The following is a 41,711-nucleotide window of genomic DNA, read 5'->3' as shown; positions in this document are numbered from 1 at the left end:
CCCCCCCCCCCCCCCCCCCCCCCCCCCCCCCCCCCCCCCCCCCCCCCCCCCCCCCCCCCCCCCCCCCCCCCCCCCCCCCCCCCCCCCCCCCCCCCCCCCCCCCCCCCCCCCCCCCCGCGGAGGTGAGCCCAGCTGATCGTGCGCGGGCCGCCCGGGGCTCCCTACGGTGGGCGCGTGACCGGCGCCGTTCCCGACCCGCTGCCCGCCTGGCTGGCGCTGGCCCGGCGGGTCACCGTCCTGACCGGGGCCGGGGTCTCCACCGACAGCGGCATCCCCGACTACCGCGGCCCTCGAGGCGTGTGGACCCGCGATCCCGACGCCGAGAAGCTCGTGACGCTGTCCTACTACGTCGCCGACCCGGAGATCCGGCGCAAGGCGTGGCGCATGCGCGCGGACGTGCGGGCGGCCACCATCGCCCCGAACGCCGGGCACCGGGCGCTGGCCGACCTGGAGCGGCAGGGCCGGCTGCGGGCGCTGCTCACCCAGAACGTCGACGGGCTGCACCAGGCCGCCGGGTCCTCGCCGCGGGCGGTGCTCGAGCTGCACGGCACGGTGCACGCGGTCGAGTGCCTGTCCTGCGGGGACCGGACGTCGATGGACGAGGCGCTGGCCCGCATCGACGCCGGGGACCCCGACCCGGCCTGCACCGTCTGCGGCGGCATCCTCAAGTCCGCGACGGTGAGCTTCGGGCAGGCCCTCGACGAGCGGGTCCTCGACGCCGCGGCGCAGGCCGCCGCCGACTGCGACGTCTTCCTCGCCGTCGGCACCTCGCTGGTCGTGTACCCGGTGGCCGGGCTGGTCGAGCTCGCCGCCGCGCACGGCGCGCGGGTGGTCATCGTCAACGCCGAGCCCACGCCCTACGACGGGCTGGCCGACCTCGTCGTCCGCGAGCCGATCTCGACGGCGCTGCCGCGGCTGCTGGGGACGGCGTGACCCGCGGCGGGACCCTGCAGGGCGGCCGGCCCGGCCTGCGGACGCGGTGACCCTGCTCGTCGTCCACCTGGCGCTGACGGCGGCCTACGCCGGCTTCCAGTGGACCGTGCGGGCGCTGGTCTACCCGCAGTTCGCGCAGGTGCCGGCCGCGGCGTTCCCGGCCTACGAGCGGGCGCACCAGCGGCGGGTCTCCCGGGTCGTGGGCCCGCTGTTCGCCGGGCAGGGCGTCACCACGCTGTGGCTGCTGTCCGCCCGGCCCGACGGCGTCCCGCTGCTGCCGGTGCTCGTGGGCGGCGCCTGCCTCGCCGTCGTCCTCGGCATCACCGCGTTGCTCGCCGTGCCGCTGCACCGGCGGCTGGGCGAGGGGTTCGACGCCGGCGCGTTCGGCCGGCTGCTGCGGGCGGACACCGTGCGGGCGCTGGCCGCCACCGGCGGCACGGCCGCAGCCGGGTGGCTGCTGCTCGTCAGCGGCTAGCGTGACCCCGACCACGTCGAGCGGCTGACCGGCGCGCCGGCAGCCCTGGCCACCGGGAGCCCGGCATGCGCGTGCCCCTCACCACCCGCGACTTCCTCGACCGCGCCGAGCTGGTCTACGGCGACCGCGTCGGCGTCGTGGACGAACCGAACCAGCCCGCACCGTCGGTGGGGGAGGTGACCTGGCGCGAGGTGGCCCGCCGCGGCCGCGCGCTGCAGGCCGGCCTCGACGCGCTCGGTGTCGCGGAGGGCGAGCGGATCGCGATCGTCAGCCACAACGCCGCCCGGCTGCTCGAGGTGCTGCTCGCCGTGCCGTCGTCGGGGCGGGTGGCGGTGCCGGTCAACTTCCGGCTCAACCCCGAGGAGGTGTCCTACATCGTCGGGCACTGCGGCGCGCGGGTGCTCGTGGTCGACCCGGAGCTGGAGGCGAGCCTCAAGGGCGTCGAGGCCGAGCACCGGTTCACCACCGGCGAGGAGTACGAGCAGTTGCTGGCGTTCGACGCCGAGCCGCGGCCGTGGAGCGAGCCCGACGAGGACGCCACCGCCACGATCAACTACACGAGCGGGACGACGGCGCGGCCCAAGGGCGTGCAGATGACCCACCGCAACATCTGGGTCAACGCGGTCACCTTCGGCATGCACATGCAGGTCAGCGACCGCGACGTCTACATGCACACGCTGCCGATGTTCCACTGCAACGGCTGGGGCCTGCCGTACACGATGGCCGGCGTCGGCGCCCGCCAGGTGGTGCTGCGCAAGGTGGACGGCGCGGAGATCCTGCGCCGGGTCGAGCGGCACGGCGTCACGATGATGTCCGGCGCGCCGGCGGTGTGGAACGCCGTCCTCGAGGCCGCCGCCGACTGGGACGGCGAGGTCCCCGGCCGCGACCGGGTGCGGATCGTCGTGGCCGGGGCGCCGCCGCCGTCGCGGACCATCGCCCGCGTCGAGTCCGAGCTCGGCTGGGAGTTCAACCAGATCTACGGCCTCACCGAGACCGCGCCGCTGCTCACCATCAACCGCCCGCGCGCCGAGTACGACGACCTCGACCCCGAGGAGCGCGCGAAGCGGCTGTCCCGGGCCGGCGTGCCGGCGATCGGCACCCGCATCGCGGTGAGCGAGTCCGGGGAGGTGCTGGCGCAGGGCAACACCGTGCTCGCCGGCTACTGGGAGAACCCCGACGCCTCCGCCGAGGCGCTCGACGGCGGCTGGTTCCACACCGGCGACGGCGGCAGCCTCGACGACGGCGGCTACCTGACGATCTCCGACCGCAAGAAGGACGTGATCATCACCGGCGGGGAGAACGTCTCCTCGATCGAGGTCGAGGACGCCGTCTTCAGCCACCCCGCCGTCGCCGAGGTCGCCGTCATCGGCATCCCCGACGAGAAGTGGGGCGAGCTGGTGACCGCGCTGGTGGTGCTCGCCGAGGGCGAGACGGCGACCGAGGCGGAGATCATCGCCCACTGCCGGTCCCGGCTGGCCGGCTACAAGGCGCCCAAGCGGGTCGAGTTCCGCGACGAGCTGGCCCGCACCGCCACCGGCAAGATCCAGAAGTTCAAGCTGCGCGAGCCGTTCTGGTCGGAGACCGGCGGTCGCCAGGTGAACTAGCGCTCCCCAATCCGGGGGAGATCCGCCCGCCTGACCCTCCGGAGGTCACCCGGACCGGTCGACAACCGGTCCGGGTGGCGCCCGCACGGGCGCCCGGAGACGAGCGCCCGGCCTGCGACGCCGGCGCACCGGGAGGGGTCGGCACGTGGGTACGGGTACGCGCACGCGACATCACCGCTGGGCGGTCCGGGCGGCCGGCACGGCGATCGCCGGGCTGGTCGTCCTCGGGCTGACGCCCGGCACCGCCTCGGCGGCGCCCAGCGACGCCGAGATCGCCGCGGCCGAGGCCGCCCGCGACGCCGCCGCCGCGCAGGTCGGCGTGCTCAGCGCCGAGCTCGCGCAGGCCGAGGCCGCCGCCGCGGAGGCGCACCAGGCCGCGCAGATCGCGCTGCAGGACTACGAGGAGACCCAGGCCGCCTACGAGGCCGCCCGCGCGGCCGCCGACGCCGCCACGGCCGCCGCCGCGCAGGCCGACGCCGACCTCGCCGACGGCCGCACCCAGGTCGCCCACTACGCGCGCACCACCTACGTGCAGGGCAGCACGGCGCCCGGCGCCACCGCGCTGCTCTCCGCCGCGGGTCCCGCCCAGCTGATCGAGCGCGCCGCGCTGCTCGAGGCGGCCGGCACCCACCGCGTCGACGTCGTCGGCGAGCTGACCGTGCTGCAGGAGCAGGCCACCCAGGCCCAGCAGCAGGCGCAGACGGCGTCCGTGCAGGCCGAGACGCTGCAGGAGCAGGCCGCGCAGGCGCTGGCCGGCGCGCAGGCGCAGGAGACCTCCGCCCGCGAGCAGACCGCGGCGCTCGCCGAGCAGCGCGACGCCGTCGCCGCGCAGGCCGAGGCCGCCGGGCAGCAGGTCGCGGGCATGCAGGCCGAGCAGGACGCCGCCGAGGCCGCCGCCGCTGCCGCGGCCGCGCAGGCCGCCGCGGCCGCCCGCCAGGCGGCGGCCGCCCCGGCGAGCCAGGCCGCGCCCTCGCGCAGCTCCTCCGGCAGCTCGTCGTCCTCGTCGTCGTCCTCGTCGTCGTCCTCGTCGTCGGGTTCGACCGCGAGCCGCCCGTCGTCCGGTGGGTCCTCCTCGTCCTCGGGCGGGTCGTCCTCGGGCGGGTCGTCCTCGTCGGGTGGGTCGTCGTCGGGCGGGTCGTCGAGCAGCAACCCGACGCCGCCGGCCACCACGACGGCCGGCGCGCCCTCCGGGTCGGCGGTGCAGACGGCCATCGACGCGGCGCTGTCGCAGCGCGGCCTGCCCTACAGCTGGGGCGGTGGCGGCGCCAACGGCCCGTCCTACGGCATCCCGCCGGACACCCGCGTCTACGGCTTCGACTGCTCGGGGCTGACCGAGTACGCCTACGCCCAGGCCGGCATCCGGATCGGCGGCACCAGCCGCGACCAGTGGTGGCTCAACCGCAGCAAGACCGTCGCCCGGGCGGACCTGCGGGCCGGTGACCTGGTGTTCTGGTCCAACGGCAGCTCGTACCTGGACATCTACCACGTGGCGCTCTACATCGGCGACGGCAAGGTGGTGCAGGCGCCGCAGAGCGGCGACGTCGTCCGGGTGTCGTCGATGTGGTTCGGCAGCGACTACTTCGGAGCCGTGCGGCCGACCGCCTGATGAAGGATCTCCCTGCCCCCGCCGCTCGCAGGCTCGCGGCGGGACCCTGCAGGGAGGCCACAGGGAGCGGATGAGGCGAGAGTTCGGGGCGTCGGGCAGCCACGGGGGGAGCTGCCCGACGCAGGAGTCACGCTAGCAGCAGAGGCCGCGGCGGTGCAGGGGGGAAGACCCGGCGCGCCGCGGCCTCCGTCGTCGTCCGGCGCGTCGTCCGGCGCGTCGCGCGGTGGCCCGCCCGGCCGGCGTCCGGCGTGCCAGCGCGCACGACGGCCGGACTGCCAGCTCCGTGTAGGACACTGGCCCGTGGGACGGGCGAGAGGCCCCGTCACCGGCCCCCCGTGTCGCTCCGTGACGCGTCCGGAGGCCGTGGACCGGCACGACAGGGAGCCCTGTGACCACCGCCGCCAGCACCCCGCTCGAGAAGCCCGCCGGCGCACCGGTGCCGCCCTCGGTGGACGCCGCGCTGCTGGAGCGCGCGCTGTTCGAGATCAAGCGGGTCATCGTCGGCCAGGACCGGCTGGTCGAGCGGATGCTGGTCGCCCTGCTCGCCCGCGGCCACGTGCTGCTCGAGGGCGTGCCCGGCGTCGCGAAGACCCTCGCGGTCGAGACGCTGGCCACCGTCGTCGGCGGGAGGTTCGCCCGCCTGCAGTTCACCCCCGACCTGGTGCCCGCCGACATCCTCGGCACCCGCATCTACAAGGCCGGGCAGGACGCCTTCGACACCGAGCTCGGCCCGGTGTTCGCCAACTTCGTCCTCACCGACGAGATCAACCGCGCGCCGGCGAAGGTGCAGTCGGCCCTGCTGGAGGTCATGGCCGAGCGGCAGGTCTCCATCGGCGGCGTCACCCACCCGCTGCCCGACCCGTTCCTCGTGCTGGCCACGCAGAACCCGATCGAGTCCGAGGGCGTCTACCCGCTGCCCGAGGCCCAGCGCGACCGCTTCCTCATGAAGGTGCTCGTCGACTACCCGACGCCGGAGGAGGAGCGCGAGATCATCTACCGGATGGGCGCCAACCCGCCGGTGCCCGAGACCGTCCTCGGCCCCGAGGACCTGCGCCGCATGCAGCGCACCGCGTCCCAGGTGTTCGTGCACCACGCGCTGGTCGACTACGTCGTCCGGCTCGTCGTCGCCACCCGGCAGCCGCGCGAGCACGGCATGGACGACGTCGCCTCCTGGGTCTCCTACGGTGCCAGCCCGCGCGCCTCGCTCGGCCTGATCGCCGCCAGCCGGGCGCTGGCGCTGGTCCGCGGCCGCGACTACGTGCTGCCGCAGGACGTCCTCGACGTCACCACCGACGTGCTGCGCCACCGGCTGGTGCTGTCCTACGACGCGCTGGCCGACGGCGTGCCCGCCGACCACGTGGTCAAGCGGATCCTGCAGACGGTGCCGCTGCCGCAGGTCACCCCGCGGCAGCGGGCCGGCGGCTTCGGCCCGGCCGCGCCGGGCGGCCCGCAGGTGCCGCCGCCCGGGGCGCCGCAGTACGGCCCGCCGCAGGGGGCTCCGCAGGGCCCCTACGGGCCCGGCTTCCCGCCCGCCGCGCAGCCCCAGCCCGGCGGCCCGGTCCCCAACGGCCAGCCGCCGCACGGCTCCTCCGCGCACGGCGTGTCCCCGCACGGCGCGTCCCCGCACGGCTCCGTCCCGCCCGGCAACGGCCAGGCGCCCCAGGGTCCCGGCGGCAACGGGCACGTCCCGGGGACCCCGCAGGCGTGAGACTGCGGCGCGGCCGGGCGCGGGCCGGGGAGGACCCGGCCGCGCCCGCTGACGAGCCCGCCGCCGGCACGCCCGCCGTCGCGACGGCCGACCCCGACGGCGACCTGCCGCACTTCGGCGAGGGCCCGGCCGACGTGCTGCTGCAGCGGCTGGAGCTCACCGTCCGCCGGCGCCTGGACGGGCTGCTGCAGGGCGACCACCTCGGCCTGGTGCCCGGCTCGGGCAGCGAGGCCGGCGACTCCCGGACCTACCACCCCGGCGACGACGTCCGGCGCATGGACTGGCCGGTGACCGCCCGGACGCAGGTGCCGCACGTCCGCGAGACGATCGCCGACCGCGAGCTGGAGACCTGGGCGGTGGTCGACCTCTCGGCCAGCCTGGACTTCGGCACCGGCAACTGCGACAAGCGGGACCTCGCCATCGCCGGGCTCGCCGCGGTCAGCCACCTCACCGTGCGCGGCGGCAACCGGCTCGGCGCCGTCGTCACCACCGGCGAGCGGGTCGACCGGTACCCGGCGCAGGCCGGCCGGCTGGCCGCCGACCGGCTGCTGCGCGCCGTCGTCGCCACCCCGCGGGCCGCGACCGGCCGCCGCGGCGACCTCGCCGCCGCGCTGGAGGCGCTGCGCCGCCCGCCGCGGCGCCGCGGGCTGGTGGTCGTCGTCTCGGACTTCCTCGGCGACCTGGACTGGGAGCGGCCGCTGCGGGGTCTGGGCGCGCGGCACGAGCTGCTGGCCATCGAGGTGGTCGACCCGCGCGAGCTGGAGCTGCCCGACGTCGGCCCGCTGACCGTCGTCGACCCGGAGACCGGGCAGACGCTCGAGGTGCCCACCGGCGACCCGCGCTTCCGCGCCCGCTTCGCCGAGGCCGCGGCCGAGCAGCGGCGGGCGATCGCCGCCTCGCTGCGCCGCGCCGGGGCCGGGCACCTCCAGCTGCGCACCGACCGCGACTGGGTGATGGACGTCGTCCGGTTCGTCGCCGACCGGCGGCGCGCCGGCAGCGGCGGGGCGTCCCGGTGAGCCCCCACCGCACCACGAGAGAGGCCCGCCCGTGAGTTTCCAGTCACCGCTGTGGCTGATCGCGCTCGTCCCCGTCGTCGCGCTGGCGGTGCTCTACGTCGTCCGCCAACTGCGCCGTCGGGTGTACGCGGCGCGGTTCTCCCAGACCGGGCTGGCGCAGAGCCTGCTGCCCAAGCGGGCCGGCTGGGTGCGGCACGTCGCGTTCGGCCTGACGCTGACCGCGCTGCTGGGGCTGGTGCTGTCGCTTGCGCAGCCGAGCACCGAGGTCCGGGTGCCGCGGGAGACCGCGACCGTCGTCCTCGCGCTGGACGTCTCGCTGTCGATGCAGGCCGAGGACATCGAGCCCAGCCGGTTCGAGGCGATGAAGGACGCCGCCAGCGACTTCGTCGACATCCTCCCGGAGCGGATCAACCTGGGACTGGTGTCGTTCTCCGGCACCGCCTCGACGCTGGTGGCGCCGACCACCGACCGCGAGCAGGTGCGCGGCGCGATCCAGAACCTGGAGCTGTCGGAGGCGACGGCGATCGGCGAGGCGATCTTCACCTCGCTCACCACGATCACCACGTTCCAGTCGACGCTCGACGTCGAGGACCCGGAGCAGCTGCCGCCGGCGCGGATCCTGCTGCTGTCCGACGGCTACAACACCGTCGGCCGGGAGAACACGCAGGCGATCGCGGCGGCGCAGGCGGCCGAGGTGCCGGTGTCGACGATCGCGTTCGGCACCGACTACGGCTCGATCGAGATCGGCGGCGAGGTGACGCCGGTGCCGATCGACCGCGACGCGCTGCGGCAGATCGCCGACGAGACCGGCGGGCAGTACAACGAGGCGCGCAGCCGCGCGGAGCTCGAGGCGGTCTACGACGACCTGGGCAGCCAGATCGGCTACACCACCGAGCCGCGGGACGTCTCCTACTGGTTCGTCCGCGTCGCCACGCTGCTGCTGGCCTGCGGCCTGGGCCTGGCGGCCTGGCGCCTGCAGCGCCTGTTCTGACCGGCGACGAGCCCGGGACCACGCGAGGTCCCGGGCCCGTCGTCCGTCGTACGGCCTCAGACGGTGAAGCCCCGCTGGCGGCGCACCAGCTTCTTCAGCATGAAGATCGTCTGCAGCACGGTGAGCAGGTAGAGGACCGGCCAGCCGATCGAGAGGATCGCCGACTGCACCCCGATGCTCTGCTGGCTCCACGCGAAGATCAGGACGGCGAAGGTCGCGGCGGCGCAGACCGCCGGCATGACGTAGGCCGACCCGCGACCCCGCTCCGCGGCCGCCTGGGCGGCCCAGTTGTCCTTCTCCACCCGGGCGAAGAACTGCACCCACGCGGTGACGAAGTGACCCATGCGGACCCACATGTACAGCTCCGCCGGCGCCACCAGCACGGCGTAGAAGATGTCGACCGCGCTCTTGTCGTGCATGGACAGCGCGATGCGGAGGTTGAGCAGCGTGGCCACGGCCGGCGGGATGAGCCACACCGGGTTGAACACGAACGCGTCGATGGACAGCGCCGCCGCGAGCAGGAGCAGGAAGCCCATGCGTGCGGCGATGTTGAAGACCATCGAGATGTTCTCGTACCAGCGCAGCCGCAGGTTCGGGTGGAGCGGCTGGCCCTTGCTGTCCCCGCGCTGACCCGGCCACAGCAGGTCGATGCCGCCGAAGTTCCACTTCACCTGCTGGCCGTGGAGGGCGCGCAGCGTGGTCATGGGGCCGACGAACGCGCGGGCCCGCGCGCTGATCTTGGTGCTGAAGCCGGCGTCCTTGATCTGCAGCGAGAGCTTGGAGTCCTCGACCTCCGAGTCGCGCACCCACGGCGCGGACTGGTGGTGGCGGTACATGACCGCCTCGAGCGCCCGGACGCTGAACAGGCTGCACTGGCCGCCGAGCACGGCCATGTTCCGGCCGCGGACGAGGTTGTCCATGTTGAAGCCGGCGAACTGGGCGCGCTGGCCGGCGACGAGGAACCTCGCCATCGCGCCGTGCACCTTGGACTTGTCGAAGGTGTAGACCGCCGAGAGCCCGCCGATGCGCGGGTCGGTGACCATCTCCTTCTCCAGCCACTCGACGCAGCGGCGGTCCAGCGTGGTGTCGCCGTCGACCCCGAGGATGTAGTCGTAGCCGCGGCTGACGTAGTAGCCGTAGTTGAGCGCGCCGACCTTCTTGTCGGGGTTCTCGCCGATGTCGTGGCTGAAGACCGTCGTCCGGTAGGTCTCGCCCTTGACCACCCGGGTGTGCTCGCCGACGAACTGCTCGACGATCTCCGGGGTGTCGTCGTCGGTGTTGTTGATGACCACGTGGATGACGTCCGGCGGCCGGGTCTGCGCCAGCAGCGAGGTGAGGACGTCGGCGATCGTCGACTCCTCGTTGTAGGCCGGGATGACGCAGCTGATGGTGGCGTGCCGGAGCTGCTCCTCGGCCTGCGGGCCGCCGAACTCCGCGGGCACCAGCGAGCTGATGTCGGGCACCTGCTGGCCCCCGCGGGCCAGGAGGTTCACGCGGTCGGTCGACCGCCGGTTGCCGTGGACGACGAGCTGGTTCACGAGGGGTCCTCCTGCAGGAGCGGCAGCTCGAGGGCGTCGAGCACGGTCTGGCGGAAGTAGCGCCCGGAGCCCGGCTCGGTCTCGACCAGGAGGTCGAACTGGACCGAGACGGTCAGCGCGTCCGCCGGGACCGCCGACCCCGGGAGACTGAGCGCGGTGGTGTAGCTGAAGGGCGGCATGAGGGCGAACTCGCCGCGGTCCTCGGCGGCGAGGGCACGGGTGGTGCCGTCGTCGGTGGTGGCCGCGAAGCGGGTGACCAGCACCTCGGTGTCGCCGTCGCCGCCCTCGACGTGCGCCGAGAGCTGGATCGTCTTGTCGTCCGCGGCGGTCCACGTGGCCGCCTGGTCGGCGGTCCAGTAGTCGACGACGACGGTGCGGTCGCCGGCCGGCAGCGTGCGGGTGAGCGAGCCGGCATCGAGGTCGCCGGCCGGACGGGCGGCCGTGGACGACGCGGCGGCGGTCCGGTCGGCGGGCTCGTCCAGCGGCTCGCGGGAGGGCTCGGCGGACGGCTGGGCGGACGGCGTGGCCTCGGTGGACTCGGCGGCGAGGCCCGGGCTCATGCTCACGTCGGGCCACTCGCAGCCGGTCAGCCCGGTGATCAGGGCCGCGCCCAAGGCGAACGCGGCCGCGCGGGATCGGGGTGTCGGTCGGGGCACGGTTCCCCCAGCAGGCGATGGTGGTCGCCGGGACCGGGCGCCGTTGCACACCCCCAGCAGTTGTCGCTGACGACGCTAGGAGCGGGGGTGCGGACGGACGAGGGCCTGTAACCCCGCGGGGGGAGACGTGCCACCGCCCGGAGGGGCGGACGCCTCCGGGCGGTGGCCGTGCGTGGTGAGCGGGGAGCGGCGGGCGCTACCTCGTCGGGTCGAGGACGAGCTTGCCGGTGGTGCGGCGGGACAGGATGTCCTGGTGCGCCTCGCGGACGGCGGTCAGCGGGTAGCGGCCGCCGCCGACCGGCTCGAGCGCGCCGTCGGCGGTGAGCTGGAGGAGCTCGGTCATGGCGTCGTCGAGCATGGCCGGGCGGCTGAAGCAGTGCGCCAGCCAGAAGCCGACGACCGCGCGGCTGGTGCCCATGAGCGCCGGCGCCTGCACCGGCCTCGGCGGGCGGCGGCCGGCCATGCCGTAGGCGACGAGCCGGCCGAACGGCGCCAGCGCGGAGAACGAGCCGTCGAAGACGTTGCCGCCGGTCATCTCCAGGACGACGTCGACCCGCTTGCCGCCGTTGGCCTCGCGCAGCGCGGCGGTGAAGGTCTTCGGGTCGTCGTCGGCCAGCGCCGGGTCGACGGTGGCGTCGGCGCCGAGCTCCTCGGCCAGCGCCCGCTTCTCCGGGCTGGAGGCGGTGGCGATGACCCGCCCGGCGCCCCAGCGCTTGGCCAGCTGGACGGCCAGCGAGCCGACCCCGCCGGCGCCGGCGATGACGACGACCGACTCGCCCGCGGCCAGGTGCGCGCTGGTGCGCAGCAGGTGCCAGGCGGTGGTGCCCTGCAGCACGAGGGCGAGGGCCTGCTCGTCGGTCACGGCGTCCGGCACCGGCCAGGTCAGCCGCGGGTTGGCGACCACCTTCTCCGCGTAGCCGCCGCCCTCGAGCAGGCCGACGACGCGCTCGCCGCCGCCCACCGGCCGGCCGACGAACTCCGCGCCCGGGATCAGCGGCAGCGTCTGCGGGGCGAGGTAGCTGTCCTCGGTCTGGTGGGTGTCGGCGTAGTTCACGCCGGCCGCGCTCACCTCGTAGAGCTGCTGGCCGTCGCCGGGGACGGGGTCGGGGAGGTCGACGACGTCGAGGACCTCGGGGCCGCCGAAGCGGGTGATCTGCACAGCGCGCATGCGGCCGAGGCTAGAGCGCGCCGCCGGCCGGCCGTGCTGTCGGTGCGCGGCCGGCCGGGGCCTCACGTCATCGGGCGGTCTGCGCCTCGCGGCGCGGGAGCACCCAGTCGGGCCGCACGTAGTGGCAGGTGTAGCCGTACGGGTGCTTCAGCAGGTAGTCCTGGTGCTCCTCCTCGGCCTCCCAGAACGGGCCGGCCGGCGACACCTCCGTCACGACCTTCCCGGGCCACAGACCCGAGGCGTCGACGTCGGCGATCGTGTCGACGGCGACGCGCCGCTGCTCCTCGCTCGTGTAGAAGATCGCAGAGCGGTAGCTCCGGCCGACGTCGTTGCCCTGCCGGTCGACCGTCGTCGGGTCGTGGATCTGGAAGAAGAACTCGAGGAGCTCCCGGTACGAGATCACGTCGGGGTCGAAGACGATCTCGACCGCCTCGGCGTGGTCCCCGTGGTTCCTGTACGTGGCGTTCGGGGTGTCCCCGCCGGAGTACCCGACGCGGCTCGAGAGCACCCCCGGGCGCTTGCGCAGCAGGTCCTGCGCACCCCAGAAGCAGCCGCCGGCGAGGATCGCGGTCTCGGTGGTCACGTGTGCCTCCCTCTGTGTCGAGCGTGTGGCTGAACACCGCGACCGGGGCCGGTCTTCCCACCGGCCCCGGACGGGGGCGGCGGTCAGGAGCGGATGAACTCGAGCAGGTCGGCGTTGATCGTCTCGGCCTGCGTCGTCGGCATGCCGTGCGGGAAGCCGGCGTAGGTCTTGAGCGTCCCGTTCTGGAGGAGCTCCGCGGACCGTGGCCCCGAGTTCGCGTACGGGACGACCTGGTCGTCGTCGCCGTGCATCACCAGGACCGGCACCGTGATCTTCTTGAGGTCGTCGGTGAAGTCGGTCTGGGAGAACGCGACGACGCCGTCGTGGTGGGCCTTCGCGCCGCCCATCATCCCCTGCCGCCACCAGTTCGCGATGATCGCCTCGGACGGCTCGGCGCCCGGCCGGTTGAACCCGTAGAACGGTCCCGACGGCAGGTCGCGGTAGAACCGGGACCGGTTGGTGGCGACCTGGGTCTGGATGTCGTCGAACACGCTCTTCGGCAGGCCACCGGGGTTGGCGTCGGTCTGCACCATGAGCGGCGGCACCGCGCTGATCAGCACGGCCTTCGCGACGCGCTCCTCGCCGTGCCGGCCGAGGTAGTGCGCGACCTCGCCCCCGCCGGTGGAGTGGCCGACGTGCACGGCGTCGTGCAGGTCGAGGTGGGCCGTCAGCGCGGCCAGGTCGTCGGCGTAGTGGTCCATGTCGTGGCCGTCGCCGGTCTGGGTCGAGCGGCCGTGCCCGCGCCGGTCGTGCGCGATGACGCGGTAGCCCCGGGCCAGGAAGAACATCATCTGCGCGTCCCAGTCGTCGGCCGACAGCGGCCAGCCGTGGCTGAAGACGATCGGCTGACCGGTGCCCCAGTCCTTGTAGAAGATCTCGGTGCCGTCGTCGGTCGTGATGGTGCCCATGTCGTGCCTCCGTCGGTCTCGCGGGGGTGGTCCGTCCGCAGGTGGGGAGCAGTTCGGGCGCGGCGTGAACCCAGCCGGAGTCGGTGGCCTGCGAGCGGCTGCTGTGGGGCGGTTCGGTGGACTCGGCGGTCGACGGGGTCGCGGCGTCGCCCGGTGCCACGGCCCTCCTGGGGTCGGTTCTCCGGCGGCCACAGGCTCGTGGGCGCGCGCACGCGAGCGCAACCCCCGTGGCGTACTGGCTCGTTCCGTTCCTCCGGACCGTCGGGGAGGGACGTCACGCGGCGGCCGGGACGACCACCTTGCCGGGCAGTCGACCAGGGTGGCCTCAGGTGACGGGCAGCGCGGCGAGCCGGGCGGCCAGCTCGGCGTTGCGGCGGAGGAACGGCGCCCACCCGGCCGGCGCGCGGGTCCCCGCGGAGGCGCGCGTGCAGGTCTCCTGGTCCCAGTGGCGCACCCGGCCGCCCCGGATGCGCAGCCGCACGAGCACCTCGCCCGTCCACCCGGTGACGTCGCCGTCGGCCTGCTCCTCCGGCGCGGTGACCCGCTGCGGCGCGACCACCCACTCGACGGCCTCGATCTCCTCCTGCAGCCGGGCCGCGGCCTCGTAGGCCTGCGCCGCGGCCGCGGCGTCCCGCCGGGCGCCCAGCGCCGCCAGCGCGGCGGCGACCGCTCCCGGCTCGCGGTCGAGCACGGCCGTGAGTGCGGCGGCGAGCTCCGGGAGCGAGGCGTCCTGCCCGCCCCGCAGCCGCGCCAGCTCGCGCTCGCCGGCGCTCCGGCCGGGGCCGGCGTGGGCGAGCGGGTACACGCGGTTCAGCCCGGAGACGGCCGACCGCACCCGGCGCCGGCCGAGGTAGGGGCCGAAGTGGCGCACTGCCGGTGCCGGCCGGGCGTCGTGGACCACGTCGAGGCGCGGCGCGTCCGCCGAGGGGTCCAGCCGGATCCGGACGGGGACCTCGAGACCCCCGGGGATCCGGTTCCACGGCGGCAGCGACCGCTCGAGCAGGTTGCGCTCGGCCCACGCGGCCTCGTGCACGGAGTCGCAGACCAGCGCCTCGATCCGGGCGACCCGGCCCACCATCCGCCGCAGGTGGCGGCGGTCGCGCAGGTCGCCCCAGTACGAGCCGACCCGCGAGCGCAGGGAGGTGGCGCGGCCGACGTACAGCACGCGCCCGGCGCCGTCCCGGAAGCGGTACACGCCCGGAGCGGCCGGCAGCACGGCGACGGCGTCCGGGCGGGCGGGCACGCGCCCATGGTGCGCACGCCGCCACCCCGCCCGACGCCGCCGGGCCCCACCCGCCCCGCGCGTCACACCCGCCCCGCCGGAGGTGGGGTGCCGGGCGACCGCACCGGGCGCCGGGCCGTTGCGCCGCTGTGGTTGGCTCGACGGTCGGAACGACCGAGGAGGCCCCCCATCCCCGCTGACCGCATCCTGGAGGCGGCGACGCGGATCGCCGACCTGCTGCTCGACGTCCAGACGACGGTGAACGCGCAGATCGACGCCACGCTCGCCGACCTGCTGCCCGGCGTCCAGCGGCAGGTGGGCGTCACGGCGGCGGACGGCGCCGACCTGTCCGGCCTGGTGAACGCCCGGATCACCGGCCTGAGCGTCGTCGTCACCCCCGCGGCGGTGGCCACCGTCGTCCCGCTGTCGCCGGAGTCGGCCGCCACGACGCGCGCCGCGCGGGCCGCGGTCACCGACGTCCTCACCGGCGCCGACGACCGCCTCGTCGTCATCGCCGGCCCCTGCTCGGTGCACGACCCCGTCGCCGCGCTCGAGTACGCCGCCTTCCTCGGCCGCATGCGGGCGCGGCACGGCGACGACCTCGAGATCCTCATGCGGACCTACACGGAGAAGCCGCGGACCGAGGTCGACTGGAAGGGGTTCGCCTACGACCCGTTCCTCGACGGGTCCAACCGGATCAGCGTCGGCCTGGTCGCCACCCGGATCCTCATGTGCCGCATCACCGGGCTGGGCGTGCCCGTCGCCGCCGAGCCGCTCAACGCGCTCACGCCGCAGTACGTCAACGGGCTGGTCACCTACAACGGCGTCGGCGCGCGCAACGTCACCGACCAGACCGCCCGCGAGCGGGTGTCGGGCTTCTCGTCCGTGGTCGGCTTCAAGAACTCGCCCGAGGGCAGCGTCGACTCCGCCATCCAGGCCGTCGTCACCGCGCGCGCCCCGCACGAGTTCCTCGGCGTCGACCACCACGGGGTCTCGGCGCAGCTGTCGACCACCGGCAACGACACCGGCCACGTCATCCTGCGCGGCACCACGGACGGCCCCAACTACTCGGCGGAGCACGTCGCCGAGGTGAAGCGGAAGCTCGCCGCGCGCGGGCTGCCCGAGGTGGTCGTCGTCGACGCCTCCCACGGCAACAGCCAGAAGGACCACCGGCGCCAGCCCGCGGTCGTGCACGACCTGGCCGAGCAGGTCGCCGGCGGGGAGCGGGCGATCCGCGGCGTGATGATCGAGAGCAACCTCGCCGAGGGCCGGCAGGACCTCGACCGCGAGCACCCCGAGCGGCTCGAGTACGGCGTGAGCGTCACCGACGCCTGCGTCGACCCGGCGACGACGGAGGCCCTGCTGGCCGAGCTGGCCGCCGCCGTCCGGTCCCGCCGCGGCACCGCCTGACCGCGCGCCGCCTGACCGCGCGCGCCGACGGGCCTGGCCGTCCCCGGCCCGGGCGGGCACCATCCCTGCTCACGGCGGGGCCCCCGGTCCTGCCCCGAGGACGGAGGTGGCCGGTGCGCGCAGGGACCGTCGACCGGATCGGCGTCGTGGGCGCCGGGATCGTGGGCCTGGCGGTCGCGCGCCGGCTGGCCGAGCTCCGGCCCGACGTGCACGTCACGGTGGTGGACAAGGAGGACGACGTCGCCGTCCACCAGACCGGCCACAACAGCGGCGTGGTGCACGCCGGCCTCTACTACGCGCCCGGCTCGCTCAAGGCGCGGCTGTGCACCCGCGGGCGCGGCCTGCTGCGCGAGTTCTGCGCCGAGCACGGCCTCGCCTACGACGAGTGCGGCAAGCTCGTCGTCGCCCGCCGGGACGACGAGCTGCCCGCCCTGGACGAGATCGAGCGGCGGGCCACCGCGAACGGCGTGCCCGGCCTGCGCCGGCTGTCCGCCGAGGGGCTGCGGGAGGTGGAGCCGGAGGCGGCCGGCGTGGCGGCGCTGCACTCGCCGCACACCGCGATCGTCGACTTCCGCGCCGTCGCCCGCGCCATGGCCGGCGACCTGCGGGACAAGGGCCACGACGTGCGGCTCGGCTTCGAGGTCACCGCGGTGCTGCCGCAGGTCGGCGGGGGAGTGGTGGTGTCCTCCGGCCGCGAGGCGTTCGCCGTCGACCGGCTCGTGGTCTGCGCCGGGCTGCAGAGCGACACGGTCTCCCGGCTGGCCGGCGACGACGCAGGGCCGGCGATCGTGCCGTTCCGCGGCGAGTACCACCGCCTGGTGCCCGAGCGCGAGCACCTGGTCCGCGGGCTGATCTACCCGGTGCCCGACCCCCGGTACCCGTTCCTCGGCGTGCACTTCACCCGCCGGGTCGGCGGCGGGGTCGACGTCGGGCCCAACGCCGTGCTGGCCCTCGCCCGCGAGGGCTACCGGCGCCGCGACGTCCGGCCCGCCGAGCTGCTGCGGACGCTCACCTGGCCCGGCATGCGCCCGCTGGCCCGGCAGCACTGGCGGATGGGCGTGGCCGAGTTCCGCGGGTCGCTGTCGCGCCGGGTGTTCCTCGCCGCCGCGCGGGAGTTCGTGCCCGCCCTGACCGACGACGACGTGGTGCGCGCGCCTGCCGGCGTCCGCGCCCAGGCCGTCGACCGGGACGGCACCCTGGTCGACGACTTCCGGGTCCACCGGCTCGGCCCGGTCGTCACCGTCCGCAACGCGCCCTCGCCGGCGGCCACCTCCTCGCTGGCGATCGGCGAGCACGTGGCCGAGCGGGTCCTCGCCGACGACGGGGACTGACCGGTCAGTCCCGCTGCCGCGGGCCGCCGGCCGGCGCGGGCGGGGCGGCCGGCAGCAGGAACCCGGCCGAGGCGAGGGCCAGGCAGGTCGAGCAGAGCAGGGCGAGCCCGTCGTGCGGGCACGCGGCCCGCCGGTTCGCCGCCTCCAGCCGGTGCACCAGCCAGCGCGCCCACACCCGCTCCCACCGGGACGCCACGACCCCGCCCTCCCTCAGCGCCCGGGGGCCACCGGCGGCGCGGCCTCGGCGACCACCCCGGGCAGCACGGGGAGTGCGACCCCGGCCGGCCGGCGCCACGGCCCGCGGAAGAACAGGACGGCGACCCCGAACAGCGCCATCGCGCCGAGGGACACGACCATCCAGGTGCGCCAGTCGGCCGCGTCGACCACCCGTGGGGCCACCAGCAGGACGACGACCGCCATGGCCTTGCTGAGGAAGGAGAACAGGCCCCACGCGGTGCCCTGCAGCCGCGGGTCGACGTCCTCGGCGTTCTCCGAGTAGTTCGCCATCCACGGCCCGTAGGCCACGCCCAGGCCGGCGCCGAGCAGCACCCCGGTGACCATCAGCGCCGTCCAGGACACCCCGGCCGGGTCGGCCATCAGCCGGATCAGCACGACGCCGCACGCCAGCGCGACCAGCGTGCCGCCGAGGGAGAACGGGCGGCGCAGCTGCAGCCGGTCCGACAGCCGCCCGGCCGCCACCAGCGTGCCGAGGTTGAGCACCCAGAACAGCATCATCACCTGGGACGCCTGCGCCGTGGTCAGCGCGAACGTGTCCACCAGCATCGTCTGGCCGTACAGCGCCAGCGTCAGGTAGGTGACCAGCCAGCAGGCGATGCCCAGGCAGTGCGCCCACACCGCGGCCGACCGCAGCAGGTCGCCGGGGCGGGCCGGGCGGGCGTCGTCGGCGACGCCGAGGGCGCGCTGCTCGCTCTGCAGGATGCTCGCCCGCAGCGTGGGGGACAGCTCCGCGATGTTGGCGGCGATGACCAGCGAGACGACGAGCGAGACGCCGCCCATGAGCCAGAACTGCGACCGCCAGCTGTCGTCGAACGCGGCCAGCGTCGCGCCGGCGATCGCCGCGGCGAGGAAGTTCGCGCCCACCGGCCCCCAGGTCCAGAACGCGAACGCCGTCGCCCGGCCCATCCGCGGGGAGAAGTCCCGCACCAGCGGGGCGGTGCTGGCGATGGCCACGCCGTCGACGAAGGACAGCACGGTGCGGGCGACCAGCAGCTGCGTCGGCGTCTGCACCAGCGTCGTGGCCACGCACAGCAGCGAGGTGAGCAGCATGAGCGGCACCAGCAGCCGGACCCGGCCGACGGAGTCGGTGAGCCGCCCGCCGATCAGCCCGGCGACGGCGCCGGCGAGCATCGCGGTGGCCGAGATGCCGCCGTAGGCCGCCAGGCTCATCCCGAGGTCGTCGAGCAGCAGCGGCACGACCGGGGCGATCTGCGCCTCGAACGAGCAGATCAGGCTGGCGAGGACCGCCATCGCGAGGATCCGCCGGCGGCGGCGCCCGGTCGGGTACGTGTCGAGCCGGCGGACGTAGGAGCGGGGCACGGCGCCTCCTCCGGCACGACGTCGTCGGCGCGCCTCAGGCCGGTCGGACCCCGCCGCGGACCGCGGCGGGACGTCCCGGGAGTGCTCCGTTCCGGAACGCGGGGAGACACTCGGGCAGGACCCGGAGTGTTGTCAAGGTCACACCCGCGCGCCGGTCAGCGGGGGCCGAGCGGGCGCACCGTCCCCTCCTGCGCGACGGTGAGCACCAGCCGGCCGGACCGGTCGAACAGCCGGCCGGCGCACATCGCCCGCCCGCCGTCGGCCCAGGTGCTCTCCTGGTCGTAGTAGAGCCACTCGCCGGGGCGGGCCAGGCGGTGGAACCACACCGCGTGGTCCAGGCTCGCCGCCGCGACGTCGGGGGCGCCCATCACCCTCCGGTGCGGCGCGAGCGCGGTGGACAGCAGCAGCACGTCGGAGACGTAGGCCAGGGTGGCCGCGCGCACCAGCGGCCCGTCGGGCAGGTCCTCGCGCGAGCGCACCCAGAACCGCTGGCGCGGTTCCGCCGCCTCGCCGCGCGCGGCGGCCTGCCGGGGCAGCTCGCCGTCCAGGCGGAACTCCAGCGGGTGCCGGTCGGCCAGCCGGTCGAGCCACGCGCGCAGCAGGCCCTCCGCGCCGGCGCCGGCCTCGAGCGGGCCGGGCAGTTCCTCCGGCGGCGGGGCGTCCGGCCGCGCGGACTGGTGGGCGAAGCCGGGCTCGGGCCGGTGGAAGGACGCGGTGAGCTCCAGGGTCGTCCGGCCGCGCTGCCGCGCCCGCACCCGGCGGGTGGCGTAGCTGCCGCCGTCGCGCACCCGCTCGACGGCGTAGCCGGTGGGCTCGGCGGCCTCCCCGGCGCGCAGGAAGTACGCGTGCAGCGAGTGGACCGCCCGGTCCTCCGGCACGGTCCGCCCGGCGGCGACCAGCGCCTGGGCGACGACCGCGCCGCCGAAGGCCCGCTCGGGGGAGGCGCGCCGCGGACCGGCCGCGAAGGCGTCCGGACCGTCCGGCCGCAGGTCGAGCAGCTCGGCCAGCCCACCGGTCACGTCGCCTCCCGACCCCTTGACGGCGCGAATTGAACCACTGTTCGATTCGTGACGTGGGTCGCACTCCGGGCGCCACCGCGGCGGGCACGCGCGAGCGGCTGCTGCGCGCGGCCGCCGACGTCTTCGCCCGGCGGGGCTACGAGGGCACGCGCGTGTCCGAGGTGGCCGACGCGGCCGGGCTGAGCAACGGCGCCCTCTACGCCTACTTCGGCTCCAAGGCCGCCCTGCTCGTCGACGCGCTGCACGTGCACGGCCGCCGGCTGCTCGCCGACCTCGTCGCCGCCGACCCCGGCCGCTCGGTCGCCGACCTGCTGCTGGCCAGCGGGCGCACGCTGCGCCGCCGCCGGGACCCCGACGGCGACCTGCTGGTCGAGGCGCTGGTCGCCGCCCGCCGCGACGACGACGCCGCCGGCCCGGTGCGCGACTACGTGCAGGAGCGCGCCGCGTGGCTGGCCGGGCTGGTCCGCCGCGGCCAGGACGACGGCGAGATCGACTCCGCGCTGTCCCCGCGCGCGGTCGCCCACCTGTGCCTGTCGCTGGCCGTCGGCACCGCGCTGGTCGGCCCCGACGTGGACCCGGTCGACGACGGGGAGTGGACGGCGCTGCTCGCCCGCCTCGTCGCCGGACTCGCACCGCAGGAACCGCCCGCCCGAGGAACGGAGAGCCGCCCGTGAGGATCTCGATCGACCCGTCGCTGTGCCAGGGGCACGGCCGCTGCTACGACCTCGCCCCCGACCTGTTCGGCGCCGACGACGAGGGCTACTCGACCCTCCTCGTCCCCGGCGGGGAGGTGCCGGCCGGGCTCGAGGACGACGCGCAGCTCGCCGCCGACAACTGCCCCGAGGCCGCCGTGCTCGTGCTCGAGCAGGAGCCGGCGCGGTGACCGTCGACGACCGCTCCTTCGCCGACGCCAGCACCCTGCGCTCGGACCCGGCCCTCGGCACGTTCAGCGACGTGCGCAGCGGACCGGTCGAGGACTGGGCCACCGACTTCTCGCACACCGAGGAGGAGTGGGCGCAGGGCGCCATCGGCATCTGGGACGACCTGCGGCAGCGCTGCCCGATCGCGCACACCGAGCGGTTCGGCGGGGCGTGGCTGCCCACCCGCTACGAGGACGTCGCCGCCGTCGCCTACGACACCGAGCACTTCTCCTCCCGCGCGATCATCGCGGGCAACTTCCGGCCGCCGCGGGCGCTCGCCCCGGTCGGCGGCACCCCGCCGATCTCCTCGGACCCGCCGTTCCACCACGACGCGCGCAAGCTGCTGCTGCCGGCGTTCACCAAGTCCGCGGTCGGCCGGCAGGAGGAGAGCACGCGGGCGTTCTGCCACTCGCTGGTCGACGCCCTGGAGGGCCGGGACGTCGTCGACGCCGCCGCCGACTACGCCCAGCACATCCCTGTGCGGGTCATCGCCGACATGCTCGGGTTCCCGCCCGAGGACGGCCCGCGGTTCCGGCAGTTCGTCGAGAACGCGCTGGAGGGCATCGACCTGCCGCCCGAGGAGCGCCTCGCCCGCAGCAGCCACCTGTTCGAGTACCTGCTCGCGCAGATCCAGGACCACCTCGAGCACCCGCGCGAGGACCTGACCACCTACCTGCTCGAGGCCGAGCTGTACGGCCGCCGGCTCGAGCCCGCGCACGTCGCCGGGACGATGGCGCTGCTGCTCATCGCCGGCATCGACACCACCTGGAGCGCGATCGGCGCCTCGCTGTGGCACCTCGCCGGGCACCCCGAGGACCGGCACCGGCTGGTCGCCGAGCCGGGGCTGCGGCCCACCGCCGTCGAGGAGTTCCTCCGCGCCTACGCCCCGGTCACCATGGCGCGGCTGGTCAAGGAGGACGTGACCTGGCGCGGCGTGGAGATGAGGGCCGAGGACTGGGTGCTGCTGTCCTTCCCGGCCGCCAACCGCGACCCCGCCCAGTTCGAGCGGGCCGACGAGGTGGTCATCGACCGGCAGGTGAACCGGCACGCCGCCTTCGGCCTGGGCATCCACCGCTGCGTCGGGTCGCACCTGGCGCGGATGGAGATGCGGGTGGCGCTCGACGTCTGGCTCGACCGGGTGCCCGAGTTCTCCCTCGCCGACCCGGCCGGGGTGCGGTGGTCGACCGGCCAGATCCGCGGCCCCCGCGCGCTGCCGCTCCGCATCGGCTGAGGCCGGCGTCCGGCCCTCGGCACCGCCGTCGCGGCTCAGACCTCGACGGCGGTGCCGCAGACGCCGCACACCTCGAGCCGCCGGCGTCCCCACCGGGCGACCGGCACGAAGAACACGCTCAGCTGGCGGAACTGCCGCACCCGCGCCCACCGGGTGGTGTTGCCGCACCGCGGGCAGGTGCGCACCGCCCCCGGGCCGAGGTCCTTCTGCCGCGTGCCGAACCCGAAGAGGAGGAACACCCGGCCAGCCTAGGTCGGTCCCGGCGCGCGGGAGCCGCGCCGGCCGGGCCGTGGGACCGTGGAGGGATGGTCCGGGTCGGTCTGGTGCTGGGTGGCGGCGGCGTGGTCGGGCAGGCCTACCACGCGGGCGTGCTGGCGGTGCTGCAGCACGACGTCGGCTTCGACGCGCGCACCGCGGACGTCGTCGTCGGGACCTCCGCGGGGTCGATCACCGGCACCCTGCTGCGGGCCGGCGTCTCGCCGGAGGACCTCGCCGCGTGGACGGTCAAGGCGCCGCTGTCCGGCGACGACGACGTGCTGCGCGCCATCGCCGCGACCCCCGTCCCCGAGCTCGCGCCCTTCCGCCCGCTCGACGTGCTCCGCCGGCCGATGCGCGTGCCCGGCCCGCACCTGGTCGCCCGCGCCCTGGCCCGCCCGTGGCGGTTCCGCCCGCTGACCGCCGGCATGACGCTGCTCGCGGCGGGCCGGCACGACATCGTGTCCCAGCTGGGCGCCCTGAGGGAGGTCGAGGGGCCGACCTGGCCGGAGCGCGACCTGTGGATCACCGCCGTGCGCCGGCGGGACGGGCGCCGCGTCGTCTTCGGCCGGCCCGGGGCGCCGCCGGCCCCGGTGCACCTGGCGGTCGGCGCGTCCTGCGCGGTGCCCGGCTACTTCGCCCCCGTGCAGATCGGCCGGCACGCCTACGTCGACGGCGGGGTGCACTCCGCGACCAACGCCGCGGTGCTGCGCCGCGCCGGGGTGGACGTCGTCGTCGTGCTGGCGCCGATGAGCGGGTCGCCGGGCTGGCGCCAGGACTTCACCGCCGCCATGCGCCGGTACTCCCAGCGGCAGCTGGACCGGGAGGTGCGGGCCCTGCGCGGGGCTGGGATCCGGACCGTCGTGTTCACCCCCGGCGCGGCCGAGCAGGAGGTCATGGGCGCGGACTTCATGTCCGGCGAGCGCGTCGACGAGGTGCTGCAGCAGTCGTTCTTCCAGGCCGGCGTGCACGCCGCGACGCCCGAGGTGGCCGCCGTGCTGCGGGAGGCCTCCGACCGCGACCCGGTGTGACCTGCGCCCAGCGACTAGGTTCGGCACCTGACAACGTCGCCGGGGGCCAGGGGGTCGAGCGTGGGCAGGTCGGTGCTGGTGACCGGCGGCAACCGGGGGATCGGGCTGGCGATCGCCCGCTCCTTCGCCGAGCAGGGCGACTCGGTGGCGGTCACCCACCGCGGCAGCGGCGCCCCCGACGGGCTGTTCGGCGTGCAGTGCGACGTCACCGACGCCGCGGCCGTCGACCGGGCGTTCACCGAGGTCGAGGAGCAGCAGGGCCCGGTCGAGGTGCTGGTGAGCAACGCCGGCATCACCCGCGACGGGCTGCTCATGCGGATGAAGGAGGACGACTTCACCGACGTCCTCGACGCCAACCTCACCGCCGCCTACCGGGTGGCCAAGCGCGCCTCGGCGAAGATGGTGCGCGCCCGGTTCGGCCGCATGGTGTTCGTCAGCTCCGTCGTCGGGCTGCTCGGCTCGGCCGGCCAGACCAACTACGCGGCGAGCAAGGCGGGCCTGGTGGGCCTGGCCCGCTCGATCGCCCGCGAGCTCGGCAGCCGCAACGTCACCGCGAACGTCGTCGCGCCCGGGTTCGTGCGCACCGACATGACCGCGGAGCTGCCGGAGAAGCGGCAGCAGGAGATCCTCGGGCAGGTGCCGCTGGGCCGGTACGCCGAGGCCGACGAGATCGCCGCCGTCGTCCGATTCCTCGCGAGCGACGCGGCCGGATACGTCACCGGGGCGGTCGTCCCGGTCGACGGCGGACTGGGGATGGGGCACTGATGAGCGGCATTCTCGAGGGCAAGAAGGTCCTCGTCACCGGCGTGCTGACCGAGGCGTCGATCGCCTTCGCCACCGCGCGGATCGCGCAGGAGCAGGGCGCCACGGTCGTGCTGTCCAACTTCGGGCGCGCGCTGTCGCTGTGCCAGCGGATCGCCAAGCGGCTGCCGCAGGAGGCGCCGGTCGTCCAGCTCGACGTGACCGACACCGAGCACCTGGCCTCGCTCGCCGACCGGCTGCGCGAGGCCGGCCTCGACACCCTCGACGGCGTCGTGCACTCCATCGGCTTCGCGCCGCAGGAGGCGATGGGGGAGGGCTTCCCCGAGGTCGCCTGGGAGCACGCCGCGACCGCGTTCCAGGTGTCGTCCTGGTCCTACGCCTCGCTCGTCCAGGCCTGCCGGCCGCTGCTGGCCAACCCGTCCTCGGTCGTCGGGCTCACCTTCGACGCGTCCGTCGCCTGGCCGGTCTACGGCTGGATGGGCGCGGCCAAGGCGGCCCTGGAGTCGGTCAGCCGCTACGTCGCCCGCGAGCTCGGCCCCGACGGCGTGCGGTCCAACATCGTCGCCGCCGGCCCGCTGCGCAGCATGGCCATGAAGTCCATCCCCGGCAGCGCCCAGTTCGAGGAGGCGTGGGAGGGCCGCGCCCCGCTGGGCTGGTCGGTCACCGACACCGAGCCCGCCGGCAAGGCCGTCGTCGCCCTGCTGTCGGACTGGTTCCCCGCCACCACCGGCGAGATCGTGCACGTCGACGGCGGGTTCCACGCCGTCGGCGTGTGAACGGTCACAGAGCCACGCCGTCGGCGTCCGACCGCATCCGATCCGCCCCGTAGCACCGAAGGACGTCCGTGCCCCGCGCCACCGTCGACATCAACCCCGGCCAGCGTCCCGACGAGGACCCCTCCCTGGCCGTCCGCAACAACGGGGGGACGCCGCCCGCGGCGGCGCCCGCTCCGGCCGGCCGCCGCGAGGCGCTGCTGGTCCTGTCCTTCGGCGGCCCCCGCGGCCACGACGACGTCATGCCGTTCTTGGAGAACGTCACCCGCGGCCGCGGCGTCCCGCGCGAGCGGCTGCTCGACGTCGCCGAGCACTACCACCACTTCGGCGGCGTGAGCCCGATCAACGAGCAGAACGAGGCGCTGGTCGCCGCGGTCCGCGAGGACCTCGCCGCCAACGGCGTCGACCTGCCGGTCTACTGGGGCAACCGCAACTGGGACCCCTACGTCGAGGACGTCTGGCAGCAGATGACCGACGACGGGATCGAGCACGTCTACGTGCTGGCGACGTCGGCCTACGCCTCCTACTCCGGGTGCCGTCAGTACCACGAGGACGTCGCGCGGGCCCGGATCGCCACCGGCGGCGGCCCGACGGCGGAGAAGCTGCCGCACTACTTCGACACCCCCGGCTTCGTGCGCGCCAACGCCGACGCCCTCGCCGCCGCGCTCGCGCGGCTGCCCGGGGAGCACCGGGCCACCGCGCGCCTGGTGGCCACCGCGCACTCGATCCCCGACGCGATGGCCGACGTCGCCGGCCCCGACGGGCACGCCTACGAGGCGGAGCTCCTGGCCGCCGCGCGCGCCGTCGTCGACGCCGTCGAGCCGGGCCGCGACTTCGACCTGGTCTGGCAGTCCCGCAGCGGCCCGCCGTCGGTGCCGTGGCTGGAGCCCGACGTCAACGACCACCTGCGCGCGCTGCACGAGAACGGCGAGACGGCGGTCGTGCTGTTCCCGATCGGGTTCGTCAGCGACCACCTCGAGGTGATCTGGGACCTCGACAACGAGGCAGAGGAGACCGCCGGGGAGCTCGGGCTGGCGTTCGTCCGGGCCGGGACGGCGGGCACCCACCCGGCGTTCGTCGCGATGGTCCGCGAGCTGCTCGAGGAGCGGCGCGCGGGCGGCGAGCCGCGGCTGGGCACCAACTGCCCCGCGGCGTGCTGTTTCGTCCAGCGGCCGGCCCGCCCGGCCGTTGACGGGGCGCCCGCCCGCGAGTAGACCGTCGGGCCACCGGGGGCCGGACGAGGACGGTGGGCCGTGGTCGAGGTCGCTCCCGCCAACGCCGCGCAGCTGCAGGCGTGGGACGGCGCGCAGGGCGCGTACTGGGCCGCGCAGGCCGACCGCTTCGACCGGTCGGTCGCCCGCTACGACGCCGCCTTCCTCGCCGCGGCCGGCCTGCGGCCGGGGGACCGGGTCCTCGACGTCGGCTGCGGCACCGGCCGGACGACGCGGGAGGCCGCCCGCCGCACCGGGTCCGCGCTCGGGGTGGACCTGTCCTCGGCGATGCTCGAGGTCGCCCGCCGCCGCGCCGCCGAGGAGGGACTGACCGGCGCCCGGTTCGAGCAGGCCGACGCCCAGGTCGCCGCCTTCCCGCCGGCCGCGTTCGACGTGGCGATCAGCCGGACCGGCGCGATGTTCTTCGCCGACCCGGTGGCCGCGCTGGCCAACGTCGGCCGGGCGCTCGTGCCCGGCGGCCGGCTGGTCCTGCTCGTGTGGCAGGCGGCCGAGGCCAACGAGTGGATCACCGAGATCACGGGGGCGCTGGCCGCCGGCCGAACGCTGCCGTCCCCGCCGCCGGGCGCGCCGGGCCCGTTCTCCTTCGCCGACCCGGCGCGGATCCGCGCGGTGCTCACCGCGGCGGGTCACCGTCAGGTGGAGGTCGAGGGTCTGGCCGAGCCGGAGTGGTGGGGTGCCGACGCCGACGAGGCACTGACCTTCGTCCTCGGCCTCGCCGGCTGGCTGCTCGACGGGCTGGACCCGCCCGCCCGGGACCGCGCGGTGGCCGACCTGCGGCGCCGGCTCGAGGCCCACGCCGGGCCCGACGGCGTCGAGCTCGGCTCCGCGGCCTGGCTGGTCACCGCCCGCCGCGCCTAGCGCCGGGCCGGGGCCTGGCGCCAGACGGGCGCGATCCGCCGGGTGTAGCCGCGGCCGAACACCCGGGACAGCAGGGCGGTGACCGGCGCCGGGACCGTGCCGCGCAGGGCCGCCCGGTCGCCGTCGGTGATGCCGTCGGTGAGCCAGGCGAAGAACGAGCCCGCGTCGCCGGGGGAGGTGTGCCGCAGCCGCCCGGTGACCGCCCGCCACTCGGCGGTGCCCTCGTGCTCGCGCAGCAGCGGCTCGAGCGCGGCCTCCTCGTGGTCGAGGTGACCGACCACCACCTCGCGGGTGCGGGCGACGGCGGCGCGGGCGTCGCGGGCGTCGGCGGCGGACCCGGTGCGGGCCAGCGCCGCCAGCGCGTCCCCGGTGTCCGCGAGCGCCGCCGCCATCGCCGCGTGCTCGGTCTCCATCTCCGCGAGCAGGTCCCGGCCGACGCCGGTGCCCTCGAGGAACGGCCAGACGTGGGCGTCCTCGCCCTCGTGGTGGTGGGTGAGCTCGCGGCGGAGGTTGGCGAACGCCCGCTCGAGCTGCCGCGCCCGCTCCCGGTCGCCGTCGCGCCAGGGGTCCAGGGCGGCGGCCAGCCGGGTGAGGTCGCGGCGCACGGCGTTGTGGATCAGGCCGTTCATGGTCGGCACCGTCATGGCGGCGGACCGTAGCGGCGGCGGCCCGCCCGGAGTGCCGCTACGGGCGCGGGACCACGTTGTAGGCGGCGACGGTCGCCTCGCGGACGGCGGTGGCCAGCGGGCGCAGCGCCTCGTCGCGGGCGGCGGCCTGGCCGTGGGTGACCGCGCCGCCGGGGGCGTCGGTGAGCGCCAGGTCCAGCACCCGCGCCAGCCGCTGCGCCCGGGCGAGCACCGAGGAGGCCAGCGGGTCGGTGTCCGGCGGCAGCTCCGGGGCGCGGGCGCTGCCCAGCCCGGCCAGCAGCGCCGGCACCTCGGGGTTCCAGCGGGCCAGGTCCAGGGCGGCGAGGGTGCGGGCGGCGTCGCCGACGGCGAGGTCCAGCGCCCCCGAGACCGCGCGCAGCGAGCCCTCGACCGGCGGCGGCGCGGGCGGGACGCCGGTCAGGTCGACCGCCGTCCACGCGGTGACCTCCGGGCCGAGGTCCTCCGGCACCAGCGCGACGGCGTCGCCGACCGCCACCTGCCCCGCCTCCAGCGCCAGCGCGGCCAGGCCCGGCGCGGACGGCACGCCCCGGACGTCGCCGGGCACCGGCAGCACCAGCCGCAGCCGCCGCTCGCCCAGGCCGCGCAGCGCGGTCAGCGCCCAGCCGAGGGGGACGGCGCCGGCGGTACCGGGCAGGCCGGTGACGCGATGGGCACGGTCGTCGGTCAGCGCGTCGAGCGCGTCGTCGTAGGAGGCGCGGCCGGACAGCCACGCGGTCGCCCAGACGGCGAACCGGCCCGCGGGGAGGTCGTGGAGCACCCAGCGAGGCTACGTCGGCCGCGATCCGGGGGCCCGGAGACGGCCGGTGGTCTGGGAGACTGGGGACGTGGCTGCGTGGGTGCTCTGGCTGGTCGCCTCGGGCCTGTTCGTCGCGGGCGAGGTGGCCAGCCTCGACCTGGTCCTGCTGATGTTCGCCGGCGGCGCGCTGGGCGGGGCCGTGGTGGCGCTGGCGGGCGGGTCGCTCGCCTTCCAGATCGTGGCGTTCATCGCCGTCTCGGTGTTCCTACTGGCGAGCGTGCGGCCCGCGGCGAAGGCGCACCTGGAGAGCCGGACGCCCCGGCACGTCGACGGCGTGCAGGCCCTCGTCGGCCGCACCGCCACGGTGACCCGCGAGGTCGGTCGTTCCAGTGGCCGCATCCGGGTGGGCGCCGACGAGTGGACCGCCCGCACCGACTACGGCGACGGCACCTTCCCCGTCGGCGCCACGGTGCGGATCATGCAGGTCGACGGGGCGACCGCCGTGGTCGGCGAGGCGCTCGAGCTCTGAGCCCCGCGCGCCGGGGCAGTGACCCCGGGTGCCACCCCGGGGGATGATCACAGCGGGACCCGACCCGAGGAGTGCCGCCGTGACCCCTGCCCTGATCGCACTGATCGTCGTCGCCCTGCTGGTGGTGCTCGTCGTCGCGAAGAGCGTGACGATCGTCCCGCAGGCCCAGGCCAAGGTGGTGGAACGGCTCGGCCGTTACAGCCGCACGCTCTCCCCGGGCCTGTCGCTGCTCGTGCCGTTCGTCGACCGGGTGCGCGCGACGGTCGACCTGCGCGAGCAGGTCGTCTCGTTCCCGCCCCAGCCGGTGATCACCGCCGACAACCTGCAGGTCGGCATCGACACCGTCGTCTACTTCCAGGTCACCGACCCCCGGCTGGCGGTGTACGGCATCGCCAACTACATCACCGGCATGGAGCAGCTGACCACGACGACGCTGCGCAACGTCGTCGGCGGGCTGAACCTCGAGCAGTCCCTGACCGGCCGCGACGGCATCAACAGTCAGCTGCGCGAGGTGCTCGACGGCACCACCGGCCCGTGGGGGCTGCGGGTGGCGCGGGTGGAGATCAAGGCGATCGACCCGCCGCCGTCGATCCGCGACTCCATGGAGAAGCAGCTGCGCGCCGACCGCGACAAGCGGGCGATCATCCTGCAGGCCGAGGGCGCCCGGCAGTCGGCGATCACCACCGCCGAGGGGCAGAAGGCCGCCGCGATCCTGTCGGCCGAGGGGAAGAAGCAGTCCGCGATCCTCGAGGCGGAGGCGGAGCGGCAGAGCCGGATCCTGCGGGCCGAGGGCGAGCGGGCGGCGCTGTACCTGCAGGCGCAGGGGCAGGCCAAGTCGATCGAGACGGTGTTCCGGGCGATCCACGAGGGCCGGCCCGACCAGGGCGTGCTGGCCTACCAGTACCTGCAGACGCTGCCGCGGATCGCGCAGGGCGACGCGAACAAGATGTGGATCGTCCCCAGCGAGTTCAGCCGCGCGCTGGAGGGCCTGGCGAAGCTCGGCGGCGCCGACGGCGACGGCCGGTCGTTCCTCGACGTCCCGCCGCCCGCCGACGGGGCCCCCGCCGGCGGCGGGCTGGACACCAGCGGCTGGTTCGAGTCGCAGCTGCCGCCGGCCGCCGAGCAGCCGGAGGCGAAGATCGAGCTGCACAGCATCGCCGACGCCGGACCGGCCCTGCCGGCCCCCGAGCTGCCGCCCACGACGTCGCTGGCGCGGGCGGCGGAGGAGGAGGCCACCCACGGGACCCCCGACGCCGGGCGGCCGCAGGGCTGACCCGGGCGACCGGGACGGCCGCTCCGCGGGGGTCTCGCTCAGTCCTTGAGCAGGCCCTCGCGGAGCTTGGCCAGGGTCTGGCTCAGCAGCCGGGACACGTGCATCTGGGAGATGCCGATGTCGGCGGCGATCTGCGACTGGGTCATGTTCCCGAAGAACCGCAGGATGAGGATGCGGCGCTCGCGGGCGGGGATGGTGGCCAGGAGCGGCTGCAGCGACTCGCGGTACTCCACGCCCTCCAGCGCCGCGTCCTCCTCGCCGAGGGTGGCCGCGAGCGTGGGGGAGTCGTCCTCGCCGGAGAGCCGCTCGTCGAGCGAGCTGCTGCGGTAGGCGTTGGCCACCGCCAGGCCCTCGAGGACCTCCTCGCGCGGGATGCCCAGGTGCTCGGCCAGCTCCGACGGCGTCGGGGCGCGGCCGTTCTTCTGTGCCAGCTCGCCGACGGCGGAGTTCAGCGACAGGTGGAGCTCCTGCAGCCGCCGCGGCACCCGCACGGACCAGCCCTGGTCGCGGAAGTGCCGCTTGATCTCCCCGGTGATGGTGGGGACGGCGAAGGAGAGGAACTCCACCCCGCGCGTCGGGTCGAACCGGTCGATCGCCGCGATCAGGCCCAGCGTGCCGACCTGCAGGAGGTCGTCGAACGGCTCGCCGCGGTTGCTGAACCGGCGGGCGAAGTGGCGGACGAGGGGCAGGTGCTCCTCGACCAGGATCTCGCGCAGCCGCTCCCGCCGCGGGTCGTCCTTCTCCAGCGTGGCCAGCTCGGCGAACAGCGGCGCGGTCCGCTCGGCGCGCCGCCGGTTGTCCGAGACCGGCGCGCTGTCGCCCTCGCGGGCACCGGCGGTCCGGGCGGCGCCGGGCCCGGCGCCGTCCTCGCTGTCGGCGTCCTCGTCCTCGGTGTCCTCGGTGTCCTCGCTGTCGGTGTCCTCGGCCTCGACGTCCTCGGCCCGGTCGGCCGGGTCCGGGGAGCTCACCGGCGGATCGTCGTGCAGGGCGTCCTCCTCGACGGAGGCCCGGGGACCGGCGGTCGCCGGCGTCACGGGGCCACCGAGTCGTCGCTGCCCGCGGAGCCGACCAGCTGCGCCGGCCGCTGCCCCGGCAGGTACTTGTCCATGGAGATGACCGCCACCGCGCCCTCACCGCCGTCACCGGCCGGCACCTCCCGCTGGGAGGCCGGGCGGCCCTCGACGTTGTCCGCCAGCGTCTGCAGCACCGCCCAGCCGAAGCCGTCGCGGGGGACGTCGGTCCCCTCGGCGGTGGGCACCCACGCGTCGATGTGCAGCCCCGCCCGGGTGGTCTCGAAGACGACCGTCAGGGGCGCGTCGCCGAGTGCGATCGCCGCGAGCGTGGCGCAGGCCTCGTCCACCGCCAGCCGCAGGTCCTCGACCGAGTCAAGGTCGTAGTCCATGCGGATGGCCAGGTCACCGGCCATCGCCCGCACCGCGGGCAGCTGGGTCGGCGTGGTCGGCACGCGCAGCTCCAGCCGTTCCGCGCGCCGCCCGTCCTGGGCGAGGGCACCCCTCGAGTCCGCCATGCGTCGTCCGCTCCTCATCAGTACGTCCGGCCGCGGCCGGTCTGCTCCGCAGGTGTCCGGGGCCGCGGCGCCCGGTCCCATCCTGCCCCGCTCGCGGGTCCGCGGTGCGCGCGGGGCGGGGGCGGGAGGCGACCGGGCCGTGTCCCAGCGGGACGGACTACCCGTTCCCGGCGCGTCGGCAAACACCGTGTGCCCACGGGGTCGCGCGCGGTTGCCGGGGCACCGCCCCTGTGGTCTGTTGGTCCCCGGATGAACGCCAGCCAGGGCAGTCTGCCGCCGGGGCCCCGTCCCGCCGAGGACGAGGGCCCGGCCGCGCTGGTGGCCGCGCTGGAGGACGCGCCGTCGGCCCTGTGGTTCGTCGCCGGGCCCGGCCCGCGGACGCTGTGGGCCAACGCCCGCGCCCGCACGCTGGGACCCACCCCGCACGACCTGCCCGTCGTCGGCGACCAGCCGGTGGCCGACGTCGTCGCCGACGTCCTGCGCACCGGCCGGCCGGTCACCCTCTCCGGCGTCCTGGCCGGCGACGGCCCGGAGGTCACCGTGGCCGTGCAGCCTCTGGCCGCCGGCGGTGAGCCCGGCGCGGTCCTGGTCCTCGAGAGCGGCGGTGAGGAGGAGGGCCCGGCCCCCGCGGACGTCGTCGGGCAGGCGCAGCACTCGCTGCTGCCGCCGTCCCTGCCGCTGCTGCCCGACGTGCGGCTGTCGGGCAGCTACCACCCGGCCAGTTCCGACCGCGCCGCCGGCGGCGACTGGTACGACGCCGTGTCCCTGGGGCACGGCCGGCTGGCGCTGGTCATCGGCGACGCCGTCGGCTCCGGGGTGCCGGCCGCCGCCGCGATGAGCCGGCTGCGCGGGGCGATGCGCTCCAGCGCGCTGCGCGACCCCGCCCCCGCCGCGGTGCTCGCCGCCCTCGACGACTTCGCCGGCCAGATGGACGACGTCCAGGGCGCCTCGGTCTTCTACGCCGTCCTGGACGCGGCCACCGGCGCGCTGACCTACGCCGCCGCCGGGCACCCGCCGCCGCTGCTGGTGGAGGCCGACGGGCGCACGACCCGCCTGCCGGTCGACGCGCGGCCGCCGCTGGGCACGGTGCGCGGCGCGGCCACCCCGGTGGCCTCGGCCCGGCTGGAGCGGGGCGCCACCCTGGTCCTCTACTCCGACGGCGCGGTGGCCGCCGCCGGCCCGCCGCCCGCCGCGGGCCTGGACCGGCTCACCGCGGTCGCCCGGGCCGCGCTGGCCGACCCCGAGGCCCTCGACGGGGACGCGGCGGCCGGGCTGGCCGCCACCATCGCCGCCGGGATGCTGACCGGCGGCGGCCGCCCCGACGACGTCGCCGTGCTCGTGGCGCACCGCCGCGCGCGGTCGGTGGAGGCGCTGCGGCTGGACCTGCTGGCGGTGCCCGCGTCGCTGCCCGCCGTGCGCCGGCGGCTGAGCGCGTGGCTCACCGCGCTGGGCATGGGCGAGCAGGACCGGGTGGGCGTGATGGTCGCGGTGGGGGAGGCCTGCGCCAACGCGGCCGAGCACGCCTACCGCGACACCGAGCCCGGCCCGATGCAGGTCACCGCGGCGGTCGACGTCGACGGCGTGCTCACCGTGACCGTGCACGACGAGGGCACCTGGCGCCCGCCGGACCGCGACCCCGGCGACCGCGGTCGCGGGCTGCTGATCATGCGCCAGCTGGTCGACGGGATGGTCGTGCGCGGCGAGCACGGCACCACGGTCACCCTGCGCACGCGGCTGCGGCAGACGCCGGACGAGCAGCCCGAGCACCCGGTGGGCGGCAGCGGCGCGACCGTCGTCGTCGACCGGGAGGGCGCCGACCCGGTGGTGCGCGCCGCCGGCGACGTCGACCTGGTCAGCGCCGAGCAGCTGCGCATCCGGCTGCTCGAGGCCAGCCACGGCGGCACCGTCCGGGTGGAGCTGGACCTCACCGCGGTCACGCTGTTCAGCAGCGCGGCGGTGCGGGTGGTGCTCGCCGTCGCCGCGATCGCCGAGGCCGAGGGGTGGCGGCTGGTGGTGCACGCGCCCGACGGCGGCGTCACCCGGCACATCCTCGAGGTGAGCGGACTGCAGCGGCTGGTCGAGCTGCGCTGAGCCCGGCCGGGGACGGTCCGTTTACGGGACCGGCGTGGTGCGCATCCACAGCGCGTGAGACTCCGGCGCAGCGACGTGCACGGACGCGGGTGGACCCGCCGCCGGGCCGGTCGCGGCTTCTCCTACCGCGATGAGCACGGCCAGCTGATCCGGGACCCGGAGCGGCTGGACCGGATCCGGTCGATCGCGATCCCGCCGGCCTGGAAGGACGTGTGGATCTGCCCGTGGCCCAACGGGCACATCCAGGCCACCGGGCTCGACGCCGCGGGACGGCGGCAGTACCGCTACCACGACGCCTGGCGGGCGAAGCGGGACGCGGAGAAGCACGAGCGGGTCCTCGCGATCGCGCACGAGCTGCCCGAGGTCCGCGACCGGGTGGCGGAGGCGCTGCGCACCCGCGGGCCCAACCGGGAGCGGGTGCTGGCCTGCGCGCTGCGCCTGCTCGACCTGGGCACCTTCCGGATCGGCAGCGAGGAGTACGCCGAGGAGAACGGCACCTACGGCCTGGCCACGCTGCGCCGGGAGCACGTCACGGTCAAGGGCGAGCGCACCTGGTTCCGGTACACCGCCAAGGGCAGCATCGAGCGCGAGGTCGAGATCACCGACCGGCCGACGGCGACCGTCGTCCGGGCGCTGCTCGAGCGGCCCGACGACGCCGGCGAGGATCTGCTGGCCTACCGGCTCGACGACGGCACCTGGCGTGACGTGACCAGCGACGAGATCAACGCCTTCCTCAAGGAGGTCAGCGGGGCGGAGATCACCGCCAAGGACTTCCGGACGTGGAACGCGACGGTGATCATGGCCCGCGCGCTCGCCGAGCAGCCGTCACCGAAGAGCAAGACGGCCCGCAACCGGACCATCCGGGAGGCCTACACGCTGGTGTCCGAGCACCTCGGCAACACCCCGGCGGTGTGCAAGGCCAGCTACGTCGACCCGCGGGTGGTGGACCGGTACGAGAACGGCGAGACCATCGCCGACGCGCTCCCCGACGCGGCGCGGGCCGAAGACGACCGGGAGGAGAAGAAGGTGCTCGAGCAGGCGGTGTGCCGGCTGCTGTCCGCCTAGCCGGCCCGCCCGACCGGCCCCGGAGAGCCGACGAGGCCCCGCCGGAGCGGGGCCTCGTCGCGGGTGGTGCGGAGGGTCAGCGGGCGCTGCTGTCCACGATGGTGAACAGGTCGATCAGGCCGGTGACCTCCAGCGGGCGGGTGACCGCCCGGGTGGTGGCGACCAGGCGCAGCTCGACGTCCCGGGACTTCGCCGACTTCTGGGTCTCGACCAGCACGGCCAGACCGGCGGAGCCCAGGAACTGGACCCCCGACAGGTCGATGACCAGCTCGCGGGGCTGCTGCTCGAGCTGGGTGTCCAGCGAGGAGCGCAGCACCGGGGCGGTGAAGGTGTCGACCTCGCCGACGACCGTCACCGTGACCGCGCCGTCCTCACCGGTGGAGGTCGAGAGCGTGATCACGTCGTCGAAGGGTGCCTCCGTGCCCTCGGTGGACACGTCGTGCTGCCCCCCGGCGGGCAGGTCGGATGCGGTCACGGACACAGCTCCTCTCAGTGGCCACGCCGAGTGGTGCGGCCACCGGTCAATCTACCGCCGTACGCCGCGGAGGTGTCGTCGCCCCCGGGCGGACCGGCGTTGCAGTGGACACGCCGGAGGCGGTCGGCCGGCCGGTGTGCGCGGCTGCCTGCTCAACCGCATTTACAACGTAGACAACCCGGTCGCCGCACGCCAACCAGCCCGGGCGAGCGCGTGGCGGCGCTCACCCGGGCCGGTGACGGAACGGCTCTGGAGAGTGGTGTCCGGTGGCGTGGTGTCAGGTGTTCTCGACGACGTGCACCGCGGACTCCTCCGGGCCCTCCCCGGCCACCGGTGCGTCGGCGAACGCCTCGACGTCGTCGCCGGTGCGGTTGGTGCCCGAGTCGCTGAGCGCGTCGGTGTCCTGGTCCTGGTCCAGCTGCGCGAACGCCCGCGACGGGTCCTCGGCGGGGCGCACGCCGGGGTCGTCGTCGGGGATCTCCTCCTCCAGGCGGGCGGTCAGCGACTCGCCCTCCTGCTGCTCGCGCGCCGTCGTCCCGAAGCCGACCGGCTCGTCCTCCCGGTCACCCGGCTCGGGGGCGAACTGCGGGTCCTCGGAGCGCTGCATCGTGGGGAAGTCGTCCTGCGAGACGTCCGGCACACCCTGGTCCTCGGGGAACACGTCGCGGGCGGTCTGGCCCTGGGAGCCCGGCGCGCCGCCCTCGCGCACGCCGGTCAGGCCGCGCTCGTCGTCGGGGAACTCGGCGTCGTTCTGCGCGGAGTGGACCGCCCCGCTGTCGTTCGGCTCCGGCTGGGTCATCGGGCGTTCCTCTCTCTCGGGCCGCCGGACGGTGCCCCCGGCGGCGGACTGCCCTCCCGCCTACCCGCCTCCCGGGAAGCCATGCGGCGGCGGGACGTGACGCGACCGGCCGGGCCGGGCGGCATGGCGCACCGGCCGCAGGGGTAGCGGGAGCCGCATGGCGATCCCCGACGAGGTGGCGCGCATCGGGCAACCGGTGCGCCGCTGGGCGAACGAGCAGGCGCGCGGCTACGCCGGCGACGAGGGCCGGCCCCTCGGCGGGTTCCTCGGCGCGATGAGCGTGTACAGCGCCGCGGTGACCGCCGGCGCGGCGGTGGTCCGCGCCTCCGGCCGGGAGCTGCCCAGCCGGATCCCGCTCGGCGACGCCGTGCTGCTCACCATCGGCACGTTCCGGCTGGCCCGGCGGATCGCGAAGGACCCGGTCACCAGCCCGCTGCGCGCGCCGTTCGCCCGGTTCCAGGGCGCGTCGGGCGAGGCGGAGCTCGCCGAGGACCTGCGGGTCGAGCACGGCTGGAAGCACGCCGTCGGCGAGCTGGTCACCTGCCCGTTCTGCCTGGCGCAGTGGGTGGGCACCGCGTTCGTCTTCTCCTACGTCGCCGCGCCGCGGGCCACCCGGCTGGCCGCGCTGACCATGACGATGGTGGCCGGCTCCGACGTCCTCCAGTTCGCCTACGACGCGCTGCAGAGCAGTGTCACCGGCGGCGGCCCGGAGGACGATGGCGATCAGGACGACACGTCCGGCCGGCACGCAGAACAGGACTGAGCACGACAGGAGCGAGAGGAGCGCCCGCTTCCCCCGGGCGGAGGAGATCACCAGCGACCGCACTGCCGGGGCGCCGGCCCGCACCTATCCTGCGGGCCGCGCCGCCCGACGGTCGCGGAGCCCGGGAAGGGGAGTGACATGCGCTCGATCTGGCGCGGCGCGGTCTCGTTCGGCCTGGTCAGCATCGGGGTGAAGCTCTACACCGCGACCGAGGACAGGGACGTCCGCTTCCACCAGGTGCACGCCGCCGACGGCGGGCGGGTCAAGTACAAGCGGATCTGCTCGATCGACGGCGAGGAGGTCGAGTACGGCGACATCGCCAAGGGCTACGAGCTGCCCGACGGCCAGCTGGTGGTCCTGACCGACGACGACCTCGCCGAGCTGCCGCTGGCCACCCGGCGGGAGATCGAGGTCCTGCAGTTCGTCGACCAGGCGGAGATCGACCCGATCCAGTTCGAGAAGACCTACTACCTGGAGCCCGACGGCCCGGCCACCCGCCCCTACGTGCTGCTGCGCGACGCGCTGGAGAACACCGGCCGGGTCGCGATCACCAAGATCGCGCTGCGGCAGCGGGAGTCGCTGGCCGCCATGCGGGTCCGCGACGGCGTCCTGGTGCTGCACACCATGCGCTGGCCCGACGAGATCCGCCGTCCCGACTTCGGCTTCCTCGACGAGGACGTCTCCGTCCGGCCGCAGGAGCTGCAGATGGCCGAGGCGCTGATCACCTCGATGAGCGGCGACTTCGACCCCGCCGAGTTCACCGACGACTACCGCGAGGCCATGACCGCGCTGCTCGAGGCCAAGCAGAGCGGCGGCGACGTGCAGCCGGTGCCCGAGACCGCCGACCCGGGCGCGGCCGTCGTCGACCTGATGAGCGCCCTGCGGCGCAGCGTCGAGCGCGCCCGCGGCGGTGCCGCCGACGACGAGGAGCCCGCGGAGGCGGCGCCGGCCCGCAGGCCCGCCAAGAAGGCCGCGGCGAAGAAGGCGCCGGCGGAGAGGGCGGCCGAGGAGGCGCCGGCGCGCACCACCCGCGCGCGCAAGGTCACGGCGGCCAAGAAGGAGCCGGCCAAGCGCACCTCCCGCCGCAGCGCCTGACCCGCCCGGATGGTCCGTCCCGCCCTGCCCGGGCCGCCGGTGCCGGCCCCGATGCTCGCCGTCGCCGGCGAGCTGCCCGCCGACGACGCTGCGTGGGGCTACGAGTTCAAGTGGGACGGCGTGCGGGCGCTCGCGGCGGTCCGCGACGGCCGGGTGGACCTGTGGGCGCGCAGCGGCACTCTCCTGACCGACCGTTATCCCGAACTCAGCCGCCTACCGGGTGCCCTGGGCGGCGTCGACGCCGTCCTGGACGGCGAGGTGGTGGCCCTCGACCGGCTGGGCCGGCCGGACTTCGGCCTGCTGCAGAACCGCATGCACCGCACCGGCGGTCCGGAGGTCGCCCGGCTCGCGGCCGCGGCGCCGGTCACCTTCCTGGTCTTCGACCTGCTGGCCGACCGTGGCCGCAGCCTGCTCGACCTGCCCTACGCGCAGCGGCGCGAGCGCCTGGACGCGCTGGCCCCGCAGGGGCACCGCTGGGCGGCGACGCCCTGGTTCCGCGGCGGCGGCGCCGACGTGCACGCGGCCAGCCGGGACAACGGGCTGGAGGGCGTGGTCGCCAAGCGGCTGGACTCGCCGTACCGGCCGGGCGCGCGCTCGCCGGAGTGGCGCAAGGTCAAGCACGTCCGGATGCAGAGCGTCGTCGTCGGCGGGTGGCGGCCGGGCAGGGGGCGGCGGGCCGGGGGAGTGGGGTCGCTGCTGGTCGGCGTGCACGACGACGACGGCCGCCTGGTCTACGCCGGGCACGTCGGCACCGGCTTCACCGACGCGGTGCTGCGCGAGCTCGGCGGGCTGCTCACCCCGCGCCGCAGCGCGCCCTTCGCCGGTGCCGTCCCGCGCGACGTGGCCCGCGACGCGCGCTGGGCGGAGCCGGTGCTGGTCGGCGAGGTGGCCTTCGCCGCGTGGACCGCGGACGGCCGGATGCGCCACCCTGCGTGGCGGGGGCTGCGCGAGGACCTCGACGTGGACGACGTCGTCGTGGAGTGGTCCCCCTGAGGGGAGCCTGATGGACCGCCAGCGGGTGCGGGTGGAGGGCCGGCAGCTGTCGGTGTCCAACCTCGACAAGGTGCTCTTCCCCGAGGTCTCGTTCACCAAGGCCGCGGTCATCGACTACTACGTGCGGATCGCCCCGGTGCTGCTGCCGCACCTGTCCGGCCGGCCGGTCACCTTCACCCGCTGGCCCGACGGCGTCGAGGGGCAGGCGTTCTTCGAGAAGAACAGCGCCCGGCACGCCCCGGACTGGGTGCGCAAGGTGACCGTCCCGAGCCCGGGCAGCTCGAAGGACCGCGAGGTGCTGGAGATGGTCGTCCTGGAGACCGTCGCCGACCTCGCCTGGGCGGCCAACCTCGCCGCGCTGGAGCTGCACGTGCCGCAGTGGCAGGTGGGCAGCAGGCTGCAGCCGGCGCTGCCGGACCTGCTCGTGCTCGACCTCGACCCGGGCCCGCAGGCCGGCATCGCCGAGTGCTGCGACCTGGCCGAGCGGCTGCGCGTCAAGCTCGTCGCCGACGGCCTGGACCCGGTGGTCAAGACGTCGGGGTCCAAGGGCATGCAGGTCTACGCGCCGATCCGGGTGACCGACCGCGAGCACCCCAGCCGCTACGCCAAGGCGCTCGCGCAGGAGCTCACCGCCGAGACGCCCGACCGCGTCGTCTGGCGGATGGAGAAGGTGCTGCGGCCGGGCAAGGTGCTCGTCGACTGGAGCCAGAACAACCCGGCCAAGACGACGGTCGCGCCGTACTCGCTGCGCGCCCGCCCCGACGCCCCGGTGTCCACGCCGATCGGGTGGGACGAGGTGGACGCCGTCCGGGACGGCGCCGACCCCGCCGAGCTGCGCTTCCGCACCGAGGAGGTGCTCGCCCGGGTGGAGGAGTACGGCGACCTGTTCGACGTCGCCGCCCGCACCCGCGCCCGGCTGCCCGCCGTCTGACCCCGGTGAGCGGCGGAAACGGCCGTCCCTGCCACCATGCCGGGCGTGTCCGCCGCCCCGATCGCGCACGACCCCGCCACCGCCGACGTCGGGCGGCTGGTGGTCCGCTGTCCCGACCGCCCGGGCATCGTCGCGGTGCTGTCCCGGCTGCTGGCCGACGTCGGCGCGAACATCACCGAGTCCCAGCAGCACTCCTCGGACCCGACCGGCGGGGTGTTCACCCTGCGGCTGGAGTTCGTGCTGCCCGGGCTGGCCGCGCGCCGGAGGCAGCTCGAGGGGGCGCTGGAGCTGCTCGCCGCACAGTGGCAGCTGACCTGGCGGCTGTCCGAGGCCGCGCGCCGGCCGCGGCTGGCGGTGTTCGTGTCGAAGACCGACCACGTGCTGCAGGAGCTGCTCTACCGGGTCCGCGCCGGTGACCTGCGCGCCGACATCACCGCCGTCGTCTCCAACCACCCCGACCTCGAGCCGGTGGCCGCGGCGGCCGGGGTGCCCTTCCACCACGTGCCGGTGACGCCGGCGACCAAGGTCGAGGCCGAGGCGCGGGCGCTGGAGCTGGTCGGCGACGTCGACCTGGTGGTGCTCGCCCGCTACATGCAGATCGTCTCGGCCGACTTCTGCGGCCGCTTCCCCGAGCGGCTGATCAACATCCACCACAGCTTCCTGCCGGCCTTCGTCGGGGCGAACCCCTACCAGGCGGCGCACGACCGCGGCGTGAAGCTGATCGGCGCGACGGCGCACTACGTCACCCCGGAGCTCGACGCCGGCCCGATCATCGAGCAGGAGGTGGCGCGCGTGGACCACCGCGCCACCGTCGAGGACATGCGCCGCATCGGCCGGTACGTCGAGCGCCAGGTGCTCGCGCAGGCGGTCACCTGGCACGTGGAGGAGCGCGTCGTCGTCGAGGGCGACCGCACCATCGTCTTCGCCTGAGGCGTGTGTTCCCGGCCACCCGGGTACCGGTGGACCGGCGGGAGCTCCACCCGACACGTCGTGTTGATTTGACTGACTAAAGAAAAGCGGGTTGGGTGGGACCCGATGGAGACGACGTGGGCGCCGCGGCTGCGCGACGCCGGGCTGCGGGTCACCCGACCCCGGCTCGCGGTCCTCGACGCCCTCGCCGCCCATCCGCACGCCGACGCGGACACGCTGGTCACGGTGGCCCGCCAGGCACACCCCACGCTCTCGCCACAGGCGGTGTACGGCGTCCTCAAGGCGCTGGTCGCCGTCGGGCTGGCCCGCCGGGTCGAGCCCGCCGGCGCGCCCGCGCTGTACGAGGTCCGCGTCGGGGACAACCACCACCACCTGGTCTGCCGCTCGTGCGGTGCGGTCGCCGACGTCGACTGCACCGTGGGCGCGGCGCCGTGCCTGGTCCCGTCGGACACGGCCGGCTTCGTCGTCGACGAGGCCGAGGTCGTGTTCTGGGGCCTGTGCCCCGTCTGCCAGGGCGCCGGCCACCCGGCCGCCGTCCCCGGCCCGTCCGTCCGAGTCCGTTCCGCGGCCGGACAGCACCACACCCGAGGAGAGGCAGGAGCATGACCGACGTCGCATCGCAGGGCCCGGCCCCGAGCGAGGCCGACCGCCCGGTCCTGACCAACCGTCAGGGCCACCCGGTCTACGACAACCAGAACCAGCGGACGGTGGGCGCGCGCGGCCCGGCGACGCTGGAGAACTACCAGTTCCTCGAGAAGATCAGCCACTTCGACCGGGAGCGGATCCCCGAGCGCGTCGTCCACGCGCGCGGCATCACCGCGTTCGGCTACTTCGAGGCCGACGGCACCGTCGGCGACGAGCCGATCAGCCGGTACACCCGCGCCAAGCTGTTCCAGGAGAAGGGCAAGCGCACCGACGTCGCGCTGCGGTTCTCCACCGTGGCCGGTGGCCGCGACTCCTCGGAGTCCGCGCGTGACCCGCGCGGGTTCGCCGTGAAGTTCTACACCGAGGAGGGCAACTGGGACCTCGTCGGCAACAACCTCGGCGT

The 41,711-nt window shown here is 75.6% G+C and carries 44 protein-coding genes (1 of these 44 running past the window's edge); 28 read left to right on the top strand and 16 right to left on the bottom strand.

Annotation, left to right across the window (positions count from 1 at the left end):
• Positions 1-174: 174 nt before the first annotated feature.
• The 7 genes from ACI79B_RS13120 (at position 175) to ACI79B_RS13090 (ending at position 8,333) form a co-directional block, all read left to right on the top strand.
• Positions 175-933: an SIR2 family NAD-dependent protein deacylase gene (locus ACI79B_RS13120; RefSeq protein WP_456928030.1), complete on the top strand. Its 759-nt coding sequence runs from the start codon at positions 175-177 to the stop codon at positions 931-933.
• Positions 934-979: 46 nt separating this feature from the next.
• Complete coding sequence (locus tag ACI79B_RS13115; RefSeq protein ID WP_456928029.1) at positions 980-1,408, top strand: DUF1772 domain-containing protein; 429 nt, start codon at positions 980-982, stop codon at positions 1,406-1,408.
• Between the two features lie 65 nt (positions 1,409-1,473).
• Positions 1,474-3,012, top strand: a complete 1,539-nt coding sequence (locus ACI79B_RS13110) for an AMP-binding protein (RefSeq protein ID WP_456928028.1) — start codon at positions 1,474-1,476, stop codon at positions 3,010-3,012.
• 145 nt (positions 3,013-3,157) lie between these two features.
• Entirely contained in the window at positions 3,158-4,618 is a 1,461-nt protein-coding gene (locus ACI79B_RS13105; protein ID WP_456928027.1) for a C40 family peptidase, read from the top strand.
• A gap of 388 nt (positions 4,619-5,006) precedes the next feature.
• Positions 5,007-6,326, top strand: coding sequence for an AAA family ATPase (locus ACI79B_RS13100; RefSeq protein WP_456928026.1), 1,320 nt, complete (start codon positions 5,007-5,009; stop codon positions 6,324-6,326).
• The gene (locus ACI79B_RS13095; protein WP_456928025.1) at positions 6,323-7,342 is read left to right on the top strand and encodes a DUF58 domain-containing protein; all 1,020 of its coding nucleotides are present in this window, start codon (positions 6,323-6,325) and stop codon (positions 7,340-7,342) included. The genes ACI79B_RS13100 and ACI79B_RS13095 overlap by 4 nt, the downstream gene beginning before the upstream one ends.
• Positions 7,343-7,373: 31 nt before the next feature.
• A complete protein-coding gene (locus tag ACI79B_RS13090) occupies positions 7,374-8,333 on the top strand; it encodes a VWA domain-containing protein (protein WP_456902970.1) in 960 nt (319 codons plus the stop codon).
• Positions 8,334-8,389: 56 nt separating this feature from the next.
• Here the strand turns inward: ACI79B_RS13090 and ACI79B_RS13085 are convergent, their stop codons facing one another.
• The 6 genes from ACI79B_RS13085 to ACI79B_RS13060 all read right to left on the bottom strand — a co-directional run bounded on the left by ACI79B_RS13085 (position 8,390) and on the right by ACI79B_RS13060 (position 14,429).
• Positions 8,390-9,871 (bottom strand): glycosyltransferase family 2 protein, encoded by a 1,482-nt coding sequence (locus ACI79B_RS13085; protein WP_456928024.1) that lies wholly within the window; start codon positions 9,869-9,871, stop codon positions 8,390-8,392.
• The gene (locus ACI79B_RS13080) at positions 9,868-10,485 is read right to left on the bottom strand and encodes a hypothetical protein (protein WP_456928023.1); all 618 of its coding nucleotides are present in this window, start codon (positions 10,483-10,485) and stop codon (positions 9,868-9,870) included. The genes ACI79B_RS13085 and ACI79B_RS13080 overlap by 4 nt, the downstream gene beginning before the upstream one ends.
• 238 nt (positions 10,486-10,723) lie before the next feature.
• Positions 10,724-11,695: a quinone oxidoreductase family protein gene (locus ACI79B_RS13075; protein ID WP_456928022.1), complete on the bottom strand. Its 972-nt coding sequence runs from the start codon at positions 11,693-11,695 to the stop codon at positions 10,724-10,726.
• A 67-nt stretch (positions 11,696-11,762) separates the two neighbouring features.
• Positions 11,763-12,278 (bottom strand): peptide-methionine (S)-S-oxide reductase MsrA, encoded by a 516-nt coding sequence (gene msrA, locus ACI79B_RS13070; protein ID WP_456928021.1) that lies wholly within the window; start codon positions 12,276-12,278, stop codon positions 11,763-11,765.
• Between the two features lie 83 nt (positions 12,279-12,361).
• Positions 12,362-13,186, bottom strand: a complete 825-nt coding sequence (locus ACI79B_RS13065) for an alpha/beta fold hydrolase (RefSeq protein ID WP_456928020.1) — start codon at positions 13,184-13,186, stop codon at positions 12,362-12,364.
• 325 nt (positions 13,187-13,511) lie between these two features.
• Positions 13,512-14,429 (bottom strand): hypothetical protein, encoded by a 918-nt coding sequence (locus ACI79B_RS13060; protein WP_456928019.1) that lies wholly within the window; start codon positions 14,427-14,429, stop codon positions 13,512-13,514.
• A gap of 87 nt (positions 14,430-14,516) precedes the next feature.
• On the opposite strand from ACI79B_RS13060, the gene ACI79B_RS13055 reads away from it, so the two are divergent.
• Positions 14,517-15,818 carry a 3-deoxy-7-phosphoheptulonate synthase gene (locus ACI79B_RS13055; RefSeq protein ID WP_456928018.1) on the top strand — a complete coding sequence of 434 codons (1,302 nt, stop codon included), beginning with the start codon at positions 14,517-14,519 and terminating at the stop codon, positions 15,816-15,818.
• 113 nt (positions 15,819-15,931) lie between these two features.
• On the top strand, positions 15,932-17,149 hold the full coding sequence (lhgO, locus tag ACI79B_RS13050; RefSeq protein ID WP_456928017.1) for an L-2-hydroxyglutarate oxidase: 1,218 nt from the start codon (positions 15,932-15,934) through the stop codon (positions 17,147-17,149).
• 4 nt (positions 17,150-17,153) lie between these two features.
• Here the strand turns inward: lhgO and ACI79B_RS13045 are convergent, their stop codons facing one another.
• The 3 genes from ACI79B_RS13045 to ACI79B_RS13035 form a co-directional block, all read right to left on the bottom strand.
• Positions 17,154-17,345, bottom strand: a complete 192-nt coding sequence (locus tag ACI79B_RS13045) for a hypothetical protein (RefSeq protein ID WP_456928016.1) — start codon at positions 17,343-17,345, stop codon at positions 17,154-17,156.
• Between the two features lie 14 nt (positions 17,346-17,359).
• Positions 17,360-18,706 carry an MFS transporter gene (locus tag ACI79B_RS13040; protein ID WP_456928015.1) on the bottom strand — a complete coding sequence of 449 codons (1,347 nt, stop codon included), beginning with the start codon at positions 18,704-18,706 and terminating at the stop codon, positions 17,360-17,362.
• A gap of 155 nt (positions 18,707-18,861) precedes the next feature.
• A complete protein-coding gene (locus ACI79B_RS13035) occupies positions 18,862-19,725 on the bottom strand; it encodes an acyl-CoA thioesterase (RefSeq protein WP_456928014.1) in 864 nt (287 codons plus the stop codon).
• 53 nt (positions 19,726-19,778) lie between these two features.
• Here ACI79B_RS13035 and ACI79B_RS13030 point away from each other — a divergent pair, with 53 nt between their 5' ends.
• The 3 genes from ACI79B_RS13030 to ACI79B_RS13020 are packed head-to-tail and all read left to right on the top strand — an operon-like array spanning position 19,779 to position 21,876.
• Positions 19,779-20,399: a TetR/AcrR family transcriptional regulator gene (locus ACI79B_RS13030; protein ID WP_456928013.1), complete on the top strand. Its 621-nt coding sequence runs from the start codon at positions 19,779-19,781 to the stop codon at positions 20,397-20,399.
• Positions 20,396-20,608, top strand: a complete 213-nt coding sequence (locus ACI79B_RS13025; RefSeq protein WP_456928012.1) for a ferredoxin — start codon at positions 20,396-20,398, stop codon at positions 20,606-20,608. The genes ACI79B_RS13030 and ACI79B_RS13025 overlap by 4 nt, the downstream gene beginning before the upstream one ends.
• Positions 20,605-21,876 (top strand): cytochrome P450, encoded by a 1,272-nt coding sequence (locus ACI79B_RS13020; protein ID WP_456928011.1) that lies wholly within the window; start codon positions 20,605-20,607, stop codon positions 21,874-21,876. Before ACI79B_RS13025 ends, ACI79B_RS13020 begins: the two co-directional genes overlap by 4 nt.
• A 35-nt stretch (positions 21,877-21,911) precedes the next feature.
• Here ACI79B_RS13020 and ACI79B_RS13015 read toward each other — a convergent pair whose 3' ends face one another.
• Positions 21,912-22,115: a zinc-ribbon domain-containing protein gene (locus ACI79B_RS13015; RefSeq protein WP_456928010.1), complete on the bottom strand. Its 204-nt coding sequence runs from the start codon at positions 22,113-22,115 to the stop codon at positions 21,912-21,914.
• Between the two features lie 66 nt (positions 22,116-22,181).
• Between ACI79B_RS13015 and ACI79B_RS13010 the strand changes: the two genes are divergently transcribed.
• From ACI79B_RS13010 to ACI79B_RS12990, 5 genes are all read left to right on the top strand, one after another.
• Complete coding sequence (locus ACI79B_RS13010) at positions 22,182-23,162, top strand: patatin-like phospholipase family protein (protein ID WP_456928009.1); 981 nt, start codon at positions 22,182-22,184, stop codon at positions 23,160-23,162.
• 60 nt (positions 23,163-23,222) lie between these two features.
• Positions 23,223-23,927 carry a 3-oxoacyl-ACP reductase FabG gene (gene fabG / locus ACI79B_RS13005; protein ID WP_456928008.1) on the top strand — a complete coding sequence of 235 codons (705 nt, stop codon included), beginning with the start codon at positions 23,223-23,225 and terminating at the stop codon, positions 23,925-23,927.
• Complete coding sequence (gene fabI / locus ACI79B_RS13000) at positions 23,927-24,700, top strand: enoyl-ACP reductase FabI (protein WP_456928007.1); 774 nt, start codon at positions 23,927-23,929, stop codon at positions 24,698-24,700. The genes fabG and fabI overlap by 1 nt, the downstream gene beginning before the upstream one ends.
• Positions 24,701-24,768: 68 nt before the next feature.
• On the top strand, positions 24,769-25,911 hold the full coding sequence (locus tag ACI79B_RS12995) for a ferrochelatase (RefSeq protein ID WP_456928006.1): 1,143 nt from the start codon (positions 24,769-24,771) through the stop codon (positions 25,909-25,911).
• Between the two features lie 39 nt (positions 25,912-25,950).
• Positions 25,951-26,787 carry a class I SAM-dependent methyltransferase gene (locus ACI79B_RS12990; protein ID WP_456928005.1) on the top strand — a complete coding sequence of 279 codons (837 nt, stop codon included), beginning with the start codon at positions 25,951-25,953 and terminating at the stop codon, positions 26,785-26,787.
• On the opposite strand, the gene ACI79B_RS12985 is transcribed toward ACI79B_RS12990, so the two are convergent.
• A complete protein-coding gene (locus ACI79B_RS12985; protein ID WP_456928004.1) occupies positions 26,784-27,431 on the bottom strand; it encodes a hemerythrin domain-containing protein in 648 nt (215 codons plus the stop codon). The genes ACI79B_RS12990 and ACI79B_RS12985 overlap by 4 nt on opposite strands.
• 40 nt (positions 27,432-27,471) lie before the next feature.
• A complete protein-coding gene (locus ACI79B_RS12980) occupies positions 27,472-28,212 on the bottom strand; it encodes a hypothetical protein (RefSeq protein ID WP_456928003.1) in 741 nt (246 codons plus the stop codon).
• 67 nt (positions 28,213-28,279) lie between these two features.
• On the opposite strand from ACI79B_RS12980, the gene ACI79B_RS12975 reads away from it, so the two are divergent.
• Positions 28,280-28,720, top strand: a complete 441-nt coding sequence (locus ACI79B_RS12975) for an NfeD family protein (protein WP_456928001.1) — start codon at positions 28,280-28,282, stop codon at positions 28,718-28,720.
• A 79-nt stretch (positions 28,721-28,799) separates the two neighbouring features.
• Positions 28,800-29,993, top strand: coding sequence for an SPFH domain-containing protein (locus tag ACI79B_RS12970; RefSeq protein WP_456928000.1), 1,194 nt, complete (start codon positions 28,800-28,802; stop codon positions 29,991-29,993).
• A gap of 38 nt (positions 29,994-30,031) precedes the next feature.
• Here the strand turns inward: ACI79B_RS12970 and ACI79B_RS12965 are convergent, their stop codons facing one another.
• Positions 30,032-30,961 carry an RNA polymerase sigma factor SigF gene (locus ACI79B_RS12965; protein WP_456927999.1) on the bottom strand — a complete coding sequence of 310 codons (930 nt, stop codon included), beginning with the start codon at positions 30,959-30,961 and terminating at the stop codon, positions 30,032-30,034.
• A 62-nt stretch (positions 30,962-31,023) separates the two neighbouring features.
• The gene (locus ACI79B_RS12960) at positions 31,024-31,521 is read right to left on the bottom strand and encodes an ATP-binding protein (protein WP_456927997.1); all 498 of its coding nucleotides are present in this window, start codon (positions 31,519-31,521) and stop codon (positions 31,024-31,026) included.
• A gap of 249 nt (positions 31,522-31,770) precedes the next feature.
• Here ACI79B_RS12960 and ACI79B_RS12955 point away from each other — a divergent pair, with 249 nt between their 5' ends.
• Positions 31,771-33,612 (top strand): SpoIIE family protein phosphatase, encoded by a 1,842-nt coding sequence (locus ACI79B_RS12955; RefSeq protein WP_456927996.1) that lies wholly within the window; start codon positions 31,771-31,773, stop codon positions 33,610-33,612.
• Positions 33,613-33,666: 54 nt separating this feature from the next.
• Positions 33,667-34,677 carry a DNA topoisomerase IB gene (locus tag ACI79B_RS12950; protein ID WP_456927995.1) on the top strand — a complete coding sequence of 337 codons (1,011 nt, stop codon included), beginning with the start codon at positions 33,667-33,669 and terminating at the stop codon, positions 34,675-34,677.
• Between the two features lie 76 nt (positions 34,678-34,753).
• Here the strand turns inward: ACI79B_RS12950 and ACI79B_RS12945 are convergent, their stop codons facing one another.
• Positions 34,754-35,152 carry an STAS domain-containing protein gene (locus ACI79B_RS12945; protein WP_110907395.1) on the bottom strand — a complete coding sequence of 133 codons (399 nt, stop codon included), beginning with the start codon at positions 35,150-35,152 and terminating at the stop codon, positions 34,754-34,756.
• Positions 35,153-35,429: 277 nt separating this feature from the next.
• Positions 35,430-35,951 (bottom strand): hypothetical protein, encoded by a 522-nt coding sequence (locus tag ACI79B_RS12940; protein WP_456927994.1) that lies wholly within the window; start codon positions 35,949-35,951, stop codon positions 35,430-35,432.
• Between the two features lie 157 nt (positions 35,952-36,108).
• On the opposite strand from ACI79B_RS12940, the gene ACI79B_RS12935 reads away from it, so the two are divergent.
• From ACI79B_RS12935 to ACI79B_RS12905, 7 genes are all read left to right on the top strand, one after another.
• Positions 36,109-36,714: a DUF1360 domain-containing protein gene (locus ACI79B_RS12935; protein WP_456927992.1), complete on the top strand. Its 606-nt coding sequence runs from the start codon at positions 36,109-36,111 to the stop codon at positions 36,712-36,714.
• A 138-nt stretch (positions 36,715-36,852) separates the two neighbouring features.
• Positions 36,853-37,809: a non-homologous end joining protein Ku gene (gene ku / locus ACI79B_RS12930; protein WP_456927991.1), complete on the top strand. Its 957-nt coding sequence runs from the start codon at positions 36,853-36,855 to the stop codon at positions 37,807-37,809.
• A gap of 9 nt (positions 37,810-37,818) precedes the next feature.
• On the top strand, positions 37,819-38,802 hold the full coding sequence (gene ligD, locus ACI79B_RS12925) for a non-homologous end-joining DNA ligase (protein ID WP_456927990.1): 984 nt from the start codon (positions 37,819-37,821) through the stop codon (positions 38,800-38,802).
• A 10-nt stretch (positions 38,803-38,812) separates the two neighbouring features.
• Positions 38,813-39,733 (top strand): non-homologous end-joining DNA ligase, encoded by a 921-nt coding sequence (ligD, locus tag ACI79B_RS12920; RefSeq protein WP_456927989.1) that lies wholly within the window; start codon positions 38,813-38,815, stop codon positions 39,731-39,733.
• 45 nt (positions 39,734-39,778) lie between these two features.
• Positions 39,779-40,663, top strand: coding sequence for a formyltetrahydrofolate deformylase (gene purU, locus ACI79B_RS12915; RefSeq protein WP_456927988.1), 885 nt, complete (start codon positions 39,779-39,781; stop codon positions 40,661-40,663).
• A gap of 105 nt (positions 40,664-40,768) precedes the next feature.
• On the top strand, positions 40,769-41,269 hold the full coding sequence (locus ACI79B_RS12910) for a Fur family transcriptional regulator (RefSeq protein ID WP_456927987.1): 501 nt from the start codon (positions 40,769-40,771) through the stop codon (positions 41,267-41,269).
• Positions 41,266-41,711 carry the beginning of a catalase gene (locus ACI79B_RS12905; RefSeq protein ID WP_456927986.1) on the top strand. 1,219 nt of this gene lie beyond the right edge of the window, so the window shows 446 of its 1,665 coding nt (coding positions 1-446); the start codon lies at positions 41,266-41,268; its stop codon lies beyond the right edge, outside the window. Before ACI79B_RS12910 ends, ACI79B_RS12905 begins: the two co-directional genes overlap by 4 nt.

The organism is Geodermatophilus sp. SYSU D00879 (genome assembly GCF_054050375.1).
The sequence above is the reverse complement of the archived record's forward strand: the minus strand, read 5'-3'. Positions and strand labels throughout refer to the sequence as shown.

Excerpts from the sequence above, each read along its gene's own strand:
- ACI79B_RS13065 (WP_456928020.1), bottom strand. The coding sequence starts at position 13,186 with ATGGGCACCATCACGACCGACGACGGCACCGAGATCTTCTACAAGGAC.
- ligD (WP_456927989.1), top strand. The coding sequence starts at position 38,813 with ATGGACCGCCAGCGGGTGCGGGTGGAGGGCCGGCAGCTGTCGGTGTCC.
- ACI79B_RS13075 (WP_456928022.1), bottom strand. The coding sequence starts at position 11,695 with ATGCGCGCTGTGCAGATCACCCGCTTCGGCGGCCCCGAGGTCCTCGAC.
- ACI79B_RS12935 (WP_456927992.1), top strand. The coding sequence starts at position 36,109 with ATGGCGATCCCCGACGAGGTGGCGCGCATCGGGCAACCGGTGCGCCGC.
- ACI79B_RS12910 (WP_456927987.1), top strand. The coding sequence starts at position 40,769 with ATGGAGACGACGTGGGCGCCGCGGCTGCGCGACGCCGGGCTGCGGGTC.
- ligD (WP_456927990.1), top strand. The coding sequence starts at position 37,819 with ATGGTCCGTCCCGCCCTGCCCGGGCCGCCGGTGCCGGCCCCGATGCTC.
- ACI79B_RS13110 (WP_456928028.1), top strand. The coding sequence starts at position 1,474 with ATGCGCGTGCCCCTCACCACCCGCGACTTCCTCGACCGCGCCGAGCTG.
- ACI79B_RS12960 (WP_456927997.1), bottom strand. The coding sequence starts at position 31,521 with ATGGCGGACTCGAGGGGTGCCCTCGCCCAGGACGGGCGGCGCGCGGAA.
- ACI79B_RS12940 (WP_456927994.1), bottom strand. The coding sequence starts at position 35,951 with ATGACCCAGCCGGAGCCGAACGACAGCGGGGCGGTCCACTCCGCGCAG.
- ACI79B_RS12985 (WP_456928004.1), bottom strand. The coding sequence starts at position 27,431 with ATGACGGTGCCGACCATGAACGGCCTGATCCACAACGCCGTGCGCCGC.
- ACI79B_RS12955 (WP_456927996.1), top strand. The coding sequence starts at position 31,771 with ATGAACGCCAGCCAGGGCAGTCTGCCGCCGGGGCCCCGTCCCGCCGAG.
- ku (WP_456927991.1), top strand. The coding sequence starts at position 36,853 with ATGCGCTCGATCTGGCGCGGCGCGGTCTCGTTCGGCCTGGTCAGCATC.
- ACI79B_RS13010 (WP_456928009.1), top strand. The coding sequence starts at position 22,182 with ATGGTCCGGGTCGGTCTGGTGCTGGGTGGCGGCGGCGTGGTCGGGCAG.
- fabI (WP_456928007.1), top strand. The coding sequence starts at position 23,927 with ATGAGCGGCATTCTCGAGGGCAAGAAGGTCCTCGTCACCGGCGTGCTG.